47 protein-coding genes are annotated in these 57,671 nt (G+C 39.4%); 31 read left to right on the top strand and 16 right to left on the bottom strand.

Features of this window, described 5'->3' with window-relative positions; translation table 11 throughout:
- The first annotated feature begins 67 nt into the window (after positions 1 to 67).
- The 3 genes from KO525_RS01215 (at position 68) to KO525_RS01205 (ending at position 3,436) form a co-directional block, all read left to right on the top strand.
- The gene (locus KO525_RS01215; RefSeq protein WP_215961972.1) at positions 68 to 1,183 is read left to right on the top strand and encodes a fatty acid desaturase; all 1,116 of its coding nucleotides are present in this window, start codon (positions 68 to 70) and stop codon (positions 1,181 to 1,183) included.
- Between the two features lie 141 nt (positions 1,184 to 1,324).
- Entirely contained in the window at positions 1,325 to 2,770 is a 1,446-nt protein-coding gene (sthA, locus tag KO525_RS01210) for a Si-specific NAD(P)(+) transhydrogenase (RefSeq protein WP_215961971.1), read from the top strand.
- Positions 2,771 to 2,854: 84 nt separating this feature from the next.
- Positions 2,855 to 3,436 carry a uracil-DNA glycosylase family protein gene (locus tag KO525_RS01205; RefSeq protein ID WP_215961970.1) on the top strand — a complete coding sequence of 194 codons (582 nt, stop codon included), beginning with the start codon at positions 2,855 to 2,857 and terminating at the stop codon, positions 3,434 to 3,436.
- A gap of 37 nt (positions 3,437 to 3,473) precedes the next feature.
- On the opposite strand, the gene hemE is transcribed toward KO525_RS01205, so the two are convergent.
- Both hemE and nudC read right to left on the bottom strand, forming a co-directional pair.
- Positions 3,474 to 4,541, bottom strand: a complete 1,068-nt coding sequence (gene hemE, locus KO525_RS01200; protein WP_215961969.1) for a uroporphyrinogen decarboxylase — start codon at positions 4,539 to 4,541, stop codon at positions 3,474 to 3,476.
- A gap of 261 nt (positions 4,542 to 4,802) precedes the next feature.
- Complete coding sequence (nudC, locus tag KO525_RS01195) at positions 4,803 to 5,624, bottom strand: NAD(+) diphosphatase (protein ID WP_215961968.1); 822 nt, start codon at positions 5,622 to 5,624, stop codon at positions 4,803 to 4,805.
- Between the two features lie 168 nt (positions 5,625 to 5,792).
- Between nudC and rsd the strand changes: the two genes are divergently transcribed.
- Positions 5,793 to 6,260: a sigma D regulator gene (gene rsd, locus KO525_RS01190; RefSeq protein WP_215961967.1), complete on the top strand. Its 468-nt coding sequence runs from the start codon at positions 5,793 to 5,795 to the stop codon at positions 6,258 to 6,260.
- A 107-nt stretch (positions 6,261 to 6,367) separates the two neighbouring features.
- Here the strand turns inward: rsd and fkpA are convergent, their stop codons facing one another.
- Positions 6,368 to 7,078, bottom strand: a complete 711-nt coding sequence (fkpA, locus tag KO525_RS01185; protein WP_215961966.1) for an FKBP-type peptidyl-prolyl cis-trans isomerase — start codon at positions 7,076 to 7,078, stop codon at positions 6,368 to 6,370.
- A 338-nt stretch (positions 7,079 to 7,416) separates the two neighbouring features.
- Here fkpA and KO525_RS01180 point away from each other — a divergent pair, with 338 nt between their 5' ends.
- Both KO525_RS01180 and KO525_RS01175 read left to right on the top strand, forming a co-directional pair.
- Entirely contained in the window at positions 7,417 to 8,562 is a 1,146-nt protein-coding gene (locus KO525_RS01180; protein WP_215961965.1) for a WD40 repeat domain-containing protein, read from the top strand.
- Complete coding sequence (locus tag KO525_RS01175) at positions 8,544 to 8,786, top strand: SlyX family protein (protein WP_252736855.1); 243 nt, start codon at positions 8,544 to 8,546, stop codon at positions 8,784 to 8,786. Before KO525_RS01180 ends, KO525_RS01175 begins: the two co-directional genes overlap by 19 nt.
- 87 nt (positions 8,787 to 8,873) lie before the next feature.
- Here the strand turns inward: KO525_RS01175 and KO525_RS01170 are convergent, their stop codons facing one another.
- On the bottom strand, positions 8,874 to 9,083 hold the full coding sequence (locus tag KO525_RS01170) for a YheV family putative zinc ribbon protein (RefSeq protein WP_215961964.1): 210 nt from the start codon (positions 9,081 to 9,083) through the stop codon (positions 8,874 to 8,876).
- A gap of 113 nt (positions 9,084 to 9,196) precedes the next feature.
- Between KO525_RS01170 and KO525_RS01165 the strand changes: the two genes are divergently transcribed.
- The 6 genes from KO525_RS01165 to KO525_RS01140 all read left to right on the top strand — a co-directional run bounded on the left by KO525_RS01165 (position 9,197) and on the right by KO525_RS01140 (position 16,000).
- On the top strand, positions 9,197 to 11,122 hold the full coding sequence (locus KO525_RS01165; protein WP_215961963.1) for an ABC transporter ATP-binding protein: 1,926 nt from the start codon (positions 9,197 to 9,199) through the stop codon (positions 11,120 to 11,122).
- Entirely contained in the window at positions 11,119 to 11,541 is a 423-nt protein-coding gene (locus tag KO525_RS01160; protein ID WP_215961962.1) for a TIGR02444 family protein, read from the top strand. Before KO525_RS01165 ends, KO525_RS01160 begins: the two co-directional genes overlap by 4 nt.
- Before the next feature lie 217 nt (positions 11,542 to 11,758).
- Complete coding sequence (locus KO525_RS01155) at positions 11,759 to 11,908, top strand: hypothetical protein (protein ID WP_215961961.1); 150 nt, start codon at positions 11,759 to 11,761, stop codon at positions 11,906 to 11,908.
- Between the two features lie 258 nt (positions 11,909 to 12,166).
- Positions 12,167 to 12,472 (top strand): hypothetical protein, encoded by a 306-nt coding sequence (locus KO525_RS01150; protein WP_215961960.1) that lies wholly within the window; start codon positions 12,167 to 12,169, stop codon positions 12,470 to 12,472.
- Positions 12,473 to 12,501: 29 nt separating this feature from the next.
- Positions 12,502 to 14,982, top strand: a complete 2,481-nt coding sequence (locus KO525_RS01145; RefSeq protein ID WP_215961959.1) for a TonB-dependent receptor — start codon at positions 12,502 to 12,504, stop codon at positions 14,980 to 14,982.
- Positions 14,983 to 15,220: 238 nt separating this feature from the next.
- Entirely contained in the window at positions 15,221 to 16,000 is a 780-nt protein-coding gene (locus KO525_RS01140; RefSeq protein ID WP_215961958.1) for a DUF4097 family beta strand repeat-containing protein, read from the top strand.
- A gap of 113 nt (positions 16,001 to 16,113) precedes the next feature.
- Here the strand turns inward: KO525_RS01140 and KO525_RS01135 are convergent, their stop codons facing one another.
- Genes KO525_RS01135 through KO525_RS01120 form a run of 4 tightly spaced genes read right to left on the bottom strand, consistent with a single transcriptional unit; the run spans position 16,114 to position 21,229 of the window.
- Positions 16,114 to 17,724, bottom strand: a complete 1,611-nt coding sequence (locus KO525_RS01135) for a hypothetical protein (RefSeq protein ID WP_215961957.1) — start codon at positions 17,722 to 17,724, stop codon at positions 16,114 to 16,116.
- 11 nt (positions 17,725 to 17,735) lie between these two features.
- Entirely contained in the window at positions 17,736 to 18,980 is a 1,245-nt protein-coding gene (locus tag KO525_RS01130) for an XrtA-associated tyrosine autokinase (RefSeq protein ID WP_215961956.1), read from the bottom strand.
- The gene (locus tag KO525_RS01125; protein WP_215961955.1) at positions 18,977 to 20,560 is read right to left on the bottom strand and encodes an XrtA system polysaccharide chain length determinant; all 1,584 of its coding nucleotides are present in this window, start codon (positions 20,558 to 20,560) and stop codon (positions 18,977 to 18,979) included. The genes KO525_RS01130 and KO525_RS01125 overlap by 4 nt, the downstream gene beginning before the upstream one ends.
- Before the next feature lie 54 nt (positions 20,561 to 20,614).
- On the bottom strand, positions 20,615 to 21,229 hold the full coding sequence (locus tag KO525_RS01120) for an XrtA/PEP-CTERM system exopolysaccharide export protein (RefSeq protein WP_215961954.1): 615 nt from the start codon (positions 21,227 to 21,229) through the stop codon (positions 20,615 to 20,617).
- Positions 21,230 to 21,482: 253 nt separating this feature from the next.
- Between KO525_RS01120 and KO525_RS01115 the strand changes: the two genes are divergently transcribed.
- From KO525_RS01115 to KO525_RS01055, 13 genes are all read left to right on the top strand, one after another.
- A complete protein-coding gene (locus tag KO525_RS01115) occupies positions 21,483 to 22,847 on the top strand; it encodes a TIGR03013 family XrtA/PEP-CTERM system glycosyltransferase (protein ID WP_215961982.1) in 1,365 nt (454 codons plus the stop codon).
- A gap of 5 nt (positions 22,848 to 22,852) precedes the next feature.
- Positions 22,853 to 23,692 (top strand): XrtA system polysaccharide deacetylase, encoded by an 840-nt coding sequence (locus KO525_RS01110; RefSeq protein WP_371744361.1) that lies wholly within the window; start codon positions 22,853 to 22,855, stop codon positions 23,690 to 23,692.
- Positions 23,689 to 25,182, top strand: a complete 1,494-nt coding sequence (gene xrtA, locus KO525_RS01105; protein ID WP_215961952.1) for an exosortase A — start codon at positions 23,689 to 23,691, stop codon at positions 25,180 to 25,182. The genes KO525_RS01110 and xrtA overlap by 4 nt, the downstream gene beginning before the upstream one ends.
- Position 25,183: 1 nt before the next feature.
- Positions 25,184 to 25,996, top strand: coding sequence for a glycosyltransferase family 2 protein (locus KO525_RS01100; protein ID WP_215961951.1), 813 nt, complete (start codon positions 25,184 to 25,186; stop codon positions 25,994 to 25,996).
- A 2-nt stretch (positions 25,997 to 25,998) separates the two neighbouring features.
- Positions 25,999 to 27,903 (top strand): asparagine synthase (glutamine-hydrolyzing), encoded by a 1,905-nt coding sequence (gene asnB, locus KO525_RS01095; RefSeq protein WP_215961950.1) that lies wholly within the window; start codon positions 25,999 to 26,001, stop codon positions 27,901 to 27,903.
- A 1-nt stretch (position 27,904) separates the two neighbouring features.
- Positions 27,905 to 29,050: a glycosyltransferase family 4 protein gene (locus KO525_RS01090; protein WP_215961949.1), complete on the top strand. Its 1,146-nt coding sequence runs from the start codon at positions 27,905 to 27,907 to the stop codon at positions 29,048 to 29,050.
- A 3-nt stretch (positions 29,051 to 29,053) separates the two neighbouring features.
- Positions 29,054 to 30,328: an O-antigen ligase family protein gene (locus KO525_RS01085; protein WP_215961948.1), complete on the top strand. Its 1,275-nt coding sequence runs from the start codon at positions 29,054 to 29,056 to the stop codon at positions 30,326 to 30,328.
- Positions 30,329 to 30,579: 251 nt separating this feature from the next.
- Positions 30,580 to 32,055, top strand: a complete 1,476-nt coding sequence (locus KO525_RS01080; RefSeq protein ID WP_215961947.1) for a lipopolysaccharide biosynthesis protein — start codon at positions 30,580 to 30,582, stop codon at positions 32,053 to 32,055.
- Positions 32,042 to 33,202, top strand: coding sequence for a glycosyltransferase (locus KO525_RS19925; protein ID WP_215961946.1), 1,161 nt, complete (start codon positions 32,042 to 32,044; stop codon positions 33,200 to 33,202). The genes KO525_RS01080 and KO525_RS19925 overlap by 14 nt, the downstream gene beginning before the upstream one ends.
- Positions 33,203 to 33,209: 7 nt before the next feature.
- Positions 33,210 to 34,241 carry an acyltransferase gene (locus KO525_RS19920; protein ID WP_215961945.1) on the top strand — a complete coding sequence of 344 codons (1,032 nt, stop codon included), beginning with the start codon at positions 33,210 to 33,212 and terminating at the stop codon, positions 34,239 to 34,241.
- A gap of 1 nt (position 34,242) precedes the next feature.
- On the top strand, positions 34,243 to 36,126 hold the full coding sequence (gene asnB / locus KO525_RS01065; RefSeq protein WP_215961944.1) for an asparagine synthase (glutamine-hydrolyzing): 1,884 nt from the start codon (positions 34,243 to 34,245) through the stop codon (positions 36,124 to 36,126).
- Position 36,127: 1 nt separating this feature from the next.
- Positions 36,128 to 38,083: an acyltransferase family protein gene (locus tag KO525_RS01060; protein WP_215961943.1), complete on the top strand. Its 1,956-nt coding sequence runs from the start codon at positions 36,128 to 36,130 to the stop codon at positions 38,081 to 38,083.
- Positions 38,076 to 39,266 carry a glycosyltransferase gene (locus KO525_RS01055; RefSeq protein ID WP_215961942.1) on the top strand — a complete coding sequence of 397 codons (1,191 nt, stop codon included), beginning with the start codon at positions 38,076 to 38,078 and terminating at the stop codon, positions 39,264 to 39,266. The genes KO525_RS01060 and KO525_RS01055 overlap by 8 nt, the downstream gene beginning before the upstream one ends.
- A 137-nt stretch (positions 39,267 to 39,403) precedes the next feature.
- Here the strand turns inward: KO525_RS01055 and KO525_RS01050 are convergent, their stop codons facing one another.
- The 3 genes from KO525_RS01050 to KO525_RS01040 form a co-directional block, all read right to left on the bottom strand.
- Positions 39,404 to 40,795 (bottom strand): hypothetical protein, encoded by a 1,392-nt coding sequence (locus KO525_RS01050; protein WP_215961941.1) that lies wholly within the window; start codon positions 40,793 to 40,795, stop codon positions 39,404 to 39,406.
- Between the two features lie 158 nt (positions 40,796 to 40,953).
- Positions 40,954 to 42,189, bottom strand: a complete 1,236-nt coding sequence (locus KO525_RS01045; protein WP_215961940.1) for a glycosyltransferase — start codon at positions 42,187 to 42,189, stop codon at positions 40,954 to 40,956.
- A 10-nt stretch (positions 42,190 to 42,199) separates the two neighbouring features.
- A complete protein-coding gene (locus tag KO525_RS01040) occupies positions 42,200 to 43,159 on the bottom strand; it encodes a polysaccharide deacetylase family protein (protein WP_215961939.1) in 960 nt (319 codons plus the stop codon).
- Positions 43,160 to 43,354: 195 nt separating this feature from the next.
- Here KO525_RS01040 and wecB point away from each other — a divergent pair, with 195 nt between their 5' ends.
- From wecB to KO525_RS01020, 4 genes are read left to right on the top strand one after another with little or no spacing between them, the layout of a single operon-like run.
- Entirely contained in the window at positions 43,355 to 44,479 is a 1,125-nt protein-coding gene (gene wecB / locus KO525_RS01035) for a non-hydrolyzing UDP-N-acetylglucosamine 2-epimerase (protein ID WP_215961938.1), read from the top strand.
- A gap of 2 nt (positions 44,480 to 44,481) precedes the next feature.
- Complete coding sequence (gene wecC, locus KO525_RS01030) at positions 44,482 to 45,732, top strand: UDP-N-acetyl-D-mannosamine dehydrogenase (RefSeq protein ID WP_215961937.1); 1,251 nt, start codon at positions 44,482 to 44,484, stop codon at positions 45,730 to 45,732.
- Between the two features lie 13 nt (positions 45,733 to 45,745).
- Entirely contained in the window at positions 45,746 to 46,771 is a 1,026-nt protein-coding gene (locus KO525_RS01025) for a right-handed parallel beta-helix repeat-containing protein (RefSeq protein ID WP_215961936.1), read from the top strand.
- 33 nt (positions 46,772 to 46,804) lie between these two features.
- Complete coding sequence (locus KO525_RS01020) at positions 46,805 to 47,845, top strand: FemAB family XrtA/PEP-CTERM system-associated protein (RefSeq protein WP_215961935.1); 1,041 nt, start codon at positions 46,805 to 46,807, stop codon at positions 47,843 to 47,845.
- A 137-nt stretch (positions 47,846 to 47,982) separates the two neighbouring features.
- Here KO525_RS01020 and KO525_RS01015 read toward each other — a convergent pair whose 3' ends face one another.
- On the bottom strand, positions 47,983 to 49,095 hold the full coding sequence (locus KO525_RS01015; protein ID WP_215961934.1) for a glycosyltransferase: 1,113 nt from the start codon (positions 49,093 to 49,095) through the stop codon (positions 47,983 to 47,985).
- Between the two features lie 66 nt (positions 49,096 to 49,161).
- Between KO525_RS01015 and KO525_RS01010 the strand changes: the two genes are divergently transcribed.
- Both KO525_RS01010 and prsT read left to right on the top strand, forming a co-directional pair.
- On the top strand, positions 49,162 to 50,274 hold the full coding sequence (locus KO525_RS01010; RefSeq protein ID WP_215961933.1) for a GNAT family N-acetyltransferase: 1,113 nt from the start codon (positions 49,162 to 49,164) through the stop codon (positions 50,272 to 50,274).
- Positions 50,275 to 50,390: 116 nt separating this feature from the next.
- Complete coding sequence (gene prsT / locus KO525_RS01005; RefSeq protein ID WP_215961932.1) at positions 50,391 to 53,042, top strand: XrtA/PEP-CTERM system TPR-repeat protein PrsT; 2,652 nt, start codon at positions 50,391 to 50,393, stop codon at positions 53,040 to 53,042.
- Between the two features lie 814 nt (positions 53,043 to 53,856).
- Here prsT and KO525_RS19560 read toward each other — a convergent pair.
- The 4 genes from KO525_RS19560 to KO525_RS00985 all read right to left on the bottom strand — a co-directional run bounded on the left by KO525_RS19560 (position 53,857) and on the right by KO525_RS00985 (position 57,502).
- Positions 53,857 to 54,750: a PEP-CTERM sorting domain-containing protein gene (locus tag KO525_RS19560; protein WP_252736857.1), complete on the bottom strand. Its 894-nt coding sequence runs from the start codon at positions 54,748 to 54,750 to the stop codon at positions 53,857 to 53,859.
- A 174-nt stretch (positions 54,751 to 54,924) separates the two neighbouring features.
- Positions 54,925 to 55,782 carry a ThiF family adenylyltransferase gene (locus KO525_RS00995; protein WP_215961931.1) on the bottom strand — a complete coding sequence of 286 codons (858 nt, stop codon included), beginning with the start codon at positions 55,780 to 55,782 and terminating at the stop codon, positions 54,925 to 54,927.
- A 111-nt stretch (positions 55,783 to 55,893) separates the two neighbouring features.
- On the bottom strand, positions 55,894 to 56,631 hold the full coding sequence (locus KO525_RS00990; RefSeq protein WP_215961930.1) for an ElyC/SanA/YdcF family protein: 738 nt from the start codon (positions 56,629 to 56,631) through the stop codon (positions 55,894 to 55,896).
- Positions 56,632 to 56,698: 67 nt separating this feature from the next.
- Positions 56,699 to 57,502, bottom strand: coding sequence for a PEP-CTERM/exosortase system-associated acyltransferase (locus KO525_RS00985; RefSeq protein ID WP_215961929.1), 804 nt, complete (start codon positions 57,500 to 57,502; stop codon positions 56,699 to 56,701).
- Positions 57,503 to 57,671 lie beyond the last annotated feature (169 nt).

Raw genomic sequence — 57,671 nt, 5'->3', positions numbered from 1 at the left:
CATATTAGTTGATTTTTAAGTAAAGCCAGTTAAAATTCAGCGTACACATGTAAGCTCAAATAAGATTATGAAAAAAGCACCTATTATCTGGACAAATGTTTTAGTGTTTTCACTAACATTTTTAATAACCATCATAAGCGTACCTTTGTACGGTTATTTCTATGGTTTTACAATGGCGCATATTGTCGCCACTGTTTTAACATTGGGATTCGCGGGAATGTCCATCACAGTTGGTTATCACCGTCTGTGGGCGCATAAAACCTACGAAGCACACCCAATCCTTGAATTTATTCTGGCGTTAGGCGGTGCATTTGCATTGCAAAACAGCGCCCTACATTGGTCGTCAGACCATAGAATACATCATAAATTTGTCGACCAAAATGACAAGGACCCATATTCTGCAAAAAAAGGATTTTGGTTTAGTCACATCGGTTGGATGTTACGAGATTACCAAGGCGAAAAATATGGCGACTACAGTAATTGCCGCGATCTACAAAAAAACCGAATTGTGATGTGGCAACACAAACATTATTTGGCCTTAACGCTTATCACTAACTTTGGTGTACCACTTTTATTAGGCCTTATATTTGACGACATTCTTGGATTCTTAATCACTGTCGGTTTTTTACGACTGGTTCTGAGCCACCATTTTACGTTTTTCATTAATTCGTTAGCCCATATTTGGGGTTCACAGCCATATACAGACAAGAACACTGCGCGCGACAATGGTTTACTTGCGTTTGTCACTTACGGTGAGGGCTATCATAACTATCACCATATTTTTGAATCAGACTATCGAAATGGTATTCGCTGGTATCAATACGACCCAAGCAAATGGTTTATCAAAGCAGCTAGTTTTATCGGCCTAACCAAAAATCTACGAAAGGTTCCATTTGAACGTATTCAAGCGGCAAAATGGAAAATGCAAAAATACAAAACCGAAACTAAGGTCGTTGAGCTTCCACACAAACAGGAAATTTTAACGAGACTTGAAGCTGAATACGACATTTTAATGGCAAGACTAAAAGCCTTTGTTAACGCCCGAAAAGAATACCTGATGGCGAAACGTCAAAATGCGCCAAAAATGACCGTTGTTGAGTTAAAAAAACAATATCAACTATTAAAAGCACAACTCGCTAGCCAACAATCTCAGTGGCAACAAATGTTAATGCAAGTAGCATAATTCCAAAAATGTAAGAAATGGGCAGCTAAAACTGCCCATTTTCGTTATTTATAGCCGTTATCCGCGAATAAGACTTGGCTGATCACTCAAAAGTTTCTATGATTCATACTGTTATGAAAATAAATTACATAGGGCGAAACTGTGACCGCAAAAAGTAAAAGAACTGAAGCGAAAGTAACCACAACTTCTACCACAAAATACGATTACGATGTGATTGTTATCGGCACCGGGCCGGGTGGCGAAGGCGCCGCAATGAACTTAACCAAAGCTGGTAAAAAAGTTGCGGTTATCGAAAAGCATTCTCAAGTTGGCGGTGGTTGTACTCATTGGGGAACCATCCCATCTAAAGCGTTAAGACATTCGGTTAGTCGACTTGTTGAATATAACTCGAACCCGCTATTTAATCGTTCTGAAAAGGCCGCGACACTAACGTTTCACGACATTCTTCAACACACGACCAAAGTTATTAGCGACCAAGTTAGACTCCGCGCCGGTTTTTATAACCGAAATAGCGTAAAGATTTATCATGGTTCTGCCTCGTTTATTGATAAAAACACGTTATCAATTCAAACACCTGACGGCAGTATTGACCAACTAACTGCAGAAAAAATCGTTATCGCATCGGGCTCACGTCCATACCGACCACATGACGTCGACTTTAACCACCCTCGTGTTTATGACTCCGATACTATTTTATCTTTAAAACACGATCCTAAAAGCATCATTATCTATGGTGCCGGTGTCATTGGCTGTGAGTACGCATCAATCTTCCGTGGATTAGGTTGTAAAGTTGACTTGATTAATACACGTGACCGCTTGTTGTCCTTTATGGACGCAGAAATGACTGACTCACTAAGCTATCACTTTTGGAATAGCGGTATAGTCATTCGTCACGGTGAAGAATACGACAAAATCGAAGGTACTGAAGACGGCGTTATAATGACCTTGAAGTCAGGCAAAAGAATGAAAGCCGACTGTTTGTTATTTGCCAATGGTCGTACAGGTAATACTGACAGCTTAAAACTTGAAAACCTCGGTGTTAAAGCAAATAGTCGTGGTTCTTTAGGCGTTAATAAAAACTATCGCACAGAAGTCGACAATATATTTGCTGTAGGTGATGTTATCGGCTACCCAAGCTTAGCAAGCGCAGCATATGACCAAGGTCGCATCGCGGCAGACTATATGTTGAATATTGCTAATGAAGGCCAACTCATCGAGGACATTCCAACGGGTATTTATACCATCCCAGAAATGTCATCGGTTGGTAAAACTGAACTCGAATTAACGGCGAAGAAAATCCCTTACGAAGTAGGTCGTGCATCATTTAAACATCTTGCTCGTGCACAAATCGGGGCGAGTGCCGTTGGTAGCTTAAAGATCTTGTTCCACTGTGAAACTAAAGAAATTTTGGGTATTCACTGCTTTGGAGAACGTTCTGCTGAAATCGTGCATATCGGCCAGGCGATTATGCAACAAAAAGGCGCTGCCAATACCATAGAGTACTTTGTACGCACAACATTCAACTATCCAACGATGGCTGAGGCATACCGTGTAGCTGCGCTAAATGGCTTAAATAGATTGTTCTAAACATTTAAATGCAGCGGTGATAACAACCGCTGCATTTTTTTATCCTATGAAACGTCATTTGACTTTTACAACCACCAGCAAGATATGACTGACAATAACGCAGTTATTTCAGCGCTCTCCAACTGTACTTTATGTAAAGAAACCCTCCCTTTACCACCAAGACCTATATTTCAACTTCACAGCAAAGCTAAAATATTAATCATTGGACAAGCGCCTGGATTAAAAACCCATCAAAAGAACCAAGCCTTTGACGACGCATCGGGTGACAGATTGCGCGAATGGTTAGGGATGACTCGCGAACAATTTTATAATGAGCAGATATTGGCAATTATGCCGATGGCATTTTGTTACCCAGGAAAAGTCACTAATAGCTCAGGCGACAAAGCCCCGCCTAAAATTTGTAGTCAGACTTGGCACCAACAAATACTAGGTAATTTGGGTAATATAGAACTAACGCTGATTATAGGTCGCTATGCGGCGCAAAAATATGTGGATAACTTCGAGAACTTAACCAGTTCGATCCGAAACAACGACTTTACAAACAAAACAATCGTTTTGCCGCACCCATCACCAAGAAACAATATTTGGATTAGTAAAAATAGGTGGTTTGAAACAAAAACGCTGCCCAAATTAAGGCAGCGAATTTTAGATGCTTTTGATGATTAACCTAAATTTAAATGGTAATCATTATTTTAAGCTAAGATTATTTATGGAATTCAGGGCTGAATTCAACAACGGAGTCAAAAAATACGCCGGCATTTTCCGGAGTCACATCTGGCGTAATGCCGTGACCTAGGTTAAATACGTGACCAGTCCCGGAATGACCGTAGTCAGTTAAGATAGACTTAACTTCCTGACGAATTCTATCTGGTGTCGCATATAACATTGACGGGTCCATATTCCCCTGCAAAGCCACTTTATCGCCAACACGTCGTTTAGCTTCAGCAATATTAATGGTCCAATCAAGTCCTAATGCATCACAACCTGTTTCAGCCATGAGCTCTAACCACTGACCACCATTTTTAGTAAACAAGGTCACAGGAACTTTACGCCCATCATTTTCACGAGTTAAACCATCGATGATCTTACTCATGTAATTTAAAGAGAAATCTTTGTAATCACGCGGGGTTAATACGCCACCCCATGTATCAAATATCATTACAGATTGCGCACCAGCGGCAATTTGAGCATTTAGATAGCTTGTCACTGAGTCAGCGACTTTATCAAGTAACTGGTGCATTAAAGCCGGTTCTGAATACATCATGCCTTTGATTTTAGAAAATGTCTTAGTGCTACCGCCTTCAACCATATAAGTCGCAAGCGTCCAAGGACTCCCTGAAAAACCAATAAGTGGTACTGATCCGTTTAATTCTTTACGAATAGTACGAACAGCATCCATAACATAACGTAATTCTGTTTCAGGATCTGGAATACCAATTTTAGCGACGTCAGCTTGAGTCTTAATTGGATTTTGAAATTTAGGGCCCTCGCCTGTTTCAAAATACAAACCTAAACCCATGGCATCTGGGATGGTCAAAATATCTGAAAACAAGATAGCCGCATCAATTGGATAGCGACGAAGCGGTTGCATGGTCACTTCACACGCCAACTCAGGATTTTTCATTAAAGAAACAAAGTCACCAGCAATAGCACGAGTCGCACGATATTCTGGTAAATAACGGCCTGCCTGACGCATCATCCATACTGGAGTACGGTCAACTGGTTGTTGCAATAACGCTTTTAGATAACGATCATTTTTTAATTCAGTCATAATTCACCCTAAAAATTTCGGTGAGATTCTATCAGGAACAGAGCAACTCCTCCATAGAAAGAAACGACCTAAAAAACGATTTCTTTATTCTAAATCAATCATTATTAAGTTCTTGCGCACTAAAGTCTGCTTTGCTATAAATAGTTCGCGCTCACGAATTATAAAAAAAGAAGCTCTATAAACAGCTCACGCGCTAGAAAAATTTGACCACTCTTTACGAGTGGTTTTTTCTTTTCTAGGACCCCATAATTGTACTTTCAATTACCTACGAGCTAAAGCCATCATCTTTTTCGTGGTATGAATCAATTTACCAGCAATCGTTTGCTGTTGCGGTACTTGCGGCAGATCCTTAATTGAAAACCAATCCGCAGTAACAATTTCGTCTTCACAAATATTTATCTCACCGCTGTCGTATTCAGCCAAAAAGCCAACCATTAATGAATGCGGAAACGGCCAAGGTTGGCTCAATTGGTACTTAAGATTTTTAACTTTAATACCTACTTCTTCAAATACTTCACGATGTACTGTTTGCTCTAACGTTTCACCACTCTCAACAAAACCGGCTAAAACACTATAAAGCCCAGTAGTAGAACGTGTCCCCTGGGCCAATAGGATCTTATCTTTGTTCCGTATTGCCACTATCACCACCGGCGAGATACGGGGATAACATCTATGTTTACATGGCTCACACAAGGTCGCCAGTTCCCAATCGACAAGGGTCATTTGCTCCCCACACTCGCCACAATATTTATGTGTACGCAGAAACAAAGCAACTTGATAAGCCCTTGCGGCAAATTCAAACATCTCATTGTGATTAAACAACACACTGCGAATACCAACAAATAGCTCATGATCCATTTCGTCGATTAAATCGGCGCTTTTAACATCTATCATGTACACAGGTAAATCTTGATGTTCACCAATTTGATGAACCGATTCTGGCGCTTTAACAGGCAAACCAAGTTCGTCAAAACAGCCACTTGGAAGTTGGTTAACCGGAGACGTTAAATACACCCGATGCTGATGCACTAAGCACCACCAGCCGTTTAACTCATTATTGAATAAGATGTTGTGTTTAATCATATTTTTCCACCTGTACTTTTCGGCAAGTTTACCTTGGATCTAGTCATAATTAACAATGTTAAATTACATTTAATGTCTTATACTTACGGATTCTGGAATCAAAATAGATTGATCTTTTTGTTAAATTCCAGTGTTATGGATTAATAATGAATTTAAAAGGGCATATTCATGTTATCTCGTTTGGAACAAACTCAACAAAAGTACGGTGGTGCAAATCACATCATCGATAATTGGTTAACAGAACGCCAAGAATTGTTGGTTAAGTATTGTAAATTGGCAGCACTACCACCTTATGACACAGAAGCAAAACAGTTACCTGATGTCGCAAACGTGAATGACTTTTGTCAGGTTTTAATTGATTATCTTTCTGCCGGCCATTTTGAAATTTTTAATGATATTGTTAAGCAATGTCGTGAACACGGACCAGAAAGCGCCAAATTGGCAGAAAATATCTATCCAAAAATAACAGAAACAACAAACAAGCTTGTTGAATTTAACGATAAGTATATGGCGATGAATGTTTCTGCAGACCTCGGTGATTTTGACAGTGACCTGTCTGAAATAGGCCAAATACTAGAATCACAATTAGAACTTGAAGATGAGCTAATCCAAACGCTATATAGCAAACATAGTTAAACACGCCCGTTTTGGATGAGTTTGCAATCTACATTTTGATTCGCGACAAAATAAAAAGGCGCTATTTTTACATAGCGCCTTTTTTAGTGCCTGTTAACTTACGTTAACTAGCCTTCTTTTTTGATATCAAATAATTCAACTTCAAAAATCAATGTCGAATTTGGTGGGATCTGACCTGCATTACGAGAGCCGTAAGCTAACTCTGAAGGAATAAAGAATTTATATTTAGATCCAATACTCATGTATTGTAGACCTTCAGTCCAACCAGGAATAACACGGTTAAGTGGGAAGCTAATCTTTTCACCACGATCGACAGAAGAATCAAATACCGTTCCATCTAATAATGTACCGTGATAATGAACTTCAACAGTGTCCGTTGCCGCAGGTTTAGCACCTTCAGCCGCTACAAGCACTTCGTACTGTAGGCCACTGTCTGTAACAACAACGCCTTCACGTTTCGCATTTTCAGCTAAAAACGTTAAACCAGCCTCGCGCGCTTCTTTTGTTTTAAGCTCAGACACTTGTTGCTGTAACGCTTGCATCACAGTTTGAATTTCTTCATCACTCAGTTGCGATTTAGCGACTAACGCGTCTTGAATACCGGCAATGATCAATTCTTGTTTTAAAGAAATCCCAATTTCAGCATTGCTATCAAGGTTTTTCTTAAGGTATGTCCCCATAGATGCACCAAGTGCATAACTTTGTTTGTCAGCATCAGAATCTAATTTAGCAGGGGTATTAGCTTGCTCTGCACTTCCGCAGGCACTCATTAGGCCAATTGATGCGGCTATCAAGGAAAGCTTTAACGCTTTTTTCATTTGTTTCTCCAAATTGTTTAGACGAACATTCCATTGTCTAAAGTAAATATATAATGACTCACTTGTGCGGCCATATCTCAGAATATCAATACGTAAATAAGTATCTCTATGACATACTTAATAAAATAAATTTTGATGTACTCAATATTTGGCTAAAAATGCCAATTCCATTAATATCATTTTCAGTTCAAAGTGACCTATACTAGCGATTAACTTTCGAAAGAAAAACCTTATTTTTGTTAAGAGGCAAAAGATTGCTCAATAAACTCCCGACTTTAGCCATTTTGTTTATATCTTCGCTCCTTTTGGGTGCTTGCACACCTGAAAGTTCCCGACCGATGAAACAAAATCAACACGCCCAGGACGGGTCCTTTGCTGCTAGCGTATCCCGTAGCGGTAATTTTGCTGTTGTTTCATCGTTATATCACGGCGTTGCGCTTTGGGATTTAAACAAAAATGGTCTTAAATACATTTGGCAACAAACCCCAGTTGGCAGTCAGGTAACTTTTAAAGACGGTGAAACGACCAATTCAATGGCCAGCAGCAACTTCGTTTTCGCCACATCAATAGCGGACGACGACTCCCACGTGGTACTTGCAGACAAAGAGACGTTTTCACTTTGGGATGTAAATTCCGGCAAAAACATTGGTTATTGGCAAGCCAGAAAATCTAAAGTAAAACTAACTCAAAGCGAAGACGAATCTTATTGGCACAGTCGCCATAAATCATCTAGCGCTGGATTAATTGATCAGGTGATTATTGATCAAAACAAATGTTTGAACCCAGACGAGAGTAAAGGCGAGAAATGCGTGATCCTTGGACGTATCCGCGCAATTGATGTCTCTAATATGGGACGCCACATCGTTATAGGTAAAAGCAATGGCATAGTTGTTCATATGTCTGTAGATACCGGCCGTCGCTTAGAATTCCTTGCTCACCATACGCCTATCACCGACAACGAAGGCAATGCAATTCATGTTAACAATGCCATCAACAGTTTAGCAATTTCACCCAATGGCCGTTATGTATTGACCGGTTCGAGTGACCAAACCGCCTATTTATGGGATACCAAAACAGGACAAGTCGTGTTTAAATTTAGACACGGCGCACGTGTGGTACAGGTTGCCCTCGACGCCAAAGCTCGCTTTGCGTTTACGTCTGACAGCAAAGGACGTTCAACAATTTGGGACTTAAAAACAGGCAACGCCATCACTCAGTTACATTATCTTAATCGGCAGGAAATATTCACTACCGCAAGGTTTTCACAATCCGGAGAATACTTAGTTACCGGCGCGCCGAATAGAGAACTCAGCCTTTGGAGTGTGCAAACTGGTGAATTATTACAACGTTGGTATGTCTCGCCTAAAAAAGATTCTCGTCCGGCAAATGCAGTAGTGTATAGTGCCGCCTTTATAAACCAAGACCAGCAAATTGTTTCTGAAAGTTCCGCTGGGTTAAGCGAAGTATGGGAAATCAAACCGTGAATAACGCCGATATAGCATTATTAATAAAACGAATAGACGACTTAGAAAACAAAGTGGCGTTTCAAGACGACACATTGGATCAACTCAATAGCGAAATCACTAGCCTTAATTTAGACAATCGCTTAATGAAACGACAGTTGCAAATGCTTGCGGAAAAATTTAAAGAAACCAAAACCTCTGTTGTCGGCAGCGAAGCGGATGAAACACCACCGCCACATTATTAAGGCCAACACGGTTTATACCGCTGATACGGCTCGTTTATTTGGTACTAGAGCCTAAGTAACAAGGCTCTAACGCCATTAAATCACAAATCAATCTTCTCCTGGGGTAAACACCCCAATGACTTGTTCAAACTGCCTAGTGGCACCTTGTACAGCCCCCTCTGGCTGCGTCATCGTGTGTCCACAACTTTGGCATTCAACCTTCTCAACACTGTTTTCTTTAAACAACATCATAGTATCCATTTTTTTACATTCAGGACACGTTGCACCGGCGATAAAACGTTTTTTCTGCTTAGCCATCAAATTTCTCTCTGGATATAACCAATTGCGGCACATTTAAACAAAATTTGGTTCCTTTGGATATAGCTTAACGGTAGTATTCACAGCCTATTGGTTAGGAGTCCTATTTTACTATGTTGAACATTTCACAACTTTACCTGCAACTCGGAAACAAAGTTCTTTTCGATAAAGCCGACGCGATTATTTATCCCGGGCACAAAATAGGTATCGTTGGTGCGAATGGCTCGGGCAAATCCACATTATTTAACCTCATCAGAGGTGAACTTGGTGGCGACGACGGCGAAGTTAGTATGCCAAATAGCTGGACGCTGGCCTGGGTAAAACAAGAAACGCCTGCCCTAGCCAAGTCTGCTTTAGAATACGTTATTGACGGCGATGTTAAATATCGAGAGTTACAACAACAACTTGAACAAGCCGAGCAAGAAGACGACGGCGCTAAAATTGCCCACATTCACCACGAAATGGATTTAATTCACGCTTATACAATTCGTTCACGAGCCGGTGAATTATTAAATGGTCTTGGATTTGATACCGAAGCGCAGCAACAGTCTGTAATGAGTTTCTCCGGTGGTTGGCGCATGCGACTTAACTTAGCGCAAGCTCTAATGATCAACAGTGACCTACTATTACTCGACGAACCAACTAACCATTTAGACTTAGATGCGGTTATTTGGTTAGAGAAATGGCTCACTCGTTACCAAGGTACAATGTTACTTATTTCCCATGACAGAGACTTTATTGACAATATCTGTCAGGGCATTTTACATGTGGAAGCCCAAAAGCTTAACTTCTACTCAGGTAACTATTCTAATTTCGAACGCCAACGCATGGAAAAGCTCGCCCAACAGCAAGCGGTTTTTCAAAAGCAACAAACCGAAATTCAACACATTCAGTCTTTTATCGACCGCTTTAAAGCTAAAGCGTCAAAAGCCAAACAAGCCCAAAGCCGGGTTAAAATGCTAGAACGCATGGAATTAATTGCCCCTGCTCATGTCGATTCTCAATTTAACTTTGAGTTTAAACAGCCAACCAATTTGCCTAATCCAATTATAAAAATGGATAAAGTCAGTGCTGGTTACGAAACTAAAACCATACTAACCGATATTAAACTTAACTTAGTGCCAGGCAGCCGAATTGGATTATTGGGTCGTAATGGCGCGGGTAAGTCGACCTTGATCAAAACCCTATCTCGAAGCTTAGCGCCGTTAGGCGGCGAGTTTGAGCACAGTAAACATTTAAAAATTGGCTATTTTGCACAGCATCAACTAGACACCTTGCAGTTAGGTAATTCACCGATTCAGCACCTTATTCAGTTGCAAGATGGATTAACCGAACAAGAAGCCAGAAACTATTTAGGTGGATTTGGCTTTAACGGCGACCAAGCTCTTGACCCAATTGACCAGTTTTCCGGGGGTGAAAAAGCCCGCCTCGTATTGGCCTTAATGGTTTTCCAGCGCCCTAACCTATTACTCATGGATGAACCAACTAACCACCTCGACATTGAAATGCGTCACGCCTTAACAATGGCACTACAGGAATTTGAAGGCGCAATGATCCTAATTGCCCATGACAGACACTTGCTTAAAGCGACCTGTGACGATTTATATTTAGTCGACAACGGCACAGTATCACCCTTCCCTGGTGATCTTGAAGATTACCATAAGTGGTTGCTCGACCAGCAAAAGCTGGAAAGTATCGAAAACCAACTTTCAGACGAAGAACCAAAAGAAAACACGGCCGCGGCTAAAAAAGAAATCAAGCGTCTTGAAGCAGAGATGCGCAAAGAAATATCGCCAATCAAAAAAATTGCCGACAAACTTGCCGTTAAACAAAGCAAGTTAGAACAGCAACTAGTAGAAATCGAACAAGCAATGTCTGACAGTGACTTATATTCCGATAAGCGTAAAGGCGAGCTAAACCAATTATTGCTCAAGCAAGGCGAATTGAAATCTGAACTCGACGACGTTGAAATGCAATGGTTCGAATGTGAAGAGCAAATGGAAGATATCAAAGCTAAATTTGATATTGAAAATGTATGATAGCCCAAGACCAATTTTGGCAGTTTAGCCTAGCACATTATCAACAACCTAATGTCCAAGCTACAATGTTGAGTTGGCAAGACAACTACGGGGCCAACGTTAACTTGGCCTTGTTGTGCATTTACTTAACTGAAAACTCGCTGTCCTTGTCAAGAGACAACATCGCGGCATTACACAACAAGGTCATTGAGTTTGACCGGTCATATACCCGCCCCCTGCGCGAACTGCGGAAAATGTATAAAGCCAATCAATCAGCACTTAGTCATTACAAAACCATTCGCCAGGCACTATTGAGTGCCGAGTTAGAACTCGAAAAACAACAACAAGCCATTTTAATTGACACCTGCAACACACTAAAATTACAAACAAAGACTGACGACAACTGGCTTAACTACCAAAACTATTTAAAGCAACTCTAAGCACAACGACATGACTTTTGCACAAACATGCAACTTCGATTGGTGAAATTTCGATTTTATTAACGGCCACTTTAATCGTTCCAACCGCCTTTTTATGATCCAAATCAAGTTTCAACTGCATTCAGAGCACACTGCAATAGCAAACTTGATCTAGATCATAATGCCAATTTAAAAGAGATCTAAACTCACTCCATCAACAAAAGTTAGGAGATAAATCATGTTTAGAGATTTTTTTAGTGATCCAGTATTATATTTGAGCTTCAGCATTTTAGGTCTGACTGTATTTTTAATGGGCTTTTACGCTTGGTACTTTATTTCTAAAGTCGTCCATTCAAAACCAGACGAGAAAAACGGGCATGAAGCCTAATATGAACTTATTAATGACATCCAACTGAGTGCCAACCTAGCGTTGGCACTCCTATTTTGGACGTTTATATTTCACCCATCTTTATGTTCTACGGCCGTCAATCTCTGCAATTGCATCAACTTAAACCGCGATAAAAAACAGTCTAACCTCAAATACGTGCGTACTGACGTATTTCGATGACAGAAACAAAGAACAAGGTTGCATTTCACACTTGATACAATATATCATCGCATGGTATCAATTTTATGAATGTAATAAATGACCCGTCTCTCTATTAAGCTAACATTAAGTTTTGTGCTAATGGTCGCGTTGCAGATTTTCAGTTTGCAGCAACACATGGAGCACCAAAGCGCCGAAACAAATGTTGTCGAGTGTACGTATTGTCACAACTCCGGCCAGCTAGAAGACTTTACATTTCAAAACATCACAACGGCCCCACCGGTTGAATTTTTCGCGGTTAAGTCAACAACCAAAGTTCCGACCGTATTCGCCAAACTCGTTTACCGTGCGACCGCTATTCGTGCACCTCCAGTTAATTATCCTATCGATTTACAACAGTCTTAAATTTTTAAACGTTTTTATTGGATAATATTATGAACAAGTTTTTTGTTGCGTCTATCGCAGCCATTTTAATCGCCCCTGCCTATTCGGCACACGACATTTCAGGCAAAATCGTTGATCAATCGGGTAACCCAATTGCCAATGTAAAAATCGAATTTCATGGCAGTAACTTAACCATTTATAGCGATAAACAAGGCCAGTTTTCTGTTTCTGAATCCATTGACCATGTCGATGAAATCCATATTAGTGCCAGAGGTTACAACCACCTTTCGTTTAAACTAGAAGATCAAACAGACAAGACGTTATCATCGATATTCCTTGACCAAACTATCGTACTAACACCTGCCATTATTGAACACTTCGATGTTTATGCAACGCCATTGCATGGCTCTACCTTAGAGTCGGCAACACCAATAACAGTATTGAGCGACAGTGATTTAAAAAACAAACACAGCGCAACATTAGGCGAAACCCTTAAAGCGGAAGTGGGGGTTCATTCGACTTATTACGGTCCGGTCAGCAGCAGTCCAATCATTCGAGGTTTAGATGGACCACGGGTGATGATATCTCAAAATGGGTTAGATGTTGGCGACGCGTCTCGTGTTGGTCCCGACCATGTCGTTTCAACTGAAACATCAACGGTAAAACAAATAGAAATTCTGCGTGGCCCAGCCACCTTATTCTATGGTAGCGGTGCAATTGGCGGCGTTATTAATATTGTCGATAATCGCATTCCAACCGAAGCAGAAGATTCACTCAATTTCCAAACCAGTGTTAATTCTGCTTCCAATGAGACCGAATTTGCCTTTGACGCCAATACAACATACGAACAGTTTGCTTTTCACCTTGACGCCTTCTGGCGTGATAGTGACGACTTAAAAGTACCCGCCAATCCTACCGTCGAAGATGAGCACGACGAGCACGACGAAGACGATCATGATGACCATGACGAAGAAGATCATGACGAACACGATGATTTTGACGGCACATTAGAGAATAGCGCAAGTGAGTCATCGGGTTATACCTTTGGTACTAGTTACCTTTTAGATAATGGTTTTGTTGGCGTTTCTTATGGTGAACTCACAAAAACGTACGGCATTCCAGGCCACGCTGAACATTCTGAAGAAGAATCAGAGGAAGAACATGACGAACATGAAGCCGGTGTAGTAGGTGACATGGAGCAAAAACGTTTCCAAATGATCAGTGAGTTATCTTTTGATAACCAACTTATCTCAGCGATAAATACAAAGTTTGCGCTTACTAACTACCAACACGCAGAAATAGAAGACGGTCAAGTTGGCACCACTTTCAACAGTGACACAACTCAGCTTAAATCAGACTTTTTACTGGCCGAGATTGCTGGCTGGCACGGAGCAATAAGTCTCGAATACAAACAAAACGATTTTGAAGCAATTGGCGACGAAGCATTCACCCCGCCTTCAACCACCCAGTCAATTGGATTAGGCATGTTAGCCGAAAAACATTTTGACAATATTCTTGTCCAACTTGGCGCTCGAATCGAGTCAACGACCTTAACTGTCGATGAATTGTCAGAGATTGAGCATGATGAAGAAGAAGATGAGCATGATCATGATCATGAAGCACATGGTCATGAAGCACTAGACCTTTCAATGACACCTGTAAGCTTATCCGCTGGCATCGTGTGGGATTTCGCAAAAGGTTATAACCTTGGATTATCCTATAGCCGTTCAGAACGTGCACCGTCAGCAGGTGAATTAGTCGCGTTTGGTCCACATATCGGCACCAAAACCTTTGAGATAGGTGCGTTATACGACATTGAGCAAGAGGGCGACGAGTATCACGTAGAGTTGCTTAACCATGGCGATATACAAAGTGACGATGTCAAACTCGAAACCGCCAACAATCTTGAATTGAGTCTACGAAAATTCAGCGGTGATTTTGGTTTTGTATTTAATGCCTTTTACAACCAAATCGACAATTACTATTACCAGCAAAACCAAAACTGGGAATACGAATTCGAACACAGCCACGGCGAAGAAGAAGTGGATGAAGACGATCATGAAGAACATGAAGGATCAGGTTTACCTGTTTACTTATATTCTCCAGAAGATGTGAAATTCATGGGCATAGAAGGCCAGTTTACTTGGCGTTTAAATCCAGACTTTAAACTAACAACCCAGTTTGATTCAATAATTGGTGAACTATCCAATGGTGACGCACTTCCTCGTATTCCACCATCACGTGTTGGGTTTAGACTTAACTATGAGCTTGATGCCACTAGCATCGAAATGAGCTATATGGAAACAATGAAGCAAAGTGAAGTAACAGACAGCGAAACGCCAACCGATGGCTATTCAATGTTGGACTTTGTTGTGAGCCATCACGTTAGCTTTAACCAACTCGACTTAACGGCCTTTGTGAAAGGCAACAACTTGCTGAACTCTGAAGCCCGAGTACATACATCGTTTCTTAAAAACGAAACCTTGTTACCAAGCAGAGGATTTACAGTGGGAGTTAGAGGTCAGTTTTAATCTCTAACTCACTCGACTCTGCGCAGTTTCACTTTTAGTGAACAGCACGTAATTTAATTACACCCTAAAAATAACAAGTTGGTGACCATAAACGTCACCAACTTCTTATTTTCTACTTTCTGCTTTCTGCTTTCATGACGATAAATTCCTACCTAAATATTTATTTTTATCTTTTTTAAACCCTTTTGTGATTTACTGCGACAAAGTCAGTAATCAAATAAAATATAGGGTTCGCATAATGAACATACACAAGATTACGTCACAACTCATGGCATTCACGCTACTAACGCTTTTAGTTGCTTTCTCCGCAATGGCTGCTGACTATGAACAAGAGTTCAACGTTGCCGCTGGCGGTAAACTTAATGTCAAAATAGAGTCTGGTTCGATCAAAATTCAGACCCACAACGCAGTTACAGCGTTGGTCGAAGCTAGGATAACAGGAAGAGATAGCGACGATTTCAGCATCAATTCTGACCTCAAGGGCAATAGCCTAAAAGTCAGAGGTGAATTAGAAGGACGCTCATGGAATCGCGATCTGAAAGTCGAGCTGACCATTACAATTCCAAAAGAGTTTGATATCGAAGTCGACACCTCAGGTGGCTCAATTGAAATTTCCGATCTTAACGGTAACGTCATCGCACATACTTCGGGTGGCTCTATTAATGTTGGAACCATTAAAGGAGATGTAAGACTCGACACCGCAGGCGGTTCAATTAGAACGGAAGACGTATACGGTTCACTAAATGCCCATACGTCTGGCGGCAGCATTAGAGTGACTTTTGCTGAGCAATTAAAAGACGATGCCAAACTCGATACATCGGGCGGCTCAATTACTGCGTATTTAATTGAAGATGTAAAAGTTGACCTTGACGCTTCAACAAGTGGCGGGCGAGTAAAAACCGATTTCGCGGTAACAGGAAGTGTTAAAAAACGTTCTATCCGCGGTGAAATCAATGGTGGTGGGCCAACACTGAAATTACGTACCAGCGGCGGCAGTGTAAAAGTATTATCGTTGTAGTGTATTGGTATTGGCTAAAAAACAATGCAGAGCTGTACCTCTGCATTGTTTCTTCCATCTTAACTGTTGTTCGGTGTAATTGCTGTCGTTGAAGATGCCAAAATGACAATAGGCTAAAAAGCGTAGCGATAGGTTAATTCGACACGAGTATCTCTTCGGTCTTGTTGCCCTGTAGACGTGGTATTACTAATACGTTTGAATGCAATTGTACCAAGTGCTTTTCGTGTCAATTTACGTTTAAAACTAACATCAACTTTATAACCTTCACGACTCACGCCAGTGCCCTGCTCTGTTGAATCTGAGTCAGACAACGAGATGGCAAAACTGTTTCGTCTCGACATGGTGTGGTCGTAATTAAATGTCCGTGAAGACGTTTCACGCACCGCATTTGTTTCTAAGTACTCGGTTTCACCACGGTTATATGTAAAGCTGATATTTGCCTTTTTCATTCGATAATTGACAGAAGCCGTACCGGTTTTACTTAATGTCACTAACTCATCAAGTGAAAATTCAGGTTGGAAAAACTCAGCAACAAATTCCCCATCATCAATGGCGTCCGGTAACTCTGCGAGCGGCTGACAATCATCTTGTGTTGCGGCATCTTCGGGACATAAAAAATCCCCTAGGGACACTTCAATTCGATTAAATCGGGTTTGGCTACCTAACGTCTCGTCATAGTTGATATTCATGCCCCAGCGTTTCGCCTGATGCTGCAACCTAAATGCATGGGATTCACCATAAAACCGTTGGCTCTTTTCATAGCTTAAACTTGTCCGCGCACTTGGATAAAACTCAAGTTTATAGCCCGTATATTCATCATCCTGGCCGCGGGTTTCTTTGTTTCTAGTAATCTCTATGTTTGAACGTTGCCCAAAGCGCCAAGCGAGACCAGCCCCGTAACTTTCAGACTCAAGATCTTCATCGTCTAATACTGAGTTTTCAATAAGATTTTTGAATTTTGACCCTGTAAGTACCAGATCAATGGTTCGCCAAATAGGCACCCCAATATTGGCATACATCGAAATACTGTCCTGCTCACCGCGGTTTTCTCTGTCAGTGCGAGACATACTTGCCTGCAACGCGCCGCGAACCTGATTTGCCCTTTGGCCATAGCCAAGCGAAGCACTGGCGGTTTTTGTTGTACCATTAACAATATTAGAGGTGGTCGCTGTCGTATCGGTAATTTGCGATTCGTCAAATATGGTTTTGCTCACCCCTAAAGACAACGAATTCTGCCATACAGATTTGCTAGACGTACTTAGCGTTAATCTTGAGTTTACAGAATCAACATCAACATATTCAGACTGGCCAAAAATAGGATCAGACACAGTACCAAACGAACTATCAATATTGGTGTTTTTTCGAGAGGCATTAACGGTAAGATTGACTCGCCCTTTATACATATTGAGCAAGTTATTAATCGCAAAGTTGGAATACGAGGCATCGTCAAAGCCGTCGTCTATTTGCTTAATTTGAGTATGGTCCGCCGTGACACTTCCCTGCCAATTTGGACTTCGGCCAGCTAGGGTAAACGACGGACTTGCCGTTAGAACATCATGATTAGAAAAATTAAACTGACTGATTTCTGTATCTAAGACATGGATATAATTAATTTCAACAGCGGGTTTGAAATCAATTTCTGCCGCATGGCCAACATTAAAAAAAGTCGCTATTGATACCCCTATTACGCGGTATACATATTGCTTTTTAAAGATATTGGCCATAAACATCAGATCTACTTTTTGTCGGTTTTGGCTAAGTCAGGTTCAGCCTTTTCTGCTATTACCTTGTCTTCAGGTTTTTTCTTGTCGTCTGTTTTTGCTTTATCATCGGACTTAGATTTTTTAGCAGCTTTATCTTTACCTTTATTTTTTCCGTCGTCTTTAGCGTCTTTTTCTTCGTCCTCTTCAGACGCGCCATAATAATAGCCATATCCCTGATCTTCCGAGCTACTGGTTACTTTATTAATGACAAAACCAACGGCCATTTCCGCAGGTAATAAATCAACCGCTTTTTTGACATCCGCCAGTTTAGACTTGTGCTCTTCAACTACAACCACGCCTTGGCCACATTGCTCTGCCATAATGGCCGTTTCGTTCACACCTAACAAAGGTGGTGCGTCAAATACAACAATACGGTCTGGATAACGTGTGGCAAATTCCTCGATTAACTTCATCATTTTGTCGCTCGACAAAAGCTCGTTTGACAAATGATGCGGTAAACCAGCCGGAATAACTCTTAAACCGTCAATATTGGTGTGATACATAATCGACGCAACGTCTTTTTCTTCACCCAATAGGTACTCAATTAAACCAACATTTTTACCTATGTTTAATTCGCGAGATACACTCGGTTTTAACACGTCTGAGTCAACTAACAACACGGTTTTATCTTGTTCTAAAGCAATGCTTAATGCCAAATTAAGTGACGTAAATGTCTTACCTTCATTTGGTTTTGAACTACTGACCAAAATAAGATTACTGTGTTTGATGGTTTTTGAAATTGGACCAAACGCATTACTAAGTAACTTACGTTTTATGCTTCGGTACTCTTCATTAATAAGTGAACGCTTATTTCGCAGCGTAACAAAACCACGTTTTTCTAACGCTTCTAAGTCAATGACCAAAGGTGGTCTAGACGATTTAGACTTTTTATCAGCAGAAATATGCGTATTGTCACTGGCGCGGTGTGCATTAGTCGGCTTAATAACTGGCTGCGATGCACTGACTTTTTCACCTTCAACAATGCCTGCCGCGACTAATTCAGCTTCAGATATACCCGCGCCGAGTTGCTTATTAACCTTTGGCGTTACAGGTTGAGACGGTTTGGCACTCGCTGCTGGAGTCTGTATAGCGTCGGCTGTTTGCTCAGTCGGTGCAGAGACTTTCTTATTATCCACTGCGGCTTCTATTGAAGTTTGATTCTTATCTATTTTGGCGGCACTTTTTTGGCGTTGCATCGCCTTTTCTATACTACTCATAGAAATCTCTCCAATAGCTTCAACGGGGTTGTCTCCATTACAATTTCCGTTGCCATAAATAGTAAATACATTCCAAACACAACAACACTTGAGGCAATAAATACGTACAAACGTTTTTTATCTCGTTTCTTAACATCTTCTAGATGAATATCAGTCACCATACCAAATACAGGTCGGTTTGTGAGTTCAGTTAAGGCGTTTGCACTGACCACGACCGGGTTCAATTGGCTAACTAAAAACGCAACTGCAATACCTGCTACAAAGCCCAAAATGGTGACCACAGTATAAAGTATTAAACGTTTTGGCCCAGTAGGTTGCAGAGGCACCATCGGTGGCTCAATTATTCTAAATTTAACTTCTTCTGCAGACATATCAGCTTTACGCGACAAGTCTGCCGATTCTTTACGGCTCAATAGCTCTTCGTATTTGCCTTTTGTAATACCGTAGTCACGGTTTAATGCCGACTGCTTAGCTTCGATGTCTGGAATAAGATCGAGTTTTTGGTCTAGCTCATCCAACTTCTCTTTAAAGCTTTGACGGCGAACGGTTAACGATGCAATGTTACTGTCGAGATTATTCATCGCGATTGATAAATCCTGCACAATCGCATTTTCACTCAACGTGCCCGACGCAACTTGCCCATCTGCAACACTGGTCATTAACTCTTCGATTTCTGTTTTTCTTAAGTTAACTAAATGATCAAGCTTTTCACGAGTTTGCACAACATCTGGGTGTTTATCCGTAAAACGAATTTGCAGGTCATCTAAGTTCGCTTGCAGTTGTTTAATACGAGCATCGTATTGAGTGGCAATGTTTGAATGTTCTGACTTGTTGTCAATATTTGTGCTGCTAGAAAATTTGTCTTTCAAGCTTTGCAGTTGTGTTGATTTTTCAGAAATTTCTAAATCAATTGCCTCTATACGGCTTTTTAGATTTGAAACTTCTTGATAGTAGCCACTACCACTGCCCGCCATCATATCGCCATATTGCTTTTTAAACGTTGCTAGTCGTTGCTCTGCAGCGGAAAGACGTTGCGAATATTCTTCAAGTTGTTCATCTAAAAATTTAGACGCGGTGTCCGAGTCTTGACGATTTTGCCCTAGCGAACTTTCAACAAACTTATCCAGCGTGGCTGATACCACACGTTTCGCCAACTGAGGATCCTGCCCAGTATAAGAAATGGTATAAATATTTTCTCTACCGCCAGAATTAAAATTAATGTCTTCACGCAGTTTTTCAACAATCTCGTTGAACTCTTGAGGTGAACTCGCCTTAATATCCATGTCGGTATTACGGGCGATTTCTTCCAAATTAGGACGGCTTAAAAGTGTTTTAGCGATGAGTTGAATTTCAGTACTGGCATCGGTCTGAATTGCCAAGCCACGTAATAAGGGGCGCAACATTGAACGCGTGTCAGCAAAGACTTTTGCTTTCGATTCGTAAACGTCCGGCATTTGCGCAACTAAAAAAAGGCCGAGTGGAACGATTAACCATGAAGACATGATTATAAAGCGCTTCTTTATCCAAATCCCTTTGATGTAATCGAGCACCATTTGTATGGTGGCTTGAAGATCTTGCATTTATTTATCCTTTTAAACCCTAATATTCGTCGGCCAAAACGCTACTAAAATTATTTAGAACCAATCTTCTGGAACAATAATAATATCACCTGGCAAGATGTCGACGTTGGCGCTTATATCGCCTTCTTTAATTAAATCATTTAATGAAACTTGATATTCTTTTTGCAGTCCATTTTCAACCCTGATTAACACAGCACTATTGCCGTCTGCGTATTCAGTTAAACCGCCAACCTGAATCATTAAATCTAACAACGTCATATTTTGTCGATAATTTACCGCCTGTGGATTGGCAGCTTCACCGATGACTCGAACCTGTTCGCTAAAAGGACCAATAAATGTGCCCACACTAACCGTTACGATAGGTGACTTAATATATTGACCTAAAACGGTTTCAATTTGTCTTGCTAGCTGCGTTGCTGTTTTGCCACTAACCGGAATGTCTTCGACTAACGACGTCGTTATCTTTCCGTCTGGACGAACAACAAACGAACCCGACACCTCTGGGTTACGCCAAACAAATATATTTACTGAGTCCCCAGGACCTATAAGGTACTGATATTGTTCTACACTTTTAATAGCAGACGGGGTAATTGTTGCAGGGGGTAAATTTGATTTAGACGCACATCCCGCAATAAGGACTATCAACGAAGCCAATAATAACAATTTCACAGCAGTTCCACTCTATTTAATAAAGGTCATTAATGAATTGTAATCAAACTAAAGCAAATGTGAACTGTTATATTTCGATATCAAGTACATAAATTAATCCATTGATGTAAAAATACTACAAAATTGACGTAGCTTTCAAAAATCAATTTGATTATCATGTGTGCAATAATAACTATAAACTCCAACAAAATTAGGATTCGTTTTGAAAAAGGTATTCCACCAAAAAACGATAAATCACAGAAGTAATACCTTAATGGTATTGGACGTATTAATGGCGACAATGTTAGGTATGGTCGCATTTTTTGTTGTATCTAAAAACAGTCTAACCATGCCTGTTTACGATCACGCATGGTGGCTAATGCCCTTATCCACCGCGCTTTTGCTAAACATTACCAATTTGTCCGTAGGTCTATACGACGTAAAATTACGCGACAGTAATATCGGACTTTATCGCCGCTGTTTAGTCAGTGGTGCCATGACTTTCTGTATATTCGAAATTTTAGTGTTTAATGCATTCCAAAAACTCGAAATTGCCCCTATTGCATTTGCTTTATTCTTATTAGCAACCGTCAGCGTTATCTTCATCAGTCGATTTATGGCCAATACATTCGAAATGTTTGGTATCACGAAAAAACGTGTCATTGTCATCGGCAGTGGTGAACGCGCTTCAATTATCGAGAAAAGAATGCGCCGAGAGGCCGACAGACGCGGCTTTAAGCTAGTTGGCTTTATCAAACTCAATACCGACAAAGAAGATCAATTAAGAAATGAAAACATTTTGGAAATTGGTTCTTTGGACAACCTTCAAGCTTATGTCGCTGAAAATCGTATCGATGAAATTGTTATCGCACCTGACGAACGCCGTGGTTCATTACCATTAGAATCGTTATTCGACTGTAAAATGACAGGGGTTGTCGTCAAAGACATCTTAGATTTTATTGAAGAAGAAACAGGCCAAGTTGCGGTTAATCTCATTTACCCTTCGTGGGTAATCTACTCAAATGGTTTCCAGTCACGCCATTATATTCGTGTCGCATTGGACTATACGTTAAATGTGGTTTTGGCGGTTCTTGTGTTCTTGTTTACTTGGCCAATTATCCTCGTTACTTCGTTACTCATTTATATCGAAGATGGGCATAAAAAGGGCGGCACAATATTTTATAAACAAACGCGCGTTGGAATGGACGGCAACTTGTTTGAGATCATCAAGTTTAGAAGCATGCGCCAAGATGCGGAAAAAGATGGAGCTCAATGGGCCACTAAGTCAGACAATCGTGTGACTAAAATTGGCGCTGCGCTTAGAAAATATCGAATTGATGAGTTACCACAGCTATTTAACGTCTTTAAAGGCGAAATGGATTTTGTGGGGCCACGCCCTGAACGTCCTGAATTTGTTAAAGAACTTATCAAAGAAATCCCGTATTACAATCATCGCCATAATGTAAAACCAGGGTTAACTGGCTGGGCGCAATTAAACTACCCATACGGTTCAAGTGTTAATGATTCACTAGAAAAATTAAAGTTTGACTTGTACTACATTAAGCGCAGAAGTATTTTATTAGACCTGTTAATACTGGTCAGAACTATTGAAATCATCTTGTTTGGTAAAGGACGTTAATGACAATCAACGTCAACACAAAACATGCAATGACAGTGGACGTGGAAGATTACTTCCACGTTTCTGCTTTTGAGAAGCAAATTTCACCAAGTGATTGGTCAAGTTGCAAACCGACTGTCGACTACAATACTCGACGTCTTCTCGATTTATTTGCAAAAAAAGACACTAAAGCGACGTTTTTTATCTTAGGTTGGGTTGCGGAAGCATTTCCAGAATTGATAAAAGAAATCCATGCTCAGGGTCATGAAATTGCGAGTCACGGCACAAATCATCGCCGTGCTACAACAATGACTCGCCCAGAGCTTAAAGACGACATTAGTCAAAGCTTAGACAGACTTGAATCATTAACTGGTGAAAAAGTTATAGGCTATCGCGCCCCGAGTTTTTCTATTGGTAAAGACAACCAATGGGCGTTTGAGCTGTTGGTTGAACTTGGATTCAAGTACAGTTCCAGTACTTACCCGATAGAACATGACTTATACGGCACACCAGATTGGCCACGATTTGCCCACATTCGCCCAGAAGGGATTTTAGAGATCCCTATCCCAACACTTCGTAATAATGATAAAAACCAAGGAATTGGCGGCGGCGGCTTTTTTAGACTTTACCCTTATTGGTTATCTAAAAGACGAATTGAACGATTTTTAAAAGAAGAAAACGCACCCTACAGTTTTTATTTCCACCCGTGGGAAATAGATCCTGACCAACCTCGCGTTAAAGGTGCACCATTGCTTTCAAAATTCAGACATTACGTTAATTTGTCTCGAATGGAGAATAAACTAATCCATTTACTCGACGATTATGAATGGTCGTCAATGAAGTCGGTGTACAGTGAGTTTCTATGACAACAATGAACAGGACGTTTGCCAGTAAATTTATCAAACAAGGAGTTGTTTTTGAACTGATCCTCCTAACGATTATGATCGTAGTCGCGTATGCCAATACATCGTTTGCGATATACGAATTGTGGACAACGTCAGAAACCTACAGTCATGGGATCTTAATCATCCCGATGTCAATCTACCTCATTTGGCAACGCTGTAAATATTTGCAACTGCCCGCCACCAAGCCCAATCTCATTGGCCTAGTAGCTATTCTCTTTTTTGGCTTTATGTGGCTTTGCGGTAATCTCGTAAAAATCAATTTAATCAGTCACTTCTCTATTGTTGCTCTGGTTCCTAGCTATGTCTTATTCCGTTTTGGGTTTACAATATTAAACCAATTTAAAGGGCCATTACTGTTCCTCTTTTTTGCTGTCCCCTTTGGTGACTTTCTGATACCTCATTTGCAGCAAATAACCGCTGTCATTTCAGTCTGGTTGGTTAATCTCATTGGTATCCCTGTATACAATGACGGCCTATATATCTCTATTCCTAACGCTAACTTTTTAGTGGCAGAGGCCTGTAGTGGTATACGGTTTTTAATTTCGTCATTTACGTTAGGTATCTTTTTTGCGTTGTTAGCAATTACCGACGTCAAAAAACGATGGTTCTTTATCCTACTTAGCTTTATCTTCCCAATTCTAGCAAATGGGATGCGGGTCTTTATCATCGTTGTTATCGGCTATTATGTAAGCGTGGAAGCCGCAACTGGGTTTGACCATTTAGTGTATGGATGGATATTCTTCAGTTTTGTTTTACTGTCACTTTTTTATATCGGCTCTAGGCTTCAAGACAAAAGCTCTGAACAACCAAGTGAGAAAGAAGACGCGTTAAATTATGTGCCGCCAACCCCTCTGCTCGCAACAGCAATTGCATTAAGCCTACTTGTATTTCCAGTTATGCTTCACGTAATTGAACCAGACCAGCAAGAAAGCGTTACCGTTAATAACAAAACGGACTCACAACAACTCGATATTGCCAAAGTACAAAAGTCGATCCCATGGGCACCTGTATTTGACAGCCCCGACCTCTATGACTACAAACCAGTGCAAGTTGGTGTAAATCCAGCGCATTATTTTGTCATTTCGTATTTTGACGAACTCGGTGAAAAAGAACTAATTACCTTTAATAATCGTATATTTAGTGATGAAATATTTAGCCAGAAGTATGTTAAAACGGCTGAAATCGAAGTGAATAACAGCACTTTACAGGTGAAGCACATCCACATTGTCAGTCTCTCTGGCTTAAAAATTAATATTTTAGTGACTTACCAAGTTGGTGAAAACTTCGAAACCAATGTGGGCAAAGTGAAATTGTTGCAACTTATCGCCAAAATTAAAAACACTGACCATGGTGGCACGGCGCACATCATCTCAGCAGAAGAGTCGATAGTTTCAGTCGAACAATTAAAAACACTATTTTCAGTCCAGTTAAATCAACTTAATAGGTCTTAACATGTATATATCAGTGGTTATTTTGTCGTTCAATTCAGCAAAAACACTTCCAAAATGTTTAGATAGCTTGATTGAAACACTTAATACAAAAAATGAGTTGGCTGAAATTTTCGTCGTAGAGAACGGTTCAAAAGACAATAGTCCGGCAATAATCGACGATTATAAAGCGCAATATCCCGACTTAATTAAGCCAATCATTTTTAAAGAAAATACCGGTACTACCTTTTCCCGCAATTCAGCTATCAAACAGGCAACAGGTAAGTACATTCTCGTTTTAGACTCCGACGCATATATTAATATCAATGTGTTAGAAGAACTAATCACAAACTTACAAGACAACCCTCAGACCGGCATGGCAGTACCTAAGCTGACCTACGCCAGTGGTAACTTTCAATTGTCTTGTGACCAATTCCCAACGCTGTTGCAAAAAGCCAAACGCTTTTTGTTCTTAAAAACCATTGAAAAAAAGAACGAAGAACTTAGTCAATTAACCCACCCTATTGCCGTCGACTACGCAATTTCAGCCTGTTGGTTATTAACTAAAGAATGTACAGACGCAACGGGCCTTTTGGATGAAAACATATTCTATTCTCCAGAAGACGTAGATTACTGCGTCAGAGTATGGAAAGCGGGTTTTCAAATTACCTACGTGCCGATGCAAGAAATGGTGCACGACGCTCAAGAATTGTCCCGTGGCTTTAAACTGACCAAATTCCACTTTTCACATTTAAAAGGCTTGTTCTACCTTTTTAACAAACATAAATATTTCTGGAGTTTGCGTTCTTTATATAAAACAATGCCGAGGCATAAGTAGATATGTGCGGACTTGTTGCAGGGTTTGTAAATAGTAAAACAAACCTATATCCACAATCTCAATTTATTGAGATGACCGAGACGTTGCATCATCGTGGCCCGGATGAAACTGGCTACTATTTTAACGATGATAATACGGTTGCACTCGGGCATAAGCGCCTATCTATAATTGATTTAGCAAATGGTCAACAACCCGCAGCATCCGACTGCGGCAATGTACAAATTGTCTTTAACGGCGAAATTTACAACTACAAAGAATTAAAACAAACCTTAGTCAAATTGGGTCACACCTTTCATTCTGACAGTGATACCGAAGTACTCCTACATTGCTGGCTACAGTGGCAACATGATTGTTTAAAACACCTCAATGGCATGTTCTCGTTTGTCGTTTGGGACCAAGCCGCCAATTTGTTTTTTGCTGCACGGGACCGACTCGGTATTAAACCTTTGTTCTGGACTAAACCAGATGACAATTCCATTTATTTCGCCTCAGAATTAAAATCGTTAATCCTCAACGACAACAACAAAACACTCAATACTTCCGCTATTCATGATTATTTTTCATTGGGGTATGTTCCAGAACCTAAATGCATCTACGACAATTACAACAAGCTTGAAGCTGGGCATTATATTTCAGCCCATCTCGATGACATAACAAATGCCGAACCCGTGCAATATTGGGATTGTTTAGATTCTATCAACAAGCATCTGTCAGAGACTCCAGATTCAGATATCGACAACGGACTCAAAACCCTAACCGACAGCATCAACATGCGTACAGTTGCCGATGTGCCAGTAGGCGCGTTTTTATCCGGCGGACTGGACTCTTCAGTGATTGTTTCAACTATGTCTAAAACGTCTAAAGTCTGTACTTACTCTATGGGGTTTGACACAAAAGAATATGACGAGTCGGCCGATGCACAAACCACTGCAAACCTTTTTAATACAGACCATACTGACATCATTGTCTCTGCGAATGCCTTCGAATATTTAGATGACATTATTGATATGTTTGACGAACCTTTTGCAGATAACTCGACCATCCCAACCTATTTGATCTCCAAGCAGGCGGCAAAACGAGTAAAAGTTGTATTGTCAGGGGATGGTGCCGACGAGCTATTTTTAGGTTACCGAAACTATCGAATGTTAAAATTGGAAACCCAATTAAGACGCATTTTCCCAAAACCAATTCACAATGTTATTTTTGGATCACTCGCAAAGTTTTATCCAACGCTGGCATGGGCGCCACAATTTTTACGAGCGCAATCTACATTTAAAAGTTTAACCGGCGACATCATAGATAATTTCCATGAAGCAATGAGCCTCAACTCAGATTGCCAAACCCAACTCATCTTTAATAGTGAGTTTAATACCAAAAACAATGGTTACTCTAGCAAGCAGATTTTTCAAAACCTTGCGGCAAAAGTCAAAATAAACGACCCAATAAAAAAAGCCCAGTACATCGATTTTAAAACGTATTTACCTTCCAACATCCTCACTAAGGTAGATAGAACCAGCATGGCAAACTCAATAGAAGTACGAGTTCCGTTTTTAGATCACCGACTCGTCCAAAACTGGATTGGCCACGCAAGTAACGAAAATATTAAAGGCAGCAAATCTAAACTATTGCTCCGTAAAATAGCCAAAAACTTGTTACCCCACAAAATTTTGCATAAGAGTAAAAAGAGTTTTACTTCCCCAATGGACGAGTGGTTTAGAATGATGCCACCGGAAAAAGTTAGGGACATTGTAGACATTGACACATTGAGTAAAGCTGGCATGTTTAACACTGACCATATTGAAAACTTAATAACACTGCACCTGAAAGGGAAAAACAACCTTGGCATGTCGTTATGGTCTATTGCAGTCTTTGCGCGATTTTTAAAAAAGGCTAACGCGAAAAACTAATATGAAAATTTTATATCATCATAGAATCGCTTCAAAAGATGGACAATATGTTCACGTTGAAGAACTGACAAATGCCTTTTTAGATCAAGGCCACGAATTAAAGTTTGTTGCACCTCAAGTTAACGAGCAATCAGACTTTGGTCACGACGGCGGATTTGTCAGCAAATTAAAAAACGCATTACCAGCGTTTATTTACGAATTGTTAGAACTGACCTACAGCCTTTGGATTTTTATCAAGTTGGTAAAAGCCATTAAAGAGTTTAAACCCGAATTTATCTATGAGCGTTACAACCTATATCAGCCAGCGGGCATCTTAGCCGCTAAGTTATTTAACGTTCCCTTAATCCTAGAAGTAAACGCGCCGCTTGTGGAAGAACGCAGTCGTTATAGCGGCTTATCGTTAAAACGCTTCGCCAAATGGATAGAAAATTATACCTGGAAAGGTGCGGACCATTGCCTTCCTGTCACAGACGTACTTGCTGATCATTTACGTGATGCAGGGGTAAATGAAAACAAAATTACGGTTATCCATAATGGCGTACGCCAACCGTTTATAGATGAAATGTTGGCAACACCAATTGATTTAGACAAGCAACAAATCATTATTGGTTTTACCGGCTTTATTCACCCGTGGCACGGCATGGACAAAGCCATTGAGGCCATCGCAGAACATAAAGATTTGCCATTAAAGCTAGTATGCATAGGTGACGGCACAATCCTTCCAGAACTAAAGCAACAAGCCGCTGACCTCGGCATTGCCGACAAAGTTGAGTTTAAAGGCCTGATCACACGCGATAAAGTTTTGGACTTCGTAAAACAGTTCGACATATCGCTGCAGCCGGACGTAACCGCCTATGCCTCGCCTTTAAAAATGTTTGAATACATGGCTGTAGGTAGCTTAATAATCGCCCCAAAAACACCAAACATCGAAGAAATACTAAGTGACGATACCGCCGTGTTTTTTGAAAAAGGCAATCAAGCCTCATTCAAATCTAGCTTAAATGACGCCATTGTTAATTACCAAAACTACATTGAAAAACGCGAAGCCGTCAAAAACAGCGTTATTGAAAAACGCTTTGTCTGGCACGAAAATTCAAAACGTGTGATTGAAATAGCAAATTTAATTAAAAGTTCCCAGAGAAAATAGCAAATGCCAATTACTGCACTATTTTTCTTGGCGATATTTGCATTAGGTTGTATTTACACCCTAAAGCGCCCATTTGCTGGGTTATTATTATATTTTTTTGTTTATTATATGCACCCACCAGGAAAATACTGGGGAAGTTTCATACCAGAAATGCGGTGGACGTTAATCGTCGCGTTACTAACACTAATTAGTACATTTATTCACGAAAAAGATTTAAAGGCTTGGTTAAAACCAAAAGAAACAAAGATCCTTTTATTGTTTTTTGGCTATGTTTGCCTGCAATTAATGTGGGTCGACATACCATCTTTACATCAAGTCTATGTCATTCTTCTCTTTAAACTTATTGTGCTGTACTTTTTGATACTAACTTTAGTTAATACTGAACTTAGACTGATAGCTGTAATTGTTGCTAATGTCTTGGGCAGTGCATATATAGGGTTAAATGCGATACAAACGCATCAAAGAGGTAGATTTGAGGCCGCCGGACTGCCGGGAATAGAAGACAGCAACCTTTTGTCCATTCACCTTATCCCCATAATATTAATGTCCTCTATCATCATATTGACTAATTTAAAACGTAAGTACTTCATATTTATCCCCCTTGCACTAACCGCTAATCTATTTTTTATGGCAGGAAGTCGCGGCGGTTTAGTAGGACTATTAATTTCTGGGTTATTTTTCATTTGGTATAGCCCAAAAGAAAAAAAGGCCCAAATAAGAAAGTGGGCCCTCGCTGCACTTGTCTTAGGTTCTATGTTAGTCGGCCCTCTCATTATGGAACGGGTTAATCAAGTGGTAAAAGCTGACGATACTGAATCCGTTGATAAAAGTGCTTATTCAAGGTTTGTAATTATCGAGGGACAATGGGGGATGTTTAAAGACCATTTATTGGCCGGATACGGTCACAGAGGAACGTTAATTTTGAGCCCCATGTATATTGATGAAGAATTTATGACTAAAACTGAAGCAGGTGGTCGCAGAGGTTCCCATAATATTACAATGTCTTTTTTGGTAGATCATGGTGTGATTGGCAGTTTACTTTATTTTCTCTTCATAATAAGCACAATTAAAAATGTTAAATTAGTTCAATCTACATTTGGAATAAACTCTAATCTGTCATTAATATTATTGAGCTTTGTGGCAGGATTAGTTGGTGTTATGGTTGCTAGTCAGTTCTCGAATAGTAAAGTGCTTGAAATCTCAATTTGGCTTGTTGCTTTAGTCGGCGCTTCCGTAAATTTATCAGACAAAATGAATGACAAAAAACAACAAACTTAGTTGTTGAATGAATAACAAATTTCTATTCGTAGCTTTTTACATGTATAGGAAACACTAAAAAATAAAGAAGGTAACTAACATTAAATTGATAACTCCCCTAAATTATCCGGACAGCGAACGAGTGCTTTTTGCTTGGTCCGATAAAATACAATTTGATAATTTATTTTCTAATTATTATTCCAAAAACATATTTAACAAAATATGTAGTCTTTCCAGTTCCATAATTACAAACACACTTTTTGAAGAACAATATGTCTGATACCTCTTCTAAATTAGCTTCAGGAGCAATTTTGATGCTCCTCACTAGGTTAATTGTTAATCTGTTAGGAATTATTAGCTCTTTAATTTTAGTTCGTATACTTTCACCAGAAGACTTTGGTGTTGCCGCAATAGCAATGTCTATTTACGCCTTTATTAGTCTATTTGGCGAATTTGGATTTAATACGGCACTAATCCAAAAAAACACGCCCGTTAAGTCTGATTATGATGCGGCGTTTACAGTAAACTTTATATTTGGAATTCTCGCTAGTTTGGCGATGTTATTGGCATCAGAGAGCCTATCTTCATTTTTTAATGAACCTAGACTCGAACCTGTATTTTACGTCCTCGCCAGTTTATTTTTCATCAATGGCTGTAAAAATATCAAAATAGTTGATTTCCAAATCAATATGGATTTTGCAAAAGAACTTAAACTACAAGTTTTGCCAAAGTTCCTCAGTTTTTTTCTTACGTTATTCTTGGCGTACCAGTTACAAAGCTACTGGGCTTTGGTATACGGCACTATCTTTTTATCGCTAATAAATATTGTCTTCAGTTATATGATGATCGCTTATAAGCCAACATTTACCCTAAAAGGGAGTAAAGCATTATTCAATTATTCAAAATGGTTAATGTTAAATAACTTCTTTTATTACATAAATAATAAGAGTATTGATTTACTCGTTGGAAAATTAATTTCGACCTCTGCTGCCGGTATTTATAATATAAGTAAAGAGATGGCGACTCTTCCGTCGACTGAAATTGCAGCGCCAATTAACAAAGCTTCATTTCCAGCTTATTCAAAAGAGAAAAATAACCCAGAACAATTGCGTGAACTGTTTTATAAAACAACCTCGATGATCACTATAATAGCGCTACCTGCATCAATGGGCTTATTTATGACTGCGGATTATTTTGTGCCAGTTGTATTAGGTGAAAAATGGCTGGACGCTATTCCTGTTGTTCAACTTTTAAGTTTGTTTGCCTTTTTCAGCTCAATTTCCTCAAACAATGGTTATGTCTTTCTTGCAATAGGAAAACCTAAAATCACCACTTTTATTTCTGGTATTAGAATATTGTCATTTTTTATTTTTCTATATATTTTTGATTTGACCAACTCAGTAGAAGACCCAGCCGAAGCTTTGGTTTATACCGCCATTGCCAATATGATAGTTGCCTATGTTTGGTTAAAATACGAAATAAACATATCTCTTTTAAAAGTGATTTATGTTAATTTTAGGTCAACTTTATCAACACTTATTATGTGCCTGGTACTATTTGTTATAAAGCAAAATTATGAAATTGACGTTAGCTTGGTTAACTTTTTAAGTTTGGTAATTGGTGGTGTATTTACCTACAGCGCAAGCCTAATACTTATTTGGATAATTAGTGGAAAACCTAATTCCATAGAAAAACATGTTTTGTTAGCTATCACTAAACTAATTGGGAAGATTCGTGGAAAAGTTTAATTTTGTGGTTTTGGCCCCAAATCGCTGGGATGATGTTTGGATGAATCGCCAGCATATATTTTCCATTATTGGCAAAGACCATAATGTTATATATTCAAATGCGCCACCATTTTATTGGGACTTAAAATTACCAAGAGTTAAAAAATCTCCATTGTTAGGTAGGACCACCGAGCGTGATAATGTATTTAATTTAGAATGCGCCAAAATCATTCCCCGCGTCCCTAAGTTAAAGCTCTACGACAAACTAGTAAAAAATAACTTTTGTAGACAAATAGAAAGGCATTTAGATCCTGAGCTAAAAACTGTGCTCTATATTTTTAATCCTCTGTATAGCGAATATCAAGATGACATAAATGCAGACTTTATCGTATTCCACCCTTACGATGATTTTACAAAGCTATATTCAGACGACATAGCAATTGCTGGCAACAAACGCCTTGCAGAAACTGCAAACCTAGTCATTACAACCTCCGCATTGCTCGAAAAAAATTATAAAGAAATGACCAAAAATGTTTATTTTGTGCCAAATGGGGTTGATTATAATTTATTCTCAAAAAACTATAAAAAAGCTAAAGGGGTTAGCCATTCTCAAGGTTTTAAAGTTGGATACACAGGCTCTATAAACTCTAAAATTGATATAAAATTACTAGCTGAAATTTTTAGCCAACTTCCTGAAATAGAATTTTATGTGGTTGGAGCTGAAGGCCGAATAGATCCATTTCAAAAACCTCATATGGAACAACTAAAAAGTTTACCTAATATTACATTTCTCGGGAACAAAGACCTTAGTGACGTCCCTACATACATGAACGCTATGGATATCAATATTATACCATATCGAACAGATCCAGAGTCATTTGCTAATGCCGGCTATCCTCTCAAGTTACATGAGTACCTTGCTGTAGGAAAACCTATAATATGCTCACCTATCGATAGCGCATTTGAGTTTGAACACGTATTGCAAATAAGGGCTGATGCGGCAGGTTGGATTACAGCGATCAAGAGTATTCAGCATAATAAACAAGAATATAGCAATACTGCGGTTGAAAAGCGTCGCTCGGTTGCCGAGCAAAACACCTGGAATTCTAGAGCAGAAAAAGTTTTAGAACTTATTTCGGATATGGTATCACGTACCGTTAAAAGATAATTGCCATATGCGAATCCAAGCAATTGATTCACTAAGAGGTATAGCTGCTTTAGCAGTGTTATTTCACCATTATGTTTTTTTATATAGTGTCAAATTTGAATTAGATACAAACTTTTTTAAAACTGAAGATATTAATTTAAGCTTGGGTCGGTACGGTGTAGAGCTATTTTTTATTATCAGCGGATTTGTAATTTCCATCTCTATTGAAAGAAGCAAAGATATACCTAGCTTTTTAATTTCTCGATTTTCGAGACTCTATCCTACGTTTATATTTTGTCTTCTACTAACCAGTATTAGCTTGATTTTACTATCCTCTACTAATGACATATCAATACAACAGTTCATTGGTAATGCGACGATGATACCTTTATTTTTTTGGATAAAGCCAATAGATGGATCATATTGGACGCTTATGTATGAACTATTTTTCTATTTATGGATTGCTATCTTCTTTAGTTGGAGTAAAGAAATTAAAATTCGACCATTAGTAGTAATTTATAGTTGCTATGTTATTTTAACTTTGATGCAACTTTTCATTGAGTTACCTCAGAAATTGCAATACCTATTGTTGTACCCACATTTGCAACAATTTTTATCTGGTATAATTTTGTACAAAATTTGGTCGCTAAATAATTCACGTGCAACAAGGCCGTTATACATATTATTATTTTTATTTTATGCATCACATTTGATTATGTCATTATCGAATTCTGGTAGGCTAAATTTAATATCAGCCTTAATGATAGGCTTTTATTTGGCTATATTTATTCTTTTATTGCAGAATCGTTTAAAAATATTGGAGAATAAGTACCTAATTAAATTGGGAGTTTTGTCCTATTCTTTATATTTAATTCATCAACAAATTGGCTATTTAACAATCTCTTTTTTGAGAGAACATTATTTTCCTACGTCAATAGCTATTTTAATAACATCTTTATTTGTTATTGCATTAGCGTTCATAATTAATAAATATATTGAAGTACCATCAAACAGATTTGTAAAAAACAACCTCAATTCACTAAGAAAAATAAGTAAATAACATGTGCGGAATACTCGGAACACTGAATTACCAAAATGCAGCGGATGCCCACAAACTTTCCGCAATGCGCGATACTATGCCTTATCGTGGACCAGACGATAACGGCGTTTGGCTATCTGACGACAAATACTGCGGCCTAGCCCATTTACGACTGAGTATTTTAGACCCCTCACCTGCGGGCCATCAACCAAGAGTTGAACAAAGTGGGCGGTATGTCATTTCCTACAATGGTGAAGTCTACAATTACATCGAAATTCGTGCAGAGCTTGAAACCAAAGGTTACACCTTTGAAACAGGCACCGATACTGAGGTAATCCTTCAAGCCTATATTGAATATGGCACTGAGTGTTTGTCTTTGTTTAATGGCATGTTTGCCATTGCAATTTGGGATAATGAAACCCGTGAGCTGTTTTTGGCCCGCGACCGTTTAGGCATCAAACCTGTCTATTATTACCAAAATGCCAATGAATTTATCTTCGCATCAGAAACCAAAGCCATTTTAAAAGGTTTATCAGAGCTACCAGCGCTGAACATCGAACTTATAGACGACTACATGAGCTTTGGGTATATCCCAGGGGAAAAAACCTTACATCAAGGCATAAACCGTTTAATGCCCGGTCATTTTGCCATTGTTAAAGACCAAGTCATGACCACGACTCAGTGGTGGGATCTAAAATTCGACAATCAAACCGATAAAGGTTTTGACTACTATTTAAATCAAAGTAAAACCTTGCTTGAAAGTGCCATCGACCTGCGACTTCGAAGTGACGTACCACTCGGCATATTTTTAAGCGGAGGCATTGATTCAAGTGCCGTTGTCGGCCTATTGGCCGATAAAGTTAAAGAACCATTAAAAACGTTTTCCATCGCCTACGACTTTGGTAAGAACTTTGACGAAACGCAATACGCACGAATGATTGCAGAAAAGTTTGGTACCGACCATCACGAATTAAAGATAACCCCGCAACAATTTAAAGATTTCATTCCACAATACATTGAGTTAATGGATGAGCCTGTGACTGAAGCGGCAGCCATTTCACTGTTTTTTGTGTCCAAACTCGCTAAAGAAAAAGTCACTGTCGCCCTATCTGGCGAAGGTTCAGATGAGATATTTGCTGGCTACGACCTATACCAATATATGAATGTCCTCGAAAAATATCGTGGCGTTGTTGGTCAATCTGGAAGTGAATTTTTTGCTGGGATTTCCAATAAAATACTAGGCGAAAGCCACAAAGTATCTAAATACCTAAATATGGCAACACAGCCAATTGAGCAACGATACAAAGGTATGTCGACCTACCCAGATGCGTCAAAAGAAGCGTTATACAAGCCTGACTTTAAGGCAAAACTAGACGCCGAAAAGCAAAAGACTAATCATGGCGCTTTCTCAAAACAATTATTTGAGAACATGAAAGGTCAAGACCAGCTTAATAAGATGCTCTATTTTGATACAAAAACATGGCTCGTTGATGACTTGCTTATTAAAGCAGACCGTATGAGTATGGCAACGTCAATAGAACTCAGAGTCCCGTTTTTGGATTACCGTCTAGTTGAATTTGCTGCAACAATTCCATCGCATCACAAAATCAAAAAAGGTGAAGGTAAGTACCCACTTAAAAAAATGATGGAAGGGATATTACCTAATGACATCATTTATCGTAAAAAGATGGGCTTCCCTACACCGCTCAAACTAATGTTCCAAAACGAAATGCGCGAATATGCTCAGGACCTCTTGTTATCTGACGATTCAAAGCTGCATTCTTATTTTAAGAAAGACCGAATTGAGCAGCTTATAACAGAGCACAATGCCAATAAATACGACCACCATAAAACGCTATGGCAACTTGTGGTATTAGAAGAATGGTTAAGAAGAAATACAGACTAACATGACGAAACCTAAAGGTAATTACTACCTACATATCGATGCTTTGAGAGCAATTGCTGTATTGGTAGTAATTATCTTTCATATAGACCACGACTACCTACCGGGTGGATTTGTGGGTGTTGATATTTTTTTTGTAATCTCTGGATATTTAATATCAAAACAATTATATGAGTCTATAGAACGACAAACGTTTTCCTTGAGAGAATTTTACGTTCGTAGAATTAAACGAATTTTGCCGGCAGCCTTTTCCGTAATATTGATAACAATCTTGCTAGCACAAATATTATTTTTGCCAGAGGATGCAATTAAAACCGCGCAATCCGGTGTTTGGTCGGCATTTTCGATGTCCAATTTCTACTTTTGGAAATTTCTAGATACTGGTTATTTTGCTTCAGCTAGCTATACAACACCTTTGTTACACTACTGGAGTTTAAGTGTTGAAGAACAGTTTTACCTTTTTTTCCCCCTTGCTTGCCTACTTTTACTGCCTAAGTTAAATAGATACTCCATTGTTTTAATACTTATATTGCTCATATTAGGATCTGCAACCGCTTCGCAACTGCTGCTTCTAGAGCATCATTCATTTATCTATTATATGCTACCGAGTCGCGCTGGAGAGCTGCTAGTGGGGGTACTACTAGCAGCATTATTGCATTTTAAGTTTATTCAAAAACCTAAAAACAGCTATTTCGTATTTGTACTATCGATTGTTGTCATTCTTGGTTCTTGCATGTTCATTAAACCTAGCGATATCTTCCCAGGCTGGCTTTATTTGGTCCCAACTATTGGCTCAGCATTGTTCATTTGGTCAGGCTTTGATAATTCTTTGTTCAACCGTTCTCTATTAAATTCAAAAGTCGTTTTGTGGTTAGGAAAAATCTCTTATTCTGCCTACCTTGTTCATTGGCCAATTTTAGCATTTCTTCGGTACGGCTATGGCGACTTTAATGAGTTAGAAAACATAGTTATCTTACTGGTTATTTTACTGACAGCTTATTTAAACTGGAGGTTTGTAGAAGAAAAGTTCCGACATCAAAAACTAAATTTAGGACAATTATTATTCAAGTACTTAGCAGTTCCTTTTGCCGCAATTGGAGTAATTTCCTATTTCATTTTTAGCACCAATGGGTATGGCGTTAGAATCAATAATGATTCTTATTTAACCCACCTTAAAAATACGCAAAATAAAGCCGTTACAACTAATAAGTATGAGTATATTTGCCAATTTTGGCTCGTTGAAGAAAAACATTTAGCCAAACCTGAATGCGTGATTGGTAACTCAAAGGAAACAAGTACACTTCTTTGGGGAGATTCCAATGCGGCTCACTTTGTCGGTATTCTGGGTTCATTAGCAAAAAAACAACATTGGTCATTTAGGAACATTTCCCATGCCAGTTGCCCTCCCGTATTTTTTAATCTCAGGCGTTATATTGGACAAAATGGATATCAAAACTGTTATAACTCAATACAAACAGTTAAAAGTTCATTAGATCATTACTCCACGATCATTGTTTCCGCTGCGTTTAATACTTACACAGCACGAGATAATAGTTTTTTGTCATCCTTTAAAACGACAATTAGCGAATTGGATAGTGAAGGAAAAAAAGTAATCATTATCGGTAAAGCCCCGGTTTTTGAAAGCTTTGACCGACATTGTCAAGCCAAATCTTACTACTTCCCTTTTCGTAACTGTAAAACTGTCTCGGAACATGATAAAAATTTAATAGCAAATATTAATAGAGAGTTATCGGAGTTCGCAGACTCCTTGGAGAGAGTACATTATATAGAATTTACTCAGCTAATTTGTGAAAATGGATGCTCTCCATACAAAGATGACCAGCCAATTTATTATGACCAAAGTCATATTGAAATTATGTCATCTTGGGCACTTGGAACAACCTATTTGAAATCTTATCCTGCGCAAGCAGCAATGTTAGAAGAACTGATGAATGACTAAAAATAAGCGCATCCTTGCAATAAGCTATCTATTTCCAAATTGTCAGCAGCCTAATCATGGCATTTTTGTATTAAATAGATTAACAGCCATGAGCAAGTATGCGGATGTAACTATTATCAACCCGATCCCTGATTCTCCTTTTCATGGTTTTATCGGGAAATTCAAGTCACTAAAAAACATTCCTGAGACGGAGACAATGAACGGTTTAACCGTATACCATCCTCGTTTTTTATCCATACCGGGTTATTTGAAATCCATTGAGATAAATAGTTACAAACGGGCGGTTCAAAAAGTTATTGATACGATAGGTTTTGATTTTGACGTAGTTGATTTGCACTGGACGTTCCCAGATTTACCCACAGGGCATTATTTGAGTAATCGTTATGATGTACCTTTTAATGTCACGTTAAGAGGAATGGAAGCCTTTCACTTCCAAGACAATGATGTACGACAACAAGTTGTTAAGAAATATTTAAAAAATGTCACTAAAGTGATTTCATTAAGTGAAGAGATGGCAACAACCGCTAATGAATTGGCACAAACGGGCAGCCGCACAACGGTAATTAGAAACGGTGTGGATACCGATAAATTTTACTATTTGGACAAAACTGAATGTCGAACGACATTGGGATTACCCCAGGATAAACAGATTATTCTGGGTGTCGGCGCTCTTATTCATCGCAAAGGATTTGATTTAGTTATTAAAGCGCTGTCTACCTTGACTCAGCAACCAAAGTTTCACAATCTAGTATTCTATATTTTGGGTTCAGAAGGGGCCGAAGGGGATTACCGTACCGAACTAAAACACTATGTAACGGAACATAACCTACAAGACCATGTGGTATTTCAAGGCGCCGTAGCAAACCAGCAACTTATAACCTGGTATAACGCCGTAGACGTCTTTTGTTTGTCTAGTCGTGGCGAAGGCAGTCCTAATGTTTTAACCGAAGCGCTCGCCTGTGGTACTCCTGCAGTGGCGACAAAGGTGGGTAGTGTGCCAGAGATAATGGCCAGTGAACCTGACTTAGGAGACGTTGTTGAAAATGACGACTTAGCCGGTTTAACGAAGGCTTTGGACGTCGTGTTGTCCAATACCTATGACCGAGAAGAAGCGGCTAAACGCTTCAATAAATACACTTGGGATTGGTGTGCCAAAGAAGTTGTAAAGACTCTAAAATTGTAAGTACTTATAGCTTTAAAATAACTGTTAGACAAATAGTATAGCGCCAAATAGCAATGCTAAGTTTTTATTTAACGGGGTTTTCAATAGTAAATTTAATACCCCGTTTATATCAATATCAACTTATTACATTTTTACCACTATAACTGTGGTGCTTTAAGGGCGTAATTTATAGCTCGAATATAAGGTGATACATCTTGTCCATGGTCTTCCCTATTCCATGGCCACGAAGTTCCTTGATTTTCACCTTTTTTAGATACGTCCTTTATCGCAAAATAAACCATCTCGTAATTATCTGTAATCTCGGTTGGCAATTCAAAGCGAGTCCAAAGATCTCGGCTGTAGTCTGTTGAACGTCTTAGATAGTGAGGATTTTCCGTACCTACATACTTTTCACCTGAGTAAAACATTGGTATTACAATATTGGCCTCTTCATAATTAGCATTAGTTATTGGGTTTATAGACCACCTTATTTCAAAAGTAGAAAATTTATTTTCACCAATACTAAAATCAGCTCCGTCTTTAAAACCGATTTCCCAATATTGATTTTCAGGCCAATATCCAACCCAAAGTGACGTAATCGACTCATCATTTTGGTCAGGTTCATGTGACCGTTTCGTACTATAAAATTCAACTTCATCTAAGTAATATTCTGAATCATTTTCCTGCGCTGATCTAACCTCAAAATACATACGAGACATTTGTGCAAAATAATTTTTACCCTCTGCAGCCACTGGGTTATTATCATGATACGAGCCACCTGAACTGCCGCGATGATGATTTGGATGATCGTCCAACTCAACATGTAACCAAGCGCCTGGATTTAACGTTAGGTAATGATAATAGTGTTGATTACCTGGGCCTTCTCGGGGGCAGCCATCCCCAGTTGAATAAACAGGTTCGCCCGTTTCCCAACACAGGTAAGTACCTACGTGGAAGTTAGTCCCTAGTGCCTGAGTCCCGCCTTCTTCATCAATACTTCCTGTGCCTTCAACTTTAATATAAAACGACATCCTATCTGTCTCTTCATTGGTAATTTCACGTTCTATTAATGGCTTAGTATCATAAAACAACCACCATGTTGGTTGATTTGGTGCATCTAAATTGTCAGGGTTATCATAAACCCTGAAACTTCCACCAGTAGCCGTTGAAGGGGCTCTCACATCTGAAACAATTTCTACTAAATTGTCATCTCCATAATCCTTTTTATCGTAGCTCCTAGGTCCCATGCCAAAATAGACGCTTTCGCCGTCGCCCAAAATCCCGCCGGTATTTAGGGTCCAACCTTCATTTCCATACGCAACATCATCGTGCCAGGTCCAACCAAACCAGTTTTCACCGCCATCGCTCGCATCATTCCAATTTAAAAATGGTTGAACATCAGTAGATATTGGAGTGGTATTTTCAAATTCATTGTTTACCTCTTCCTCGACGACTTTTTTAGTGTCATCATCGTTTTTGTTACCGCTACAAGCAGATAACATAATACTTATTAACATACTCAACAACAGCATGGTTGTTAGTCGGATCATTTGAATATTCCCTAAATTAAAAAGTTTAGTCGGTCACTTTGTCCATATGTTAAACACCAATCGGCGTTACATCTTTAACAATATTAACTCTAGTCTAAACGATAAAACATGTTCTATCGAATAACTGTTTTTATTTCTTTATAACTTAAATCAGCTCATTAGATTAAGTTTGTTAATATAACATCCAATTGCTCTGCTTTCTGTTTGCGACTATACAGCGACAAATCACGGTCAAAAGACGTAATGTCTTTACCCCCATTTACCTGCAACAAATCAACAATTGCAACGGTTAAATTGTCTTTTGTTTGTCCCAAGTACACGCCGTCAAATTGTTTCGATAAATTATAGGTTGCGCCTGCATCGTCGGCCTTAACCAACATCGCTCTTTGAGTCCGTAGATATTCGTATACTTTGCCCGGAATTTGTTTATTAAACCGAGCATCTTGTATTAGCAATAAAGCATTGGCCTGGGTCATATTATTTAAAGCGTTGATAAACGGCACTGGCTCGATAAATCGAACAAGGTCGTCAATGCCGAGTTGCGATAACTTTTGTGCAAAATCGTTGCCGTCCCCGGCACCTTGAAATATTAGTTCAAAATTGTCTGCAGTAATTAATCCGTCCGCTTTTATTGCCGACAACGCCTCAAATATTGGCTCTGGATCTCGCCCATTTGGATACAAAACACCACTGTAATATAAGGTAAACTTATCGGCAGAAAACGGTGTCGACTTATCTGGCATACCGGCGAGTTTCTCAAAATTGGCTTCATCGTAGCCATTTTCTATAACGGTATTTTTTAATGAGACCAACTCGCCATATTCGGTTTGATACAAATCTCTCACGGCACTTGTGGCGAACGTAATTTGCGCGGCATTTGTCATTACTTTTGTATCAATTTTTTTATGAATGTAGTCTAACCATTTTCCAGCAGAGCCATTCATGTAATGGCAAGGATCACGATAATCTGCGACCCAGGGCGTTTTATTTGACGCCGCCAGTTTATTTGCAATGTAATGTGTGCTTGGAATTGGAGACGATGACCAAATGACATCTGGCTGGTATTTTTTTAACAGTTTTTTGCCTGTTTTTAACGCCGCTGGGATCCATGTAAGCCCCCAGCGGTCGGGCGTTTCCATAATAGATAGATATTTACCTTTATAAGACAAATCCCTTTGTACGTCATAGGCGTTGGCTCGGTATATATTGTCGTCAGCCGCGTCAGTGTAGGTGCGGTCAATTTTAGAATAAGCTCGGTCAGTCGCAGTTAATACCACAACATTCCACCCCCATTGTTTTAAATAGCGGTAAAAACTCTCAATTCTTGGCACCGACGCACCATTACTCGGCGGAAACTCAAATACGACCATTAATATTGTTTTTTGTTTTTTCATTTTGATTTGCTCATTCATTAATGGTCACTTCGCCGGCTATCTTTTCTAAAGATAAACAAAATGGCGTTATTTTTTTCCGGTAGGGCATAAACCTAGGCAAGGCTAAGTTGTTACTTGTTTGCACAATACCACCATCGTTTGTTGCAACGGCATATTCAACACCACATTTTTTTACCATAGAGGCATGTTTATTACTAAAATCCCGGTCAAACCAGCCATTTGGATAGGCAAAAATGGTGGTGGTTGTACCTAATACATTGTTTAAATAACGAATCGAGGTTGAAATCTCCTCCTCCGCCACCGCGTCATTCTGAAAACCCAAAATACTATGACTGGCAGTGTGTGCCCCGACATCATGTCCGCGACTCACCAAACTTTTGAGCTGCGATTCGGTCATCATACAGCGCTCAACAACAGGATCGCCACACAAACCTACAATGGTATCCACAGCTTTGTCTCGTAAAGCATTAGGTAAAAATTTGATTTTTGAAACTAGGGTTAAATAAGTTTTGGCACGAGCTTGTTCAGTTGCTAAAGAATAATGTTGGTTTTCAAAATCTAGGTTGGCTAATGCAGCATTACGTAAGCAGGTTTCCAATTGATCATTCCATAACCACCCTTGTTGGGTGCCGTTGGTTGCAACAAAAAAACTCGCTTTGATGTTGTACTTTTCTAAAATAGGGAGCGCGTTGGTGTAGTTATCTAAGTAACCGTCGTCGAACGTGAGCGCCAAAGCTAATTTAGGGAGCTTTCCCTTTTTTTGCAGTGCCAAGGCTTTGGACAGGGGATAAATAGTAAAGTGTTTGCTAAGCGCAGCGATGAGTTGCTCAAAACTAGCAACATCTAAGTCGTCTGGGCAAAACGGGTCCGCTTTATCTAAAACGCGATGAAAATACAAAACGGCCAAAGGATACTCTCGATGTTTTCGAAAGTTTATCCAGGCTAAAATATTCAAACCCCAACTCAGCATTGTTAATAAATCCCTATAATCCATTACGATTGAATTGCAAACAAGCTTAGAGTACACGCTGTTTAATTTATTGTGAACCACGCTTATATATAAGTTATTGGTAAATTAATCCATTTAGTGCTGGACGAAAGGCCAAATAACTTAAACAATATGGTAAATTAGTTACGGAACACTCTTTTTTAATAGGCAAGGTTAATGAAAAAAGTCCTCACGGTATTTGGTACCCGACCAGAAGCAATCAAAATGGCCCCTCTCGTTCACAAATTAGCAGAGTCTAATTTAATAGAATCCCGCGTATGTGTTACAGCGCAACACAGAGAAATGCTAGACCAGGTTTTACAACTGTTTGAAATCACTCCTGACTACGATCTGAACATCATGAAACCTGGCCAAGACCTATACGATGTGACAACCAAGATCCTTACCGACATAAAAGCGGTCATTGCCGATTTTAAACCTGATATTGTTTTGGTTCACGGCGACACTAGCACAACATTTAGTGCTGCTTTAGCGGCCTTTTATCAGCAAGTAAAAGTAGGACACGTTGAAGCCGGACTACGTACTGGCAATATTTATTCTCCTTGGCCAGAAGAAGCCAACCGCAAATTAACAGGTGCAATCACTCAATTCCACTTTGCGCCAACAGCATCGTCAGAATCAAACCTACTTAAAGAAAATACACCAGCGTCTAATATTTATGTCACTGGTAACACGGTAATCGACGCATTATTGTGGGTTAAACAAAAATTAGACAACAATGACGCGTTGCGCTCTGCGTTTACTGAAAAGTTCTCATTTATTAACCCTGATAAAAAATTAGTGTTAGTCACCGGTCACCGACGTGAAAGTTTTGGTGACGGATTTGAACGGATATGCAGTGCATTAGCGACTATTGCTAAACAACGTCCAGATGTACAAATCGTTTACCCAATGCACATGAATCCTAACGTTAGAGAACCGGTAAACCGATTATTATCCGACTTAGACAACGTATTTTTAATTGAACCACAAGATTACCTGCCATTTGTTTATTTAATGAATCAATCCTATTTGATCATTACTGACTCAGGTGGTGTTCAAGAAGAAGCGCCTTCAATTGGTAAACCAGTACTGGTTATGCGTGATACAACAGAGCGCCCAGAAGCCGTTGATGCAGGTACTGTCATATTAGTAGGAACCGATGAACAACGCATTGTTGAGCAAACAATTACATTGCTAGACGATGAAGTTAAATATAATACGATGTCGCAGGCCCATAACCCATATGGTGACGGCCAAGCTTGTCAAAGAATAGTACAAACATTAGTAGAGGAATTATAGTAATGGACTTTAAGACAGTTTCAGTTATTGGTTTGGGTTACATAGGCTTGCCAACGGCTGCCGTTATTGCATCCCGTGGTATCAAGGTTGTTGGTGTTGAGATAAATCAACACGCGGTTGATACAATCAATGCTGGTAAAATTCATATTGTAGAACCAGACTTAGACATAGTGGTTAAAAGTGTTGTATCTACCGGCTTTTTAAGAGCCACGACGACTGTTGAAAAAGCCGACGCTTTTATGATTGCAGTTCCTACACCGTTTAAACACGGTGATGATGATTCACATTCTCCTGACCTAAGCTATATTGAGTCAGCGGCAAAAGCCATTGCACCTGTAATTGAAGCCGGTAATTTGGTCATTTTAGAATCTACCTCACCTGTGGGCGCAACTGAAAAACTCGCGGGTTGGTTAAAAGAAGCACGCCCAGACTTAACCTTCCCGCAAGATGTTGGCGATCAAGCAGACATTAAAGTCGCGCATTGTCCAGAACGTGTTTTACCTGGTTATGTATTACAAGAGTTAGTGTCTAACGACCGTGTCATTGGTGGTGTCTCTCCTGCATGTAGCGCCGCTGCTGTAGACCTGTATAAAACATTTGTACGCGGCGAATGTATTGTCACCAATGCTAGAACAGCAGAAATGGCTAAGTTAACTGAAAACTCATTTAGAGACGTTAACATTGCCTTTGCCAATGAATTATCCACCATATGTGACCAACTGCGTATTAACGTATGGGAGCTGATCAAATTAGCAAACAGGCACCCTCGCGTAAATATCTTGAGCCCAGGACCTGGTGTTGGTGGCCATTGTATCGCTGTAGACCCTTGGTTTATTGTTGATAGCTGCCCGGAACATGCAAAACTAATCAAACAAGCCCGATTAACCAACGATGCAAAACCTCATTATGTTGTTAATCAAATTAAAGAAGCGGCTGATCAGTTTAAACGCCCTGTTATTGCTTGTTTAGGCCTAGCATTTAAAGCCGATATCGACGACCTCAGAGAGAGTCCAGCGGTACAAATCGTTGAAGATCTTGCCCAAGCCAAAGTTGGCGAAATAATTGCGGTTGAGCCTAATATTAGCGAGCTTCCGGGTTCACTTTCGGATGCAAATGTCACTCTTGCGTCTGTTGCTGCAGCACTAGAAGTTGCCAATGTTGTGGTCATTTTGGTTGATCACAAAGAATTTAAAGCAGCGGACCGCTCATTGTTTGCCAAAAAAGTCGTTATCGATACACGCGGTCTTTTATAAAAGCATCGCTTTTATGAAGTCGCTCCTACTGCTCATCACATTACTTAGTCATCATTGCCTCGCGGCAATGGTGACGGTAGATGGAGTCGACTTTACCTCACTATCTGCAGCACGCACGGCCATTAAAGATGGTAGCCGTATTTACCTCCAAAAAGGCGTTTATGCCGTAGGCGCTTATATTAAAGCCAGCGATATAGAACTCATTGGTGAAGAAGGCGTTGTTTTTGACAATGCCATTGCCGACGAGAAAGCCGCTTTGGTATTTACCGGCAATAATATTACTGTTGAATCCATTGAGTGCCGCAATATTGCAGTAAAAGACAAAAACGGCGCTTGTATCCGATTTGAAGGTCAACACCTCACTGTTCGCAATCTATACGCCCACGACAGCCAAGCTGGCATTTTAACAAATAGAGATGCAGGCAATATAACCATTGAATATTCTAAGTTTGAACGTTTAGGCGGGAAAGGCAAAGGAGTGGGTTATGCTCATGCGGTGTATGCTTTTGCAGACGAGCTCCGAATTTATCGCTCTGAGATTCTTTCGATGCGAGAAAGCGGTTCTGGGATCAAAAGTCGTTCTAAAAAAACCGTCATATTAGAGTCGAGACTTGCAACAATTAATGGTGATGATAGTCGATTAATAGACACGGCAAACTTTGGCGAACTTATTGTTCAAAAGAGTATTTTGCAGCAAGGTGACAATTCGACTAACCGACAACTCATAGCCTACGGCCTTGAGAAAAAAGTAGAACGGTTATTTGATGTCAATTCAATTGAAATTAAAAATAATATTTTTATCCTAGATAGAGCAAAATCCAGTGTCATTGTTAGCTATCGACTTGCGGATAAAATTGAAATAACAGACAACGTTTATATTGGTGACTTTTTGTACACCGCTGATTTTTTACCAAATAACACTTGGTATTCATCGAGAAATAAGGCATTTATTGCTGAATTGCCATATATTCCAAAATTAGAAGATTTTGATGATATTATCTTTAGAGCAACAACTTATGGGACCGCCGAGCATCCATAAGATTTTATTACTGTGATTAAATGGACCTAATAAATGACGATTTTAGTTAAAACATACAACAGCGCCATCGATGCTGAATGGGACGATTACGTTAAGTCACATGACAATGGTTCTATTTATCATCTAATGAGTTGGAAACCGTTAATTGAAAAGTGTTTTGGCCACAAAGCCTCGTACCTTTACGCTATCAATGAGTCTGGCAAGATCTGTGGCGTATTGCCTGCGGTAAACGTTAAAAGTGCCCTATTTGGCAATAATTTAATCTCTATGCCTTATTTCAATTACGGTGGCGCCATTGCAGACTCAACCGAAATTGCACAAAAACTCACTCAAGCAACGATTGAATTTGCTAAACAGCAAGGCATTGACTATGTCCAGTTTAGAGAAAATCAGGCCGACCCAGATTCAACGCTAGAAGTATCCACCAGCAAAGTGAATATGATCCTGCAACTCCCTGAAACTGCAGAGTTGCTTGGTAAATCAATAGGCTCTAAACGTCGCTCACAAATTAAACGACCGATTAGAGAAGGTGTCAGTCACAAATTTGGTGGCTTAGAACTGCTCGACGATTTTTATGAAGTATTCTGCCTTAACATGCGAGATTTAGGTACACCGGTTTACGCGAAGTCGTTTTTCCAAGAAATATTAACGACATTTGCCAGCAATGCCATATTGTGCGTGATCTATTGGGAAGGAAAACCGGTTTCAACCGGGTTCTTATTGCATCACAATAATCGCATGGAAATTCCATGGGCGAGCACCGTAAGGTACGCAAATAGAATTTCAGTAAATATGTACCTTTACTGGCAAATCCTAAGCTACGCTATCGAGCAAGAATTTAAAGAGTTCGACTTCGGACGTTCTACTATCGACGCGGGTACGTACAAGTTTAAGAAACAATGGGGCGCTGAACCGAGCCAATGTTACTGGTATCACTGGGTTCCAGATGGAAAAACGCTTCCTAATTTATCCCCGACCAACAGTAAGTTTGAGTTAGCCATTAAAATTTGGCAAAAACTGCCTCTTGGGATAACAAAATTGATAGGACCTCCTATCGTAAAAAACCTACCTTAAAACAATCTTTCAGTGAATTAATGCTTCCAGTTATTTGATGGCTTGCATGCACTCAGTAGAAACATGTATTTGGTAGAAGCATGTAATGATAGTTACTCTGTTTAGCTCGCTCAATGCAGCGCGTTAAGCAGAGTGCATTAGCTATTAGGTAGAACCTTATATAACGTCATGTACTGCGCGACCATCGACTCAACACTGTACTTACTAGAAACCAAGTTGTAGGCACGCTCGACTTTTTGCTGAACATCCGTTGAACCACTTAGTATTTGAACAAACAATTCACTCATTTGCTCTGCATTATTTGGCTCGACAAACCACACTTCGTTGTCGGTGATAAACTTAGATATCCCACCCACATTGGTGGTAACAACTGGTATTCCAAGCGCCATGGATTCTAATATGGTCATTGGCATTGCTTCATAATGAGACGACAAAGCAAACAAATCGGTGCCAGACAAGATATCGTCAACATCTGACCGATAACCAAGCATATGAATATCGGATTGATGGGTCAGGGTCGATTTAAACGTATCGAGCTCCTGATACGACGGGCCATCTCCAACAAACTGTAGAATAGTCGTATCCATAACATTTGACTTTTCTTTGGCCAATTGAAACGCTTTCATCAACATAGTTTGATTTTTAATTGGGTCGAGCCGGCCAACGGTTGTTATCACCTTAGCGTTATTGGTTCGATCTTGTATCGGCATTTGCGCAGGGACATTAACCCCATTAAAAACCAGACTTACCTTTTTGTTATTAATACCTAAGTCGTTGATGACCCAGTTATATAAATCGTATGACACTACGGTATAGTGATTGATAAAGGTCGAAATGAGCTTTCTGAAACGATTGTTAAACTGGTTTAGGCCTTTTGGATCATCTCCTCCACGACCATGATCACAGTGAACGGTGGTAGGTACACCCGCTAACTTGGCAACCAAATGGTATTCTATCGTGCCAAAATTATAAGTATGCATTGCCTTAGGCTTGAGACGACGTAAGAGGCGGAGTAACTTATAGTGACTAAATAAATCGTTGCCTGGTTTTTTTCCAATACAATACACATCAACTGGCACATCGAACGCTTTGATAAGGCCAAATTCGCTGGTTAAGGAAATTAAAACATGTTTAACTGGATAATCACGGGAATGATTGACCAGATTGACAATAACTTTCTCTAAACCACCGCAACCAAAGCTAGGGACAAGATGCACTATCTTTTGTATTTCTGTCTTTTGTGCTTTCATAAAATGTTTATTTTCTCGTATATTTGAAACTAAGCTTTTTAACAAAATTTAAAATGGTAATACGTAGTGTATTTTATCGAATTAAAACGGCTGTCTCATTTTACACATTCCGACCTAAAAAACATGTGGTTTACCGTCGCTCAAACGGCAATTCCCAATATATTTTTAAGTTGGCCATGGATCGACAGCTGGTTGTCTTTATTAAAAGACCAAGATGATATTTATGTTATTACTGCTTCACACCACAACCAGTGTGTTGGTATTGGAATATTTGTTGAGAAACACGTCACACGGCATGGATTTTTTAAATCTAAACAGTGGTATTTACACCGAACTGGTGACGACAAGTTAGACCAAATTTGGATAGAGAAAAACAACTTTTTAGTAAGTGACCAAAATTCACGTCAAATTACGTCCGCAATGTGGCAACACCTTTTTTTGAATCAGCCTGATGTTGATGAATTTATTGTTAACGTCGCTCTTGATGAAACATCCATTGGAATTACCACCCACAACACGGACTATCAATTAGTAAAAGAAAATATCGACGTCGGCTATTTACTCGCTATAAATGCGATAAAAGATAGCTCGCGGTTTCCACAGGAAATTTCAAACTCTACATATAAGCATGTAGAACGTACCATTCGTCGTTTAAACCAAGATAATGACTTAACCTTTGAATTTGTTACCGATCCCGCAGCAATACTTAATACGTTAGAACAACTCTCCCATTGGCACATAACCAAATGGGAAGGTACTACCACTCCAAGTGGCTTTAATAACGATACATTTCAGGATTTTCACTCCCGCTTTATTCGGCAAAAGTTAGACAACGCCTGTATCGCGGTTTTATCTGCCGGGGGTGAAATTATTGGTGTTAATTATTACCTTCGTCACAAACGTAATCTGGCATTTTATTTAAGCTGTATTAAGCCAATTACTGACAACAAAATTAAAATTGGACTTGCACTGCATTGCTTAGTGGCAAGGCAAGCGCATACTATGAATATTGCCTTTATCGACTACTTAGCCGGTGACGCCGATTACAAAAGAAAATTATCAAACAATACAGAGGCGTACTGTCAAATTACTGTACAAAAACGACAGATTAAATTTAAAATTGAAGCCAGCTTAGGTAAATTAAAAAGAAGATTTCTAAACGTTAAACAAAGACAATGATTAATACGAATTTGTTATTGCAATACAATGCGGGACAAAACTTACGCACTATAATATAGTAAGTTGAATGATTAAACGGACACTTTGTCAACTATAAAAATAGGATTGGATTGAATATGAACTCCTCAAGATTACTACTGGTTTCTACAATAATTATTGCATTAGCAGGTTGTGGCGGTACCTCCCCTGAAGAGTATTTCAAACTTGCTCAACAGCATATTCAAAACGGTGACAGTGAATCCGCCATCATTGCGTTAAAAAATGTAATCAAGGAAGTGCCTGGCAATATCGAAGCCAGAAAGCAATTGGCCGAACTCTATATGGCAGATGGTTCGCTAGATAATGCTGAAAAAGAATTGGCCTATGTAATAAACAAAGGCCAAGGTACGGAAAAGCATTATTCAGATCTGTTAAAAGTGCACAACCTTTTAAGTGACTTTGAAAGTACATTATTTATTGAAGGTCCAGAGGAATGGCAAGACATCAACTTGCAAAGTGCCTTTTTGTACCATAAAGCCATGGCTAACTATCGTTTAAAAAATGAAGAACTAGGCAAGCAAACCCTCGAAGTCTTAGTTACGTTAGCTCCAGAAACCATCTACGGTAAACTAGCTTCAGCTTATCTAATGTCAGAACAAGACTTGATGGAATCGGCCAACATAATAGAGGCTTTGTCTCAACAGTTCCCAAATAATTCAGATATTTTTATGCTAAAGGGCCTCGTATTAGGAAGCCTTAAAAAGTATGGCGAAGCGGCAAAAGCATACGAACACCACTTAACATTAATGCCAAAATATAGACAAATACGACTATATATTGCTGACGCATTAGTAAAAGATAAGCAGTTTTCTGCTGCACAAGTACATACTGAATATTTGTTAAAATACACCCATGAGCAGGCTTTCCTTAATCAGCTACAAGGTGTTATTAAATTTGACGCCAAGGAATATAAAGTCGCCCAGGGTCACTTTGAAAAAGCGATTCAAAACGGTATAGATTCAACTACAAATAGACTCATGGCTGGACTTACCTCTTTTCAAAACAAACAATATGAAAAAGCATATCAATACTTAAGTTCAATAGCTGACAAGATGCCGCCAACTCACCCAGCCAAAAAAATACTGGCGATTACTCAGCTGCAACTCGGTTATACATTAGAAGCCTCAGCCACCATGTTAGAACTTGAAGGCCTAAATGATGCTGACGCATCTATGTTTGCTAGTGCAAGTTTTGAGTTAATTAAAGACGGTGACTTTAAAACAGCAAAAACATTATTGGCAAAAACAGAAAACATAGATGGTAAAAGTGCCAGCGCGTTAATTACTCACGGCCTTGCCAAACTCAGCCTTGATGATGTTAGTGGTGTCGTTAACTTAGAGCAAGCTTTAGAGATCGCACCTGACTTGTCGGTCGCTAAGTCTGCTTTGGCCTCGGCCTACATGGCGACCAATGAATTTGATAAAGCGCTTAAACTTGCTAAAACATGGCAGGAACAAAATGACATAAATGGTTATAACTTGGCTGGTTATGTTTATCAAAAACAAGGCAAAGCCGAGTTGGCAACCAAAGCATTTGAAGACGCTTTAAAACTAGATTCGACAAATACCCCTTCTCATATGTATTTTGCCAATGTAAATATGAAGCAAGGTAATTATCAGGAAGCCAGTTCGTACTTAACCAAATTATTTCAAAAAGAGCCGGACAACCTAACAGCCCTTAAAATGTACTATTTTATCGGTAGAGAGCAGGGTAATACTAAAGAGGCCCTCGATCTGATGGAAGACAGATTTAAGGTTAATTTGACATCTGAACCTCATCGTTTACAACTTGCCCAGTTATATTTAAACGAAAAAAAACCAAATCAAGTCATCAGAATTTTAACAAGTTATGACTTTCAACCAACTCAAGATACAAATGAGTTTTATTGGCTAGCACTTGCCGACAGTTTGCAAGTTGTTGGCAAAAACAATGAAGCGCTTAAGCTTTATAGCCGTTGGACCCAAGCTAATCCAACAGCTGAATTGGCCTGGTTAAAAAAGATCAGTGCAGAGCAGGGTTTAAAACGATTTGCTTTAGCGTTGACGTCTGTAGAAAACGCACTTATTCATTTCCCAGATTCAAAAGGTTTGCAAATTGTACACGTAAACCTGTTAATTCGTGATGGTCAAAATGATACAGCGGAAGGCTTGTTACGCCGCTATTTTAAAGATGAATCTAAGAACCTTGTTGTGCAATATCTGCAGGGGCAAATATTGTTAAACAGAAAAAATTATAAACAGTCTTTACCTCTGTTACAGGCATATTATGATAAAAAACAAACCTCTGAATCAGCGCGTTATATTTATGCCGCATATGTAGGCAAAGGTGAAAAACCAAAGGCCATTAAGTTTGTTGAGTCTCATATAGAAAAGGCACCTGATGACATTTCAAATATCTATATGTTAGCAAACGAGTTTTTAACAACGGACAATAAAAAAGCACAGCTTTATTTTGGAAAAATGCTTAGCATAACCCCGACAAATCTAGTGGCACTTAACAACCTAGCTTGGTTGCAGTACCAAAACGACCAGTTGCCTGAAGCCAAGGTTACGATAGAACGAGCGTTTAAGATTAACGATAATCTACCGCAATTGCTGGATACAGGCGCCATTATCTACGAAAAACTGGGGGATATTAAAAAGGCCAAAGCGCTAATTAATAAAGCGTATAAGTTAACGGATGATCAACGAAGCTTAAGAACAAATTATAATAGAATTAACGCTTTGTAACTTACTCTTTGTAAATAACCAAATGCATTTATGATGGAATGGGACATCGCTGTCCCATTCCATTACATAATAAACATAGCACCTACATACGGTGCAATTTGTAACAAACATAAGCCTTGCCAACTCAACGGGTTAAACCACACCCTCTTTTAGCCCCCAAAACAGAACCTGCTCATTCTTAATTATTCATTTGTTCCACTGCTAATAGCAACTATTAGGCTAAGTACACTAACGACCCCCCTGACAAAGTACAACTGCGCCTATATGTCGACTCCGGTTTAAAAATTGCCACACGTTAACGCGCATCACATAATCTGCCAGTGTAATTGCTTGTATGTTTCCTGCGGTAACCATGACAATTATCGGTACTTCCTTTACTTCCTTACTGCCTTTACAGCCTTTACTGCCTTTACTGCCTTTACTGCCTTTACTGCCTTTACTGCCTTTACTGCCTTTACTGCCTTTACTGCAGGAACGAATCCATTAGAGAGTCATTTTTACGTCATAATGCACCTAATATTCCGTCGGCATGTTTTTGTGATCACTAATTGCTGATTTAATTTATTGGATGCGATTGCGCCTTAAAACTCCGCAACTCAACAACTCCGCAACCTTTTAGTATAAATATGGAACTGGATCTAATTGAGGTTAGTAAGCAGTAAGCAGTAAGCAGTAAGCAGTAAGCAGTAAGCAGTAAGCAGTAAGCAGAATTAAAGATCAATGAGGGCTTTATAGCGCGTATTATTGGACTTAAATTTTAGACATAAAAAAACCGCTCATATTGAGCGGTTTTAAAAACATCTAACTTGTTAGATTATGCTTTACGACGCGCCGCGCCTGCAAGTCCTAACAAACCTAAACCGAAGATAGCTAGTGAAGCTGGCTCAGAAACAAAAAGACTTAAGTTTGCAGAGTCTAGTGTTGTTTCACGAGTTAAGAAATCAACCTCAGTTGCGTTAATACCAAAAGTACTTAATACAGCTGTTTGGTAAGCAGTAGCAACATAGCTGTCATTATAAAGTGGTGTAGTACCCGCATTTGTAATTTCAGTTGTAATACGACCACCAACATGTGCATCAGTTACGTTTGCAATGATGTCATGAAAATCTGTGTAACCACCAACGCTATATGCTGAGTAGAAGAAGTCGTCAGCAATAGAAGCGATGTCAGATTTGATGTTAAAGTTAACACCCGTGCCACCTAGGTCAGCACCAGAACCAGTCACGTCTAACGCTAATACTTGTGTAGATACACCACTAGCAATGTCTTTCATGAACAAGTTAACGTAACCACCAACAAACTGTGCACCAATTGCTTCGCCAGAATCTTGAACGTTATTGCTGTTAAGGTCGTTAAACCCAGCAAATCCGAAAAATTCGTAGTCAGCAACTAGTGTGTAAGTTGCAAGACCAAAAGCAGGCACGTTAGTGTTATATGCTTCGTTGTCAGTCGTATAGTTTAATGAAGCAACTTCGATTCCGAATGCAGCGTCAAATACCATGTTGCCTTGTTCGATTGTTCCGTTTTGGTCAGCATCTAAGTAAGCAGATGTTGGGTTAAACGTACCAAAAGTAAATTTATCGAAAACGCCAGAAACAGAGTTTCCATCCATATCGTAATCAGTACCTACATCGATTGAGATAGGAGAAGCGTTTGCACCAAATGCACTAACTAGTGTAAGTGCTAGTAAAGATTTTTTAATGTTCATGTTTATATTCCTGTATGTTTTGTCAAAGCGACTATGACCTTACTATGCTAACCGCGTGCCAATATTGTAACCCATTGTATTTTATGTAATTTATAAAAGATCGTTGATTTTTAAAACATCATTTGTAAAAGATCCTGACATTCAATTTAGCGCTCAATCATTAATCAACCGTGTTTATTTATCTAAAACCAATTTTTTAGCAATGCTAAACATGATTTTTTGCAGTGGATTGCGATTTCCGCCTGGACGCCAGGTTTTTTTCAGTTTGTTTTTATAACCGTCATAATGTAAACCGTATGGTGCGCACACTAGCTCTCCACGGTTCAGCAATATTTTCAAAGCATAGGTTCCAGCTACAGCTCCACAAAATTTAACCCCCATCGGAATGGATGGGCCTTTTTTGGCATTGAAGTCTGCTTTTTCAGGCACAACTAAATAGTCGCGCTGCAACATAGAAGGAGACAATCCAATTAAAAATTGGATCAATTGCTCATCTTCGGTCTGTTTATCTTCAAACCTAAAATACTCTTCGTAACTCATACCGCCGGGCATAAAGCATAAAAATGCCGTTCCCATACCTAAAGGAGCTGCGGTTATCACTGGGATCCCTTTTTCTTGGCATTTTCTAAAAACGAGCTTTCTGGCAGAAAGTGCAAAGAAGTCCAAGCTATCAACGTAAAGATCAACACCATCTAAAAATTCATCAACGTTATGTTCAAATATGCCTTCTGGAAAAACACGTACATCCGCTTCTGGATTTATATCTTTGGTTATTTCCGCCATAACTTCACATTTAGGTCGATTAATCGTCGACATAAACGCACCGGCTTGACGATTAAAATTATGAACTTCATATTCGTCAAAATCGGAAATGTTAAATTTCCCGACACCTAACCTTGCTAACGTAACTGTATGTTCGCTACCTACTCCGCCGGCGCCAGCCATTGCTACGCGTTTTGTTCTCAGTACCTCTTGTTCTTCTTCTGTTATCCAGCCAATATTTCGTGAAAATGCATCGTTATAGTTAAACATGAAAAATTCCTTATTTAGTTACGTTTGCTCCTCCTATATAAAACGACTTCAAAGAGGCACCTAAAACTTGCTGATTAATTTAGCTTGAAATGAGTCAGATATCTATCGTGTTTAAACAACACTTTTGATTGTGACCCATAACAAACCGAGATATTCATATATAGCTCGCTCACTTTGGTATATCGAGGAAGCGTTTGGAACAAAAGAACGCCACGACAATTCACCATAGCCTGATACATATTCGGCGGGTGAAAATATTGGGCTAAGATTGTTACTACGATAGAGATAATCTAACCGCTTTATATGTGTAGCACTAGAAACCACAATAAAGGTACTCGTCTCAACAACCTTTTTATGGGCGAGGACTTCGTCTAAAGAGTCTTTTGGCCCTTCGATTAACACTATGTTAGATAACGGCACACCGAGCCCCACTGCGAGCTCGGCATTAATGGCAGGATCTGATTTTTTATCATCCATTGCCGCGTAACCAGAAAATATGATTTTAAGCGTGGGGTATTGATGCCACATTTGTACCGCTTGAATAATTCGCGGCAGACTACATTGATGAATTTGTGCCACAAGTGGCAGCAATTGATTGTCACTATGCCAACATCCCATGACCACAACATAAGCTGGTTTTACAGTGGCCAGATAATTAGGATCTTCAATTGGCAGTTTTGGGTAAGACAGTTCTAATGGGCGGATCAAAAGTTGACTTGTTATTGGTAAAGAGAAGAACGTAACTAATAACGCACTGGCAATAAGTAATTTGCGCGCCATTGCCATTTTATTTCTTTTATATAGATAAAGCCCGCACAAAATAATTGCCATACAAATTGGTATGGGCATTAATAATTCCCCTACCAATTTTTTAATAAAAAACCCAATTTCAACCAGCAATTGGTTTGCCTCCAATTTACGCTTCTTTAAATTGCTGTTCTATATTGGCGAATAACAACTTAAAGCCTGGTGATAATGTTTTGTATAACGAAAATGGGTCAATGTAATACGGAGCGCGCTTACCGTGGTATTCGACAACGGGACCAATTTGTTGAAATTCGATTCCGACAAATCTCATGCTTCGCGCTAATCTTGGCTCCATCATGACAAAGACGTGCTTGATCCCTTTTTCTACTACAACACTTGCAGCCGACAGGTACAAACCTACAGCGATAAATGGAAAGCATCGCAGTTCTTCCTCAGAATAGCTGTCAACATTAATTGCACCTGTTGCAGCACCGGCAAATTTATCGGTTTTTCTTCGTCTAAACTCCTCAGGAACCGCTAACCTAGATATTTCGCATATTTCATTTCTTGGAAACAATTTGGGGTTTAGTGTGTCGTGGTCGATAGAATCTAAGCAATATTTTTCAAGTGGTAGCAATTCATCATTAGCAGTGCTACAAACAATTCTAACGGTTCCAGCGTATCGCTCTGTCGCTTTATGTTGAATTAAACAATGGAACGACTGGATGTCAAAGTCATCCTTTTCTTGTTTGTCAGGATACTCCGGCTCAAATTTTAGCTCTTCGCAATATACGTTGTGGCGTATTTGAAATGAATGACTAACTTGTTGCTCACTGATTGCCAAAACAGGTTGTAGAAATTCAGAAAAATGGTTTGCTATACTTATTGCTTCAGAATTAGCTTTTTTCTGAATGATAGCCTTTACTAAAGTGCCTATAATAGGTGTGTTTATGAACCGCTTTAAGAGTTTCAAGTTGAATTTCCGTAGCACAAATGAAGTAATGTAAGACTTTTAGTATAGGCATCAAAATGAACTAAATAAATAGCTTTATGGCTAATTAGAGCAATCTAAACAAATAAGTGTATTTTTGCCCTGCGGCACCATTTTGACTAGTGTCAGCTAATTTTACACCGGCAAAAGC

It is taken from the genome of Psychrosphaera sp. B3R10 (assembly GCF_018861025.1).
In the GTDB taxonomy this organism is placed as follows: domain Bacteria; phylum Pseudomonadota; class Gammaproteobacteria; order Enterobacterales; family Alteromonadaceae; genus Psychrosphaera; species Psychrosphaera algicola.
Note: the sequence above shows the minus strand (reverse complement) of the source record. Positions and strands in the feature narration are given on the sequence as shown.

What these genes read in the sequence shown, in the direction of transcription:
- KO525_RS01060 (WP_215961943.1), top strand. Translation starts at nt 36,128, where the DNA reads ATGACGAAACCTAAAGGTAATTACTACCTACATATCGATGCTTTGAGA.
- KO525_RS01130 (WP_215961956.1), bottom strand. Translation starts at nt 18,980, where the DNA reads ATGAGTAGTATAGAAAAGGCGATGCAACGCCAAAAAAGTGCCGCCAAA.
- KO525_RS01170 (WP_215961964.1), bottom strand. Translation starts at nt 9,083, where the DNA reads ATGGCTAAGCAGAAAAAACGTTTTATCGCCGGTGCAACGTGTCCTGAA.
- rsd (WP_215961967.1), top strand. Translation starts at nt 5,793, where the DNA reads ATGTTATCTCGTTTGGAACAAACTCAACAAAAGTACGGTGGTGCAAAT.
- nudC (WP_215961968.1), bottom strand. Translation starts at nt 5,624, where the DNA reads ATGATTAAACACAACATCTTATTCAATAATGAGTTAAACGGCTGGTGG.
- KO525_RS01040 (WP_215961939.1), bottom strand. Translation starts at nt 43,159, where the DNA reads ATGCTGAGTTGGGGTTTGAATATTTTAGCCTGGATAAACTTTCGAAAA.
- KO525_RS01020 (WP_215961935.1), top strand. Translation starts at nt 46,805, where the DNA reads ATGACGATTTTAGTTAAAACATACAACAGCGCCATCGATGCTGAATGG.
- wecC (WP_215961937.1), top strand. Translation starts at nt 44,482, where the DNA reads ATGGACTTTAAGACAGTTTCAGTTATTGGTTTGGGTTACATAGGCTTG.
- KO525_RS01155 (WP_215961961.1), top strand. Translation starts at nt 11,759, where the DNA reads ATGTTTAGAGATTTTTTTAGTGATCCAGTATTATATTTGAGCTTCAGC.
- hemE (WP_215961969.1), bottom strand. Translation starts at nt 4,541, where the DNA reads ATGACTGAATTAAAAAATGATCGTTATCTAAAAGCGTTATTGCAACAA.
- KO525_RS01150 (WP_215961960.1), top strand. Translation starts at nt 12,167, where the DNA reads ATGACCCGTCTCTCTATTAAGCTAACATTAAGTTTTGTGCTAATGGTC.
- KO525_RS01050 (WP_215961941.1), bottom strand. Translation starts at nt 40,795, where the DNA reads ATGATCCGACTAACAACCATGCTGTTGTTGAGTATGTTAATAAGTATT.
- wecB (WP_215961938.1), top strand. Translation starts at nt 43,355, where the DNA reads ATGAAAAAAGTCCTCACGGTATTTGGTACCCGACCAGAAGCAATCAAA.
- KO525_RS01180 (WP_215961965.1), top strand. Translation starts at nt 7,417, where the DNA reads ATGAAACAAAATCAACACGCCCAGGACGGGTCCTTTGCTGCTAGCGTA.
- KO525_RS01135 (WP_215961957.1), bottom strand. Translation starts at nt 17,724, where the DNA reads ATGGCCAATATCTTTAAAAAGCAATATGTATACCGCGTAATAGGGGTA.
- xrtA (WP_215961952.1), top strand. Translation starts at nt 23,689, where the DNA reads ATGACAACAATGAACAGGACGTTTGCCAGTAAATTTATCAAACAAGGA.
- KO525_RS00995 (WP_215961931.1), bottom strand. Translation starts at nt 55,782, where the DNA reads ATGTTTAACTATAACGATGCATTTTCACGAAATATTGGCTGGATAACA.
- KO525_RS01125 (WP_215961955.1), bottom strand. Translation starts at nt 20,560, where the DNA reads ATGCAAGATCTTCAAGCCACCATACAAATGGTGCTCGATTACATCAAA.
- KO525_RS01055 (WP_215961942.1), top strand. Translation starts at nt 38,076, where the DNA reads ATGACTAAAAATAAGCGCATCCTTGCAATAAGCTATCTATTTCCAAAT.
- KO525_RS01025 (WP_215961936.1), top strand. Translation starts at nt 45,746, where the DNA reads ATGAAGTCGCTCCTACTGCTCATCACATTACTTAGTCATCATTGCCTC.
- prsT (WP_215961932.1), top strand. Translation starts at nt 50,391, where the DNA reads ATGAACTCCTCAAGATTACTACTGGTTTCTACAATAATTATTGCATTA.
- KO525_RS01015 (WP_215961934.1), bottom strand. Translation starts at nt 49,095, where the DNA reads ATGAAAGCACAAAAGACAGAAATACAAAAGATAGTGCATCTTGTCCCT.
- KO525_RS01090 (WP_215961949.1), top strand. Translation starts at nt 27,905, where the DNA reads ATGAAAATTTTATATCATCATAGAATCGCTTCAAAAGATGGACAATAT.
- KO525_RS01140 (WP_215961958.1), top strand. Translation starts at nt 15,221, where the DNA reads ATGAACATACACAAGATTACGTCACAACTCATGGCATTCACGCTACTA.
- KO525_RS19920 (WP_215961945.1), top strand. Translation starts at nt 33,210, where the DNA reads ATGCGAATCCAAGCAATTGATTCACTAAGAGGTATAGCTGCTTTAGCA.
- KO525_RS01215 (WP_215961972.1), top strand. Translation starts at nt 68, where the DNA reads ATGAAAAAAGCACCTATTATCTGGACAAATGTTTTAGTGTTTTCACTA.
- KO525_RS01080 (WP_215961947.1), top strand. Translation starts at nt 30,580, where the DNA reads ATGTCTGATACCTCTTCTAAATTAGCTTCAGGAGCAATTTTGATGCTC.
- KO525_RS19560 (WP_252736857.1), bottom strand. Translation starts at nt 54,750, where the DNA reads ATGAACATTAAAAAATCTTTACTAGCACTTACACTAGTTAGTGCATTT.
- KO525_RS00990 (WP_215961930.1), bottom strand. Translation starts at nt 56,631, where the DNA reads ATGCCCATACCAATTTGTATGGCAATTATTTTGTGCGGGCTTTATCTA.
- asnB (WP_215961944.1), top strand. Translation starts at nt 34,243, where the DNA reads ATGTGCGGAATACTCGGAACACTGAATTACCAAAATGCAGCGGATGCC.
- KO525_RS01045 (WP_215961940.1), bottom strand. Translation starts at nt 42,189, where the DNA reads ATGAAAAAACAAAAAACAATATTAATGGTCGTATTTGAGTTTCCGCCG.
- KO525_RS01145 (WP_215961959.1), top strand. Translation starts at nt 12,502, where the DNA reads ATGAACAAGTTTTTTGTTGCGTCTATCGCAGCCATTTTAATCGCCCCT.
- KO525_RS01160 (WP_215961962.1), top strand. Translation starts at nt 11,119, where the DNA reads ATGATAGCCCAAGACCAATTTTGGCAGTTTAGCCTAGCACATTATCAA.
- KO525_RS01175 (WP_252736855.1), top strand. Translation starts at nt 8,544, where the DNA reads ATGGGAAATCAAACCGTGAATAACGCCGATATAGCATTATTAATAAAA.
- KO525_RS01100 (WP_215961951.1), top strand. Translation starts at nt 25,184, where the DNA reads ATGTATATATCAGTGGTTATTTTGTCGTTCAATTCAGCAAAAACACTT.
- KO525_RS01115 (WP_215961982.1), top strand. Translation starts at nt 21,483, where the DNA reads ATGGTATTGGACGTATTAATGGCGACAATGTTAGGTATGGTCGCATTT.
- KO525_RS01165 (WP_215961963.1), top strand. Translation starts at nt 9,197, where the DNA reads ATGTTGAACATTTCACAACTTTACCTGCAACTCGGAAACAAAGTTCTT.
- asnB (WP_215961950.1), top strand. Translation starts at nt 25,999, where the DNA reads ATGTGCGGACTTGTTGCAGGGTTTGTAAATAGTAAAACAAACCTATAT.
- KO525_RS01085 (WP_215961948.1), top strand. Translation starts at nt 29,054, where the DNA reads ATGCCAATTACTGCACTATTTTTCTTGGCGATATTTGCATTAGGTTGT.
- fkpA (WP_215961966.1), bottom strand. Translation starts at nt 7,078, where the DNA reads ATGAAAAAAGCGTTAAAGCTTTCCTTGATAGCCGCATCAATTGGCCTA.
- KO525_RS01205 (WP_215961970.1), top strand. Translation starts at nt 2,855, where the DNA reads ATGACTGACAATAACGCAGTTATTTCAGCGCTCTCCAACTGTACTTTA.